The 57,671-nt window shown below is 67.7% G+C and carries 44 protein-coding genes and 3 pseudogenes (1 of these 47 running past the window's edge); 8 read left to right on the top strand and 39 right to left on the bottom strand.

Annotation, left to right across the window (positions count from 1 at the left end; all coding sequences use genetic code 11):
* The 8 genes from RZR99_RS24075 to RZR99_RS24040 all read right to left on the bottom strand — a co-directional run.
* On the bottom strand, positions 1-592 hold the beginning of the coding sequence (locus RZR99_RS24075; protein WP_323122285.1) for a cyclopropane-fatty-acyl-phospholipid synthase family protein. Its footprint begins 620 nt before the window's first position; the window shows 592 of its 1,212 coding nt (coding positions 1-592); it begins with the start codon at positions 590-592; the stop codon falls past the left edge of the window.
* Complete coding sequence (locus RZR99_RS24070; RefSeq protein WP_323122284.1) at positions 589-1,392, bottom strand: DUF1365 domain-containing protein; 804 nt, start codon at positions 1,390-1,392, stop codon at positions 589-591. The genes RZR99_RS24075 and RZR99_RS24070 overlap by 4 nt, the downstream gene beginning before the upstream one ends.
* Positions 1,389-2,684, bottom strand: coding sequence for an NAD(P)/FAD-dependent oxidoreductase (locus tag RZR99_RS24065; RefSeq protein ID WP_323122283.1), 1,296 nt, complete (start codon positions 2,682-2,684; stop codon positions 1,389-1,391). Before RZR99_RS24065 ends, RZR99_RS24070 begins: the two co-directional genes overlap by 4 nt.
* 405 nt (positions 2,685-3,089) lie before the next feature.
* Complete coding sequence (locus RZR99_RS24060) at positions 3,090-4,214, bottom strand: SAM-dependent methyltransferase (RefSeq protein ID WP_323122282.1); 1,125 nt, start codon at positions 4,212-4,214, stop codon at positions 3,090-3,092.
* Between the two features lie 34 nt (positions 4,215-4,248).
* Positions 4,249-5,034 carry a DUF1295 domain-containing protein gene (locus RZR99_RS24055; RefSeq protein ID WP_323122281.1) on the bottom strand — a complete coding sequence of 262 codons (786 nt, stop codon included), beginning with the start codon at positions 5,032-5,034 and terminating at the stop codon, positions 4,249-4,251.
* Positions 5,035-5,124: 90 nt separating this feature from the next.
* Positions 5,125-6,135 (bottom strand): tryptophan--tRNA ligase, encoded by a 1,011-nt coding sequence (gene trpS / locus RZR99_RS24050; RefSeq protein WP_323122280.1) that lies wholly within the window; start codon positions 6,133-6,135, stop codon positions 5,125-5,127.
* 221 nt (positions 6,136-6,356) lie between these two features.
* A complete protein-coding gene (locus tag RZR99_RS24045; RefSeq protein WP_323122279.1) occupies positions 6,357-7,082 on the bottom strand; it encodes an anti-sigma factor in 726 nt (241 codons plus the stop codon).
* On the bottom strand, positions 7,079-7,681 hold the full coding sequence (locus RZR99_RS24040; protein ID WP_323122278.1) for a sigma-70 family RNA polymerase sigma factor: 603 nt from the start codon (positions 7,679-7,681) through the stop codon (positions 7,079-7,081). The genes RZR99_RS24045 and RZR99_RS24040 overlap by 4 nt, the downstream gene beginning before the upstream one ends.
* A 597-nt stretch (positions 7,682-8,278) precedes the next feature.
* Between RZR99_RS24040 and RZR99_RS24035 the strand changes: the two genes are divergently transcribed.
* The 3 genes from RZR99_RS24035 (at position 8,279) to RZR99_RS24025 (ending at position 11,132) form a co-directional block, all read left to right on the top strand.
* Positions 8,279-8,695 (top strand): DUF4180 domain-containing protein, encoded by a 417-nt coding sequence (locus RZR99_RS24035; RefSeq protein WP_323122277.1) that lies wholly within the window; start codon positions 8,279-8,281, stop codon positions 8,693-8,695.
* A gap of 65 nt (positions 8,696-8,760) precedes the next feature.
* A complete protein-coding gene (locus RZR99_RS24030) occupies positions 8,761-9,624 on the top strand; it encodes an alpha/beta hydrolase (protein WP_407655494.1) in 864 nt (287 codons plus the stop codon).
* Positions 9,625-9,932: 308 nt separating this feature from the next.
* Positions 9,933-11,132 (top strand): aspartyl protease family protein, encoded by a 1,200-nt coding sequence (locus RZR99_RS24025; RefSeq protein WP_323122275.1) that lies wholly within the window; start codon positions 9,933-9,935, stop codon positions 11,130-11,132.
* 225 nt (positions 11,133-11,357) lie between these two features.
* Here RZR99_RS24025 and RZR99_RS24020 read toward each other — a convergent pair whose 3' ends face one another.
* Genes RZR99_RS24020 through benA form a run of 4 tightly spaced genes read right to left on the bottom strand, consistent with a single transcriptional unit; the run spans position 11,358 to position 15,045 of the window.
* Positions 11,358-12,152, bottom strand: coding sequence for a 1,6-dihydroxycyclohexa-2,4-diene-1-carboxylate dehydrogenase (locus RZR99_RS24020; RefSeq protein WP_323122274.1), 795 nt, complete (start codon positions 12,150-12,152; stop codon positions 11,358-11,360).
* On the bottom strand, positions 12,149-13,168 hold the full coding sequence (gene benC / locus RZR99_RS24015; RefSeq protein WP_323122273.1) for a benzoate 1,2-dioxygenase electron transfer component BenC: 1,020 nt from the start codon (positions 13,166-13,168) through the stop codon (positions 12,149-12,151). The genes RZR99_RS24020 and benC overlap by 4 nt, the downstream gene beginning before the upstream one ends.
* Positions 13,169-13,192: 24 nt before the next feature.
* Positions 13,193-13,681, bottom strand: coding sequence for a benzoate 1,2-dioxygenase small subunit (benB, locus tag RZR99_RS24010; RefSeq protein WP_323122272.1), 489 nt, complete (start codon positions 13,679-13,681; stop codon positions 13,193-13,195).
* A complete protein-coding gene (gene benA / locus RZR99_RS24005) occupies positions 13,678-15,045 on the bottom strand; it encodes a benzoate 1,2-dioxygenase large subunit (protein WP_323122271.1) in 1,368 nt (455 codons plus the stop codon). Before benA ends, benB begins: the two co-directional genes overlap by 4 nt.
* Positions 15,046-15,234: 189 nt before the next feature.
* Between benA and RZR99_RS24000 the strand changes: the two genes are divergently transcribed.
* Entirely contained in the window at positions 15,235-16,149 is a 915-nt protein-coding gene (locus RZR99_RS24000; protein ID WP_323122270.1) for a LysR family transcriptional regulator, read from the top strand.
* Between the two features lie 34 nt (positions 16,150-16,183).
* Here the strand turns inward: RZR99_RS24000 and RZR99_RS23995 are convergent, their stop codons facing one another.
* The 21 genes and pseudogenes from RZR99_RS23995 to RZR99_RS23895 all read right to left on the bottom strand — a co-directional run bounded on the left by RZR99_RS23995 (position 16,184) and on the right by RZR99_RS23895 (position 49,356).
* Positions 16,184-16,624: a GNAT family N-acetyltransferase gene (locus RZR99_RS23995; protein ID WP_323122269.1), complete on the bottom strand. Its 441-nt coding sequence runs from the start codon at positions 16,622-16,624 to the stop codon at positions 16,184-16,186.
* 246 nt (positions 16,625-16,870) lie between these two features.
* Positions 16,871-18,667, bottom strand: coding sequence for a beta-N-acetylhexosaminidase (locus RZR99_RS23990; protein ID WP_323122268.1), 1,797 nt, complete (start codon positions 18,665-18,667; stop codon positions 16,871-16,873).
* Positions 18,668-18,795: 128 nt separating this feature from the next.
* Positions 18,796-20,961, bottom strand: a complete 2,166-nt coding sequence (locus RZR99_RS23985; RefSeq protein ID WP_323122267.1) for a family 20 glycosylhydrolase — start codon at positions 20,959-20,961, stop codon at positions 18,796-18,798.
* A 57-nt stretch (positions 20,962-21,018) separates the two neighbouring features.
* A pseudogene (locus RZR99_RS23980) lies at positions 21,019-21,309 on the bottom strand (ABC transporter permease subunit); the annotation flags it as partial.
* A gap of 832 nt (positions 21,310-22,141) precedes the next feature.
* Positions 22,142-23,044, bottom strand: a complete 903-nt coding sequence (locus RZR99_RS23975) for a MurR/RpiR family transcriptional regulator (protein WP_323122266.1) — start codon at positions 23,042-23,044, stop codon at positions 22,142-22,144.
* Positions 23,045-23,294: 250 nt separating this feature from the next.
* Positions 23,295-24,239: pseudogene (gene kdgT / locus RZR99_RS23970) on the bottom strand (2-keto-3-deoxygluconate transporter); the annotation flags it as partial.
* A 190-nt stretch (positions 24,240-24,429) separates the two neighbouring features.
* Entirely contained in the window at positions 24,430-25,293 is an 864-nt protein-coding gene (locus RZR99_RS23965) for a hypothetical protein (RefSeq protein ID WP_323122265.1), read from the bottom strand.
* A gap of 28 nt (positions 25,294-25,321) precedes the next feature.
* Positions 25,322-25,786 (bottom strand): hypothetical protein, encoded by a 465-nt coding sequence (locus RZR99_RS23960; protein ID WP_323122264.1) that lies wholly within the window; start codon positions 25,784-25,786, stop codon positions 25,322-25,324.
* Between the two features lie 845 nt (positions 25,787-26,631).
* Positions 26,632-28,515, bottom strand: a complete 1,884-nt coding sequence (locus RZR99_RS23955; RefSeq protein WP_323122263.1) for an alpha-L-fucosidase — start codon at positions 28,513-28,515, stop codon at positions 26,632-26,634.
* A gap of 85 nt (positions 28,516-28,600) precedes the next feature.
* The gene (locus RZR99_RS23950; RefSeq protein ID WP_323122262.1) at positions 28,601-30,631 is read right to left on the bottom strand and encodes a family 20 glycosylhydrolase; all 2,031 of its coding nucleotides are present in this window, start codon (positions 30,629-30,631) and stop codon (positions 28,601-28,603) included.
* 133 nt (positions 30,632-30,764) lie between these two features.
* Positions 30,765-32,591 carry an RICIN domain-containing protein gene (locus tag RZR99_RS23945; protein ID WP_323122261.1) on the bottom strand — a complete coding sequence of 609 codons (1,827 nt, stop codon included), beginning with the start codon at positions 32,589-32,591 and terminating at the stop codon, positions 30,765-30,767.
* Between the two features lie 96 nt (positions 32,592-32,687).
* On the bottom strand, positions 32,688-34,685 hold the full coding sequence (locus tag RZR99_RS23940) for a beta-galactosidase (protein WP_323122260.1): 1,998 nt from the start codon (positions 34,683-34,685) through the stop codon (positions 32,688-32,690).
* Positions 34,686-35,445: 760 nt separating this feature from the next.
* Positions 35,446-37,989, bottom strand: a complete 2,544-nt coding sequence (locus RZR99_RS23935) for a PDZ domain-containing protein (RefSeq protein WP_323122259.1) — start codon at positions 37,987-37,989, stop codon at positions 35,446-35,448.
* A gap of 438 nt (positions 37,990-38,427) precedes the next feature.
* Entirely contained in the window at positions 38,428-40,992 is a 2,565-nt protein-coding gene (locus RZR99_RS23930; protein ID WP_323122258.1) for a right-handed parallel beta-helix repeat-containing protein, read from the bottom strand.
* A 146-nt stretch (positions 40,993-41,138) separates the two neighbouring features.
* Positions 41,139-42,398: an L-fucose:H+ symporter permease gene (fucP, locus tag RZR99_RS23925; protein WP_323122257.1), complete on the bottom strand. Its 1,260-nt coding sequence runs from the start codon at positions 42,396-42,398 to the stop codon at positions 41,139-41,141.
* 38 nt (positions 42,399-42,436) lie between these two features.
* Entirely contained in the window at positions 42,437-42,778 is a 342-nt protein-coding gene (locus RZR99_RS23920; RefSeq protein ID WP_059570028.1) for an L-rhamnose mutarotase, read from the bottom strand.
* A 32-nt stretch (positions 42,779-42,810) separates the two neighbouring features.
* Positions 42,811-43,587 (bottom strand): SDR family oxidoreductase, encoded by a 777-nt coding sequence (locus tag RZR99_RS23915; RefSeq protein ID WP_323122256.1) that lies wholly within the window; start codon positions 43,585-43,587, stop codon positions 42,811-42,813.
* A gap of 68 nt (positions 43,588-43,655) precedes the next feature.
* Entirely contained in the window at positions 43,656-44,960 is a 1,305-nt protein-coding gene (locus RZR99_RS23910; RefSeq protein WP_323122255.1) for an L-fuconate dehydratase, read from the bottom strand.
* Between the two features lie 25 nt (positions 44,961-44,985).
* On the bottom strand, positions 44,986-45,828 hold the full coding sequence (locus tag RZR99_RS23905; protein ID WP_323122254.1) for an ureidoglycolate lyase: 843 nt from the start codon (positions 45,826-45,828) through the stop codon (positions 44,986-44,988).
* 48 nt (positions 45,829-45,876) lie between these two features.
* Complete coding sequence (locus tag RZR99_RS23900; protein WP_323122253.1) at positions 45,877-46,638, bottom strand: SDR family oxidoreductase; 762 nt, start codon at positions 46,636-46,638, stop codon at positions 45,877-45,879.
* 174 nt (positions 46,639-46,812) lie between these two features.
* Entirely contained in the window at positions 46,813-49,356 is a 2,544-nt protein-coding gene (locus tag RZR99_RS23895) for a hypothetical protein (protein ID WP_323122252.1), read from the bottom strand.
* A 544-nt stretch (positions 49,357-49,900) separates the two neighbouring features.
* On the opposite strand from RZR99_RS23895, the gene RZR99_RS23890 reads away from it, so the two are divergent.
* A complete protein-coding gene (locus RZR99_RS23890) occupies positions 49,901-50,662 on the top strand; it encodes a FadR/GntR family transcriptional regulator (RefSeq protein WP_323122251.1) in 762 nt (253 codons plus the stop codon).
* Positions 50,663-50,753: 91 nt separating this feature from the next.
* Here the strand turns inward: RZR99_RS23890 and RZR99_RS23885 are convergent, their stop codons facing one another.
* The 3 genes from RZR99_RS23885 to RZR99_RS23875 are packed head-to-tail and all read right to left on the bottom strand — an operon-like array spanning position 50,754 to position 52,788.
* The gene (locus RZR99_RS23885; RefSeq protein WP_323122250.1) at positions 50,754-51,017 is read right to left on the bottom strand and encodes a hypothetical protein; all 264 of its coding nucleotides are present in this window, start codon (positions 51,015-51,017) and stop codon (positions 50,754-50,756) included.
* Positions 51,014-52,441 (bottom strand): MFS transporter, encoded by a 1,428-nt coding sequence (locus RZR99_RS23880; protein WP_323122249.1) that lies wholly within the window; start codon positions 52,439-52,441, stop codon positions 51,014-51,016. The genes RZR99_RS23885 and RZR99_RS23880 overlap by 4 nt, the downstream gene beginning before the upstream one ends.
* A complete protein-coding gene (locus RZR99_RS23875; RefSeq protein WP_323122248.1) occupies positions 52,438-52,788 on the bottom strand; it encodes a YybH family protein in 351 nt (116 codons plus the stop codon). Before RZR99_RS23875 ends, RZR99_RS23880 begins: the two co-directional genes overlap by 4 nt.
* 127 nt (positions 52,789-52,915) lie before the next feature.
* Here RZR99_RS23875 and RZR99_RS23870 point away from each other — a divergent pair, with 127 nt between their 5' ends.
* The gene (locus RZR99_RS23870; RefSeq protein WP_323122247.1) at positions 52,916-53,650 is read left to right on the top strand and encodes an ArsR/SmtB family transcription factor; all 735 of its coding nucleotides are present in this window, start codon (positions 52,916-52,918) and stop codon (positions 53,648-53,650) included.
* Between the two features lie 20 nt (positions 53,651-53,670).
* On the opposite strand, the gene RZR99_RS23865 is transcribed toward RZR99_RS23870, so the two are convergent.
* Positions 53,671-54,306, bottom strand: a complete 636-nt coding sequence (locus RZR99_RS23865; RefSeq protein WP_323122246.1) for a TetR/AcrR family transcriptional regulator — start codon at positions 54,304-54,306, stop codon at positions 53,671-53,673.
* Positions 54,307-54,633: 327 nt separating this feature from the next.
* Between RZR99_RS23865 and RZR99_RS23860 the strand changes: the two genes are divergently transcribed.
* Together RZR99_RS23860 and RZR99_RS23855 are read left to right on the top strand one after the other, a co-directional pair.
* Positions 54,634-55,728, top strand: a complete 1,095-nt coding sequence (locus tag RZR99_RS23860) for an esterase/lipase family protein (RefSeq protein ID WP_323122245.1) — start codon at positions 54,634-54,636, stop codon at positions 55,726-55,728.
* A gap of 4 nt (positions 55,729-55,732) precedes the next feature.
* Positions 55,733-56,827: a lipase secretion chaperone gene (locus RZR99_RS23855; protein ID WP_323122244.1), complete on the top strand. Its 1,095-nt coding sequence runs from the start codon at positions 55,733-55,735 to the stop codon at positions 56,825-56,827.
* 159 nt (positions 56,828-56,986) lie between these two features.
* Here RZR99_RS23855 and RZR99_RS23845 read toward each other — a convergent pair whose 3' ends face one another.
* Both RZR99_RS23845 and RZR99_RS23840 read right to left on the bottom strand, forming a co-directional pair.
* Positions 56,987-57,250 (bottom strand): PAAR domain-containing protein, encoded by a 264-nt coding sequence (locus RZR99_RS23845; RefSeq protein ID WP_323122243.1) that lies wholly within the window; start codon positions 57,248-57,250, stop codon positions 56,987-56,989.
* 22 nt (positions 57,251-57,272) lie between these two features.
* Positions 57,273-57,671 (bottom strand): annotated as a pseudogene (locus tag RZR99_RS23840) (T6SS immunity protein Tli4 family protein); the annotation flags it as partial.

Here is a 57,671-nt window from a genome sequence, read left to right as displayed (position 1 = left end):
AGCCGCAGCCGATCTCCAGCACGCGCATGCCGGCGCGCAAGCCGAGCACGTCGACGATGCGCTGATACTTCGCTGCCTGCGCCGCTTCGAGCGTCAAGGTGTCGGCACCGGCGAACAGCGCGCTTGAATAGGTCCATGTCGAGTCGAGCCAGAGTGCGTAGAAATCGTTGCCCAGGTCGTAATGCGCGTGGATGTTGCGGCGGCTGCCCGCGCGGGTGTTGAGCCGCAGGCGGTGGCGCAGGCCGTACCAGCGCTGCGCGATGCGATTGCCGGTCACGGTGCGCGACAGCGCCGCTTCGTTGCGGATCGCGAGCCGCAGCAGCGCGCTCGGATCGGGGGTGTCGAGCCATCGGTCGCGATACGCGTCCGCGAAGCCGATATCGCCCGCGCGCAGGATGGCGCGGCACGCGCGCCAATCGAGCAGCTGCAGCGTCGCGGAGGGGGGCTGGTGCGGATCGCCGAACACGCTGCGGCCGCCGTCGGGCGTCACGAGCACCAGGTGGCCGTGGCGGATGCGGCGCAGGAGCGCGATGAAGAGCCGGGCCGACGGCGGCATGGCGGCGTGAGCCGAGAAGGTCCGCAACAGGGTCATGATCGGGCCTCGTGATCGGAGCGCGGCGAAGGGGATGCGGCGAGCGTCGCCGACGGCGGCGTCCTGCCGTAAAACGGCACGCGCTTGAGCCAGAGGCGTAGCGCCTGCCAGTGGATCCGCGCGACCACGCCGAGCGCCATCGCCGGCTGCGCGAGCGCGATGCGTATCGCACGCCCGGCGGTGAGCGGATACGCGCGCAGGCCGATGGCCGTGCGCAGCAGGAGGCCGTCGGGGGCGCGGTAATCGATCGCGACGCGGCTCCATCCGGACGATTGCCGTACGCGGAATACGTAGTCGCCCGCGACGTCGCAGAACGGCGACACGTGGAAGGTCTTGCGGCAGCACAGCGGCGTGGCGGCGTCGATCGGCGCGTGATCGGGGGCGCTCAGCAGATAGCCGTGATGCGCGCCGAAGGTGTTGCGCACGTCGGCGTACAGCGCGCGCAGGTGTCCCGCGCGGTCGTGGCAGAACCAGAAGCTGACCGGGTTGAATGCATGGCCGAACACGCGCGGAATCGTCTGCAGCCAGATGGCGCCGTCCGCGGGAATGGCCGCATCGGCGAGCCGTTCGCGCATCCATACGTCGAGATCGCGGCCGTCGCGCGGGCCGTAGTCGGCCGTCGACATCCCGAGCGGCGCCCAGCGATCGATCCCGAACCACCACGCGTCGAGTTCGGCGAGCCGCGCGAGATCGCAGCGCACGCAGAACAGCGGATAGTCGAAGCGATGACGGACCGGGCGCACGCGTTCATGCATCACACGTCCGATCAGCAGCAGGCCGGCGGCGTCCGGAGCGTTCATCGCGCGGCCCAGCCCGGCAGCACGCCGAAGTCGGCGGCGACGTTCAGCGCCGACTTCAGTCCGTCTTCGTGAAAACCGTACCCCGCCCAAGCGCCCGCGAACCAGGTGCGTCGGCGGCCTTGCAGCGAGGGCAGGTGCTGCTGCGCGTCGATCGCGGCGAGGTCGAGCAGCGGGTGTTCGTAGACGTAGCGCCCGAGTTCGTGTCCCGGACCCGGTTCGGCGACCGGATTGAGCGTGACGACGACCGGCGAGGCGAACGGCAGCGGCTGCAGCTGGTTGATCAGGTAGCTGACGCAGACCGGCCGAGCGTGTCCGTTCGCGCGGCCGCCGAGGTAGTTCCATGCCGACCAGACGCGTCGGCGCTTGGGCAGTAGCGCGGCGTCGGTATGCAGTACCGCGATGTTGCGCTGATAGCGCACCGCGCCGAGCACGCGGCGTTCGTCGTCGTCCGCGTCGTCGAGCAGCGCGAGGCTGGTCGGCGCGTGGCTCGCGAGCACGATCGCGTCGAAGCGCTCGGGGCCGGCGTCGGTGATCACCGTTACCCCTGTCGCATCGCGCCGCACCTGCCGCACGGGCGTGCGTGCGCGGATGTCGTCGAGCGTCGCCGCGAGGCGCCGTACGTATTCGCGGCCGCCGCCCGCAACGGTTTGCCATGACGGCCGCCGGTTTACCTGCAGCAGCGCGTGATTCAGGCAGAAGCGCAGGAACGTGGCGGCCGGAAACCGCAGGATGTCCTGCGCGGCGCTCGACCAGATCGCCGCCGCCATCGGCACCAGATAGTGATGCTGGAACGGCGCGCCGTAGCTGCCTTCCGCCAGCAGTTCGCCGACCGAGCAGCGGGTGCGGGTCGCGATGTCGAGATGTCGCTGCGCCGATGCGTTGAAGCGCAGGATGTCGCGCAGCATGCCGATGAAGGTCGGCGAGAACGCATTGGCGCGCTGCGCGAACACCGTGTTCAGGCTGGAGCCGGCCCATTCCAGCCGCCCGCCGTCGAGCGATACCGAAAACGACATGTCGCTGCGATGCACGGCGACGCCCAGTTCGGCGAACAGCGCGATCAGGTTCGGATAGGTGCGTTCGTTGAATACCAGGAAGCCGGTGTCGACCGGATGCCGGATGCCGTCCAGCTCGACGTCGACGGTGTGCGTATGCCCGCCGAGATAGCCGTTCGCCTCGAACAGTGTCACGCGGTGCCGGCGCGACAGCAGATAGGCGCCGGCGAGTCCGGCGATGCCCGCGCCGACGACGGCGATCCGGCGGCCGGGCTGCAGGAACGCGTAGGGGCGAGTCATGGCGCGGTCTCCTCGGAGCGGGGGCGTGAGCGGCTTCGAGCAAACCCGGATGGGCGACGAAGCGCGCATGACGGAGATACGGGTCACAACGGAAAACGGATGCATGCGGATGGGTTGGCGGAGCGGGGGCGGGAGTCGGTCGTCGGGAATCCGTGATCGCGAATCGGGAGTCGAGAGTCGAGAGTCGAGAACCGAGAACCGAGAACCGAGAACCGAGAACCGAGAACCGAGAACCGAGAACCGAGAACCGAGAACCGGGAGTCGAGAACCGGGGGTCGAGAACCGAGAGTCGAGAACCGGGAGTCGAGAACCGGGACCAGGGCCGGCCGGCGTGCTCGCCCCCACCCGGTCTCCCCGCGGCAAGCCTTATCACTGCGCCCCCGCCCCCTCGCTTCGCCTGCCGATTCAGCGATCGGCCGCCGGATGGCCGGCGCCAAGCCGCACATGCCGCTTGTCGAACACATAATGCGCGACGCCCCATTCGCTGCCGCGCGCATAGCCGAACAGTTCGGCGACGGCCAGGTAGAACATCCGCCAGCGCTGGAACCAGATCGCGGCCGAGTCGCCGTACACGTCGGCCAGGATCGGCATGACCCGCTCGCGCGCGGCATCGAGCGATGCGAGCCACTGGTTCGCGGTGCGCGCGTAGTGGGTGCCGTTGACCCACCATTGGCGGGCGACGCGCAGATCGTCCTGGAAATTCAGCAGCAGCGCGGCGGACGGCATCGTGCCGCCGGTGAAGAAGTAGCGGGACATCCAGTCGCTGCCGTCGCGCACCGCGAAGTGGTACGCGAGCGTGCGATGCGCGAACAGGTGGACGAACAGCCGGCCGTCGTCGCGCAGCCAGCGCGAGATCTTGCGCAGCAGCAGCCCGTAGTTTTTCATGTGCTCGAACATCTCGACCGACAGCACGCGGTCGAATCCGGCCTCGGCCGCGTCGAATTCGATGTCGACGATATTGCCGGTGAGCACGCGCAGGTTCGACAGCCCGCCGCGCTGAGCGGCCGATTCGATGAAGGCGCGCTGCCCGCGCGAATTCGACAGCGCGACGATCTGCGCGCGCGGGTAGCGTTCGGCGAGCCACAGCGACAGCGAGCCCCAGCCGCAACCGAGATCGAGAATGCGCTGGCCGTCCGCGAGTTCGGCGCGCGCCGCGTACAGATCGAGCATGGCTTCTTCCGCGTCGGCGAGCGTTTCGCGTCCGGTCGGATAGTAGCCGCACGAATACTTGAGGCGCGGCCCGAGATGCGCGGCGAAGAAAGCGCCGGGCAATTCGTAATGTTGTGAATTGGCGGCCTTCGTCTCGATCGCGATCGGGCTCGCGCGCAGCTCGGCCAGCAACTGGTCGAGCGCACGGGTACGCGCCTCGCCGTCGTTGGCGTGCTCGTCGCGCAGGCGCGAGCGGATCAGCGTGCGCATGCCGGCGCGGATCAGCGGATCGGGCAGCCAGCCGTGTTCGCAGAGCCGGATCGGCCAGCCGTCGTCGAACGGAGAGGCGGCGTGGGGCGGGTGGGTCGTGGCATCGCGCATGGCGGCTCCTGGCGGGAGGGGCGGTTTCGATCGGTCAGCGGGTCGGGGCGGCCGGGCGTTTCGGCGGCCAGGGCACGAGTACGCTCGTGGTCCGCATGTAGTCCCGGTAGCCGGGGCGGGTGGCGGCGAGATGCGCTTCGAGCGGCGGAATGCCGGAGATTTTCAGCAGCAGCCACGCCATCAGCAGCGGCGGCGCGAGCGTCAGCCAACCCCACGGGCCGCCGAGCGCCAGCACGGGATAGGCGATCCAGTGCAGGCATTCGAAGAAGTAGTTCGGATGCCGCGAGTAGCGCCACGGTCCGGCGCGGCACACTTCCCCACGGTTGGCCGGGTCGGCGGCGAAGCGGCGCAGCGCGCGGTCGGAGAGCGTCTCGCCGGCGACGGCGGCGAGCCACACGGCGGCGGCTCCCGCGAGTCGGACAGCGGAGGCGGGCGCGGCTTGACCGGCCGGAACGAAGAACGCGACCGACAGCAGCATCGATATGACCGCCTGCAGCTGGAAGAAGGCGAACATCCGGCCGGCGCTCCACTGCGCCCTGAGCTGCCGGTAGCGGGCATCTTCGGGCCGGCCGCGATTGCGTTGCCAGAGGTGCGCGGCGAGGCGCAGCCCCCACGCGCCGCCCGCGATTCCGACGAAGGCGCGGTTCGCCGCCGCGCCGGGGCCGAGTGCGGCGGCGAGCAAGGCGACCACGCCGAGCATCGCGGCCCAGACCGGATCGATCATGCCGGCGTTGGCGGTTTTCAGCTGGCGGAGCCAGACCGCCGTGAAGGCGGCGACGGTTCCCGCGTAGGCCAGGGCGACAGTCGCGGCGACAGGCATGGGACGCTCCAGTGGGCGGTTCCCAGGCTGATACGGATGACGGCGCGAAGCGGATGCATGCGGCGGCGTCGCCCGGGCCGCCGCCGCGTTCTAGAAGTAGGTCAGACCCAGCGCGCCTTTCACCTCGGACAGCGTCTGTGCGGCCTGCTCCCGGGCGCGCAGCGTGCCGTGCCGCAGGATCGCCAGCACGTCGGCCCGGTCGCCTTCCAGTTCGCGGCGGCGTGTGCGGATCGGTTCGAGCAGCGCCTGCAGCCGCTCGTTCAGCACGCGCTTGACCGCGCTGTCGCCCAGTCCGCCCCGGCGATAGCGGGCCTTGAGATCGTCCACCTTCGGCACGTCCGGCTCGAATGCATCGAGGAACGCGAACACGACGTTGCCCTCGACCTGGCCGGGGTCGCTCACCTTCAGGTGGCGCGGGTCGGTATACATGTCGTTGACCGCCTTCGTGATCTCGTCCGCGCTGGCGCCCAGCGCGATGGCGTTCCCCAGCGACTTGCTCATCTTGGCCTTGCCGTCGATGCCGGGCAGGCGCGTGACCGGCGACAGCAGCGCCTCGCATTCGACCAGCACCGGCCGGTCGACGCTCGCGTTGAAGCGGCGCACCAGCTCGTTGGTCTGCTCGATCATCGGCAACTGGTCGTCGCCGACCGGCACGCGGGTTGCCTTGAAGGCGGTGATGTCGGCGGCCTGGCTGACCGGGTAGGCGAGGAAGCCGGCGGGGATGTCGCGTTCGAATCCGCGCAGGCGGATTTCTTCCTTGATGGTCGGATTGCGTTCGAGGCGCGCGACGGTGACGAGGTTCAGCAGGTACTGCGTCAGCTCGGCCAGTTCCGGCACCTGCGACTGGATGCAGAGGGTCGATTTCGCCGGATCGATGCCGACCGCGAGATAGTCGAGCGCGACTTCGACGACGTTCTCGGTGACCTTGCGGTGCCGGCCGACGTTGTCGGTCAGCGCCTGGGTGTCGGCGAGCAGCAGGAACTGCCGCGCCTCATGCTGCAGCCGGACGCGGGCGCGCAACGAGCCGAGGTAGTGGCCGAGATGAAGCGGGCCGGTGGTCCGGTCGCCGGTCAGGATGGTGGGTAGCTGGGGTTGGATCATGATCGGGTATCCGTTGGTTTGGATACCGCCAGCCCCGGGGGGGCAGAAACGAAAATGCCGCCAGGACTGGCGGCATCACGTTGTCGATGAGCGTGGAAAAACGGGCCGCCGGGTTCAGGCGGGCCACCAGCAACGCAGGATCGGCGAGGTCGGTTTCGTTTCCATCGGGCGAGTATAGCGCAGCCTCCCGCGGCGCGTTCGACCCGTTCCGCGCGTCGTTCTCAGGTACCGTGCATCGCGCCCGTGGCGAGCACCGGCCCGGTCGGCATCCCGGTCGGCGAGCCGCCCGCCGGTTCGAGCGACACCGCGAGGATCGCGCGCGGGCTCATCTGCGCGACGATCGCGGGCGCCAGCTTCAGCGCGCTCGGCGCATCCGGCGCGAATACGCCGAGCGAGATCGGCTTCGCGTTGGGCGGAATCAGCCACAGCTCCGTCGAACGATCCGCGGCCACCTTTGGACGATCGGCCGGCACGACGATCAGGCTCGCGCGCTGCAGGTCGACGGTGGCGGTCCAATGCGCGATGCCGTCGCTGCGCGCGATCCGGGCCACCATGTACGCGTTCGCGACCGCGCCCGGCTGTACCGGGCCGTGCAGCCACCCGAGGTTGAGCGCGAGCAGCGCAAGCGCCGCGACGCTCGCGCCCACCGCGAACCAGCGCCACAGCCGGAGGCTGTCCCACCATCCGGCGTGCATTCGTTCGGCGCCGGGCGCCGGCAGCAGGCCGAGGTCGCGCCGGATGCGGGTCCATACGCGAGCCGGCGGTTCGATGGGGGCGACGCCGTCCGCGAGCGGGGCAAGACGCGCCTGCCAGTCGGCGAGCATGGTCCGCAGGGCCGGGTCGTGCGGCAGCGCGTGTTCGAGCGCGCGGCGCTCGTCGCCTTCCAGCACGCCGAGCGCGTATTCGGCGCAGCGCAGTTCGTGGTCGGATCGGGCGGGTGTATTCATCGTTCGAGGCAGGCTTTCAGCTGCATCAGGCTGCGCCGGATCCAGCTTTTCATCGTGCCGAGCGGGACGCGCAGTCGCTCGGCCAGTTCGCTGTAGGTGGCGCCCGTGTAGAACGCTTCGCGTACCGCGAGGCTCTGCTGCGGATCGAGCGTGTCGAGGCAGCGTTCGAGACGGACGCGCTCCTGGTTCGATTCGGCGCGCGCGGCGGGTGTCGGGTCGTCGTCGGGAATGTCGAGCGCGGCCTGCTCGTCGAGCGGATCCTCGCGATGCTGGCGCATCCGATCGATCGTGCGGTTGCGGCCCAGCGTGACGAGCCATGTCATCGCGCTGCCGCGTGCGGGATCGAAGCTGTCGGCGCGTCGCCACGCCGTCGTATAGACCTCCTGCAGCACGTCCTCCGCCTCGCCGCGGTCGCGCAGCATCCGCACGATCACGCCGAACAGGCGGGCGGACGTCAGTCGGTAGAGTTCGGCGAACGCCGGCTGGTCGCCGCGCGCGACCCGCAGCAGGATGGCGTTCAGGTGCGCGCGCCGCTCCTGGTCAGGATCGTTCGGCGAAGCGGCGTCGAAGTGTTCGGCGTGTCCTGTGTCTTCGTTCATGCGCAGCATGAGGCAGACTTCGCCCGGGCCCGGAAGTCGGTGGCGATCAGAATATAGCATCGCGCGGCGGGGTGGGGCAGCGTATCTGAGCATCGTGCGGGCCGATTGTCCGGAGGCGGGGGCGCAGGCCGAAAGCGCTGCGGGATTGCATGTCACTACGTTGTGCGGCGGCGGGAGGATGCGTGCGGTGCGGAAAAATTTCGGAGGAGGCAACCACGCGGTAACGGTGCGCGTCGAGGTAAACAGTGGGGAGGGGATTGCAGGGAGAGGAGATTCGTTAGATCAAAGCAAATTGCAAAACCCGGACGTCGGCCGGGTCACTCGCTTCGTTGACCATAGGGCGTCCATCCATAACAAAGCAGCGACGGTTGAAAACGATCCTGTCGAACTTTTTGAAACAGAGGCTATGGAAATAGCCGAGATACTTAACCGGTTCGCGAGCCGAATTTAAATGCCGGTGAAACAAGGGCTGCGACGGCGGTCGTTACTTGCGCACACAGCCCGACATATGGCCCGGCCAATGACCCCGACGATGCGGCGCGCCACGCCCGACGCGCCACGCAACGATGAGCGGATTCAACGAAAGGAGCGACGACGATGACGTCCGATGAAGTGCTGCGGATAGGCGACGAATCGGTGCTGATATACGCGGAGCACGGCCCCGCGATCGCGGACGAACGCGACGCGGGCGACCTGATCGCAGCGGCCTGGAACTGCGGCGCGGCGTGGGTGGCGATTCCGACGGCGCGGCTGGCGCCGGAATTCTTCCGTCTGCGGACGGGCGTCGCCGGCGCGCTGCTGCAGAAGTTCGTCAATTACCGGCTGCGCGTCGTGATCGTCGGGGATCTCACGGACCGGGTTGCGGAGCGTACGGCATGGCGCGATTTTGTCCTAGAGTCTAATCAGGGCCGCACCGTCTGGTTCGTCCGCGACCGCGCCGCGCTGCTAAGCCGACTCCTCGGCGAAGCGGCGCAGGGCGCGCGCGATGCATCCGGATCGGACGGGCGTCCGTAAAAAAAGATCAGGCGGCGCGCTGGACGCGCGCCGAAGCGCCGGTCGGAGCCCGGCTTTTTCAGGTGATGGTCATGAAACTCACAGGCATGATGCTGCTCGCGTCCGTGCTGGCGCTCGGCGTTCTGGCAAGCCGCAAGCCGGCCGCGGTGCTGAACGCGGTGGCGCGGCGCTCCGGGTTCGTCGGGCGCTACGACGTGGCCTATGGCGACGGGCCGCGCCGTTCGCTGGACGTCTACGCGCCCGCGCAGCGGCCGGACGGCGCGCTCGCCCCCATCGTGGTGTTCTTCTATGGCGGCCGCTGGCAGAGCGGCAAGCGCGGCGACTACGTGTTCGTCGGCGAAGCGCTCGCGTCGCGCGGCTTCGTCGCGGTGATTCCCGATTACCGGATCTATCCGGACGCCGTGTTTCCCGATTTCGTCGAGGACGCGGCTGCCGCGGTGCGCTGGGCGCGCGAACATGCGTCGGCGTTCGGCGCCGATCCGGCCCGGCTGTTCCTGATGGGGCACTCGGCCGGCGCGCAGATCGCGACGATGCTCGCGACGGATGGGCGCTTTCTCGCCGAGCACGGCATCGGCAAGCGCGACATCGCGGGCGTGATCGGCCTGGCCGGTCCGTACGATTTCCTGCCGCTACGGGACGAAACCCTGATGCGCATCTTCCCCGAGCCCGCGCGCGCGGCGAGCCAGCCGATCAATTTCGTCGACGGATGCGAGCCGCCGATGCTGCTCGCATCCGGTGCGAACGATACGACGGTGAAGCCCGGCAACACCGACCGTTTCGCCGCCCGCCTGCAGGAAGCGGGCAGCGTCGTGCAGGTCAAGCTCTATGCCGGTGTCGGGCACGCGGTGCTGGTCGGCGCATTCGGCCTGCCGGTGCGGGCGTTCCTGCCGGTGCTCGACGACGTGGCCGCGTTCATTCGCGAATGCTAGCGCCGGCCGTTCGTGGCGCCGCGTGCGCGCGGGGCCGACGCGGCGAACCCTGAGTGAACGCCGGCGCTCGCCCCCGGTCGCGGCGCGCGAACCCGCTTTCGCCGATCCGTCGCTCGATCCGGCCACGACAGCCGTTCGCGCCGACCGGCCCCCCCTCATCCGACGGTTCGACAACACTCCGCATGCGCACCCATGGCGGCCCGATCGTATCCGCGGTAGTGTCGCGGTTGCCGGTTGCCGGTCGCGTCGCGGGGTGCCGCGCCGCCGCTCCGGCAGGCGATCGACGCTGACCAACCAGGGTGAACGACATGCGGCTCGCGCAAAGAATCCTTCCGGTTTTGTGGCTCGTGTGGAGTGCGTGCGGTGTCGCGTCGGCGGCGGTCGGCGCGCGTGCCGCGAGCTTCCCGCTGTCGATCGTCGACAACCGTCCGTTCGTCGACGTGACGGTCGATGGGCAGGGCCCGTTCGCCTTCATCCTGGATACGGGGTCGTCCAGCTCCACGCTGAGCGCCGCGCTCGCGGAAAAACTGCGGCTGCCCCGCGTGAACGCCGGGACGGGCGCCGGCGCCGGCGAGCAGGCGCTGGCGTTTCCAGTCGTCCACGTGAACGACCTGAGCATCGGGCCGTTCTCGATCGGCGCGCTGGACGCGCCGGCGATGGACGTCTCCGCGTTGAGCCAGACCATGGGCTTCCGGCATTTCGACGGCGTGCTGGGCGTCGAGATCTTCCAGGGGCGCATCCTGACGCTGGATGCGGCGCGGCGGGAGCTGATCGTCCAGGACCGGGCCGGATTCGAGCCGCCGGCGGACGCGATTCGTGTTCCGTTCGTACTGGACGAACAGCAGATGCCGGTACTGAGCGCATCGGTGGCCGGCGTGAAGGGCGCGTTCCAGGTGGATACCGGCGACCGGTTCGGCCTGACGCTGTTCGGCGGTTTCTGGCGTGCTCACCGGATGGACGCGCGACTGGGCGCGACGGTCGAGGCGATGACCGGCTACGGCGGGGGCGGTCCGATTCGCGCGCTGGTCGGGCGTCCCGCGCGCTTTTCGATCGACGGCCTCGCGGTGCCGGCGCCGGTGACGCGCCTGTCGCTGCAGCGCGCCGGGGCGTTCACCCGGACGGATCGCGCCGGGAGCATCGGCATGGCCGTACTCAAGCGGTTCCGCGTGTCGTTCGATTACGCGCGCCGCGAGATGTGGCTGTCGAAGAGCGCCGCGTTCGACGCGCCGGACCGTTATGACCGCAGCGGCATGTGGCTGGGGCTGGCCGGCGAACGCGGCGGACTGCGGGTCGTCGACGTCGTGACGGGCGGCCCGGCCGCCGCCGCCGGCATCGCGCCCGGCGACCTGGTCGAGCAAGTGGGCGGCGTGTCCGCCGATGCGTCGACCCTCGCCGATATCCGGGCGATGCTTCAGTCGCCGGACCGCTCGGCCGTGCCGGTCGTCGTCAGGCGGGCGGACACGGTGCGGGACAGGCGCGTGACGCTCAGGGATTTGATTGCGCGGTGACGGGGTGTTGGGCGGATATCGGACCCGATCTCGACGTTTGCCGAGCCGCGGCTTTGGCGTACGGCACGGCGGATCGCCGTTTCGGCATACGGGCGCATCGGATCGCAGTCTCGACGCGCGCGCGTCGGATTACGCTGTTGACGCACGATGCACGATGCACGATGCACGATGCGACTCGAAGCGTGCGGTCCGGCGCGCGAGCGCATCGCATCTCGCCTCGCCCGCTCACCCCTGATCCCCGCCGCCCACCGGCAGCACCGACCCGGTGATGTACGACGCGTCGTCCGATGCGAGAAACAGGATCGGGCCGACCTGTTCGTCGACGGTGCCGTAGCGATGCATCGAACTCGAATCGAGCGTCTGATCGACGATGGCCCGATACCAGTGCGCGTCCTGTTCGCTCGGCGGCGCGGGGTTGCGCGGCACCTTGCGCGGCGGCGCCTCGGTGCCGCCGGCGGCGATCGCGTTGACCCGGATGCCGTGTCCCGCATGCTCGAACGCGAGGCTCGCGGTCAGTGCGTTGACGCCGCCCTTGGCCGCCGCGTACGGCACGCGGTTCACGCTGCGCGTCGCGATCGACGAGACGTTGACGATCGCGCCGCGCCGCGCGTCGATCATCGCGGGCAGTACCGCGCGGCAGCACCACAGCGTCGGGAACAGCGAGCGGCGGATCTCCGCTTCGATCTGCACCGCGTCGTAATGCTCGAACGGCTTCGCCCAGATCGTGCCGCCGACGTTGTTGACCAGCACGTCGATGCGGCCGAACGCGTCGAGCGCCGCGTGCGCGAGCGCCGTCGCGCCCGCCCAGGTCTCCAGGTCGGCGACGACGGCGAGCGACCGGCCGCCGCGCGCGGCGATCGCGGCCGCGGCGTCGTGCACGATCTCCGCGCGGTCGGCGAGCACGACCGTGCCGCCTTCGCGGGCGGCGCGCGCGGCGACGCCCTCGCCGATACCCTGGCCGGCGCCGGTGACGACGACGACCTTGCCCGCGAAGCGGACCGATGCCGGGGCGGCGCTCATGCGGCACCGCTCGACGAGAATTTTTCGAAGTAGCACTGCGCGGGCGTGATGCCCGTATCGCGCAGCCACGCGCGTACCGCGTCGACCATCGGCACCGGGCCGCACAGATAGAGATCGACATCGCCGCCGTTCAGCCAGGCGGGATCGACGTGCGCGGTGACGTAGCCCTTGCGCGCGTGCGCGCTGGCCTCGTCGGCGACGCAGGTGCGATAGTCGAAGCCGCTGAAGCGGCGCCGCACGTCGTCGAGCCGGTCGAGCGCGACGAGATCGGCGTCGCGCGTCACGCCGTACACCATCCGGACCGGCTGCGTGCGTGCCTGCGCCGCGCACACGTCGAGCATCGAGAGAAACGGCGCGATGCCGGTGCCGCCCGCGAGAAACAGCGCGGGCCGGGCCGCGTCGCGCAGGTAGAAGCTGCCGTGCGGCCCGGAGAACGCGATCCGCTGTCCCGGCGCGGCCTGCCCGGTAAGGTAGCCGCTCATCCGCCCGCCCGGCACGTTGCGCACGAGGAACGACACGCGCGCGTTGCCCGGCTGCGAGCTGAACGAATACGAGCGCGCCGCGCCGTCGCCCGGAATCTCGACGTTCACGTACTGGCCCGCGAGAAAGCCGAGCCGCTCGGGCGCATCGACGTCGACCGAGAATCGGATCGTCGAATCGGACAGCGGGTCGACCGCCGCCAGCGTGCCTTCGTGGCGGGCCGCGCCCGTCTTGCACGCGGCCGCGGAAACCGGCACGCGGATCACGCAATCGGAGCGCGGCCGGGTCTGGCACGCGAGGATGTAGCGCTGCGCGGCGTCGTCGGCGGTCAGCGCATCGTCGATGTAGCTCGACGCGGGCAGGTCGTAGTCGCCCGCCTCGCAATGACAGCGACAGGTGCCGCACGCGCCGTCGCGGCAGTCGAGCGGGAGATTGATCCGCTGGCGATAGGCCGCGTCGGCCAGTGTTTCGCTGTCGCGGCAGGTGATGAAGCGCGTCACTCCATCGTCGAACTGAAGCGCGATCTGGCGTTCCATGTCTGTCTCCTCCGGCCGGTTCGGCTAGATGTGGTAGATGTCGATGAGCTGGTTGATGTAATCGTTCTTCAGGATGACGTACTTGTTCAGGATCAGCGGCTGCGCGCCGGACAGGTCGATCATGTAGCGCGACATCCCGAAGTAGCTGTACACGGTCCGGTAGCGGTAGCTCAGCGTGTGCCAGTTGAAGCGCACCGTGCAGACCTGCCCGTCGGCGGCTTCGAGCTCGAGGTTCGACAGGTTGTGGCTGGTGCGCGTGTCGGGCATCGTCGCGCTCGAGCGCTCGGTGTTGATCCGGAACACGCGATCCTCCAGGCCCTGCCGGTTCGGGTAGTAGATCAGCGAGATGTCGCGCTGCGGATCGGTGACGAGCGTGTCGGTGTCGTCCCAGGAGGGCATCCAGAACACCGCGTCCGGGTGATAGCAGGCGAGCCAGCCGACCCAGTCCTTGTCGTCGAGGAGCCGGCATTCGCGGTGGAGAAACGCCTCGATGCGGGAGAGATCGGTCGTCATCGTGCGCTCCGCGACGCGGCGAGCGCCTGTTTCATCGTTTCGATCCAGTAGCGGTGCTGGACGGTGTAGAGGCCCTCGTCCTCCGTCTTCACGCCGCTCATCACCGGGTTCAGGCCGATCTTGCGCGCGGCTTCGTCGGGGCCGTCGACCCAGTGCGCCGCGCCGCGGCACATGTCGTTCCACTCGACCGCGCGTCCCGCGTAGCCCTGCTGGCACGCGCGGAATTCCTCGAGATCGTCGGGGGTCGCCATTCCGCTGGCGTTGAAGAAATCCTCGTACTGGCGGATCCGGCGCGCGCGCGCGTCCGCCGCCTCGCCGCGCGGCGCGATGCAGTAGATCGTCACCTCGGTGCGGTTGACCGACAGCGGCCGCAGCACGCGGATCTGCGAGCCGAACTGGTCCATCAGGTACACGTTCGGGTAGAGGCAGAGATTGCGCGAGTTGCCGATCATCCAGTCGGCGATTTCGGGGCTGCAGCGCACGGCGAACTCGGCGCGCAGGCTGAAATTCGGCCGGTCCTCCGGATTCGCCCAGCGCGACCACAGCAGCATGTGGCCATGCTCGAACGCATAGAAGCCGCCGCCCTGGCGGCCCCAGCCGCCGGCGTCCATCGCGCGTATCGTGTCCTCGCGCAGGTTCTCCTCCTTGCGATGGTTGACGGTCGCCGCGTAGTTCCAATGCACGGCCGACACGTGATAGCCGTCCGCGCCGTTCTCCGCCGTGAGTTTCCAGTTGCCGTCGTAGGTATAGGTCGATGCGCCGCGCAGCACTTCGAGGCCGTCGGCGGACTGGTCGACGATCATGTCGATGATCCGCGCGGCGTCGCCGAGGTGCGTCTCGAGCGGCGCGACGTCGGGGTTCAGGCTGCCGAACAGGAAGCCGCGATAGTTCTCGAAGCGGGCCACCTTCTTCAGATCGTGCGATCCGTCCCGGTTGAAGCAGTCGGGATAGCCCGCTTCCTCCGGATCCTTCACTTTCAGCAGCTTGCCGCTGTTGTTGAAGGTCCAGCCGTGGAACGGGCAGGTGTAGGTCGCGCGGTTGCCCCGTTTGTGGCGGCACAGCACGGCGCCGCGATGCGTGCAGGTGTTCACGAACGCATTCAGCTCGCCTTGCCGGTTGCGCGCGATCACGACCGGCTGCCGGCCGATTTGGGTCGTGTAGTAGTCGTTCGGATTCGGGATCTGGCTCTCGTGCGCGAGGTAAATCCAGTTGCCTTCGAAGATGTAGGCCATCTCGAGTTCGAACAGCGCTTCGTCGGTGAATGCGCTGCGATGCAGCCGATAGTCGCCGCGCGCCTTGTCTTCGATGAGGAAGTCGTCGATGCAGCGCAGTGCCGGGGTGCGATCCGGGTGGATCGGGATCATGGGGCGTCTCCTGAAGAGTCTCTGGGGCGAGGCGCGCACAGGGCGCGTCCCGCGCAGGACCTGATTGGCGCTTCGATGCCTGACAGGTATAGTTTTCAGCGGCAACACAGGCAGAACGAGGATAGTTGCGGGTAAAACCGGGCGTCCAACACTGATTTGGTATCAGTTCGATATCTGAGAGGTATGGAAATGGAATTACGCCATCTCCGTTATTTCGTCGCGGTCGCGGAGGAGCAGAACTTCACGCGCGCCGCCGCGCGGCTGCATATCGCGCAGCCGCCGCTCAGCCGCCAGATCCAGCAGCTCGAGGAGATGCTTGGCGTGACGCTGTTCGAGCGCGATACCCGGCCGCTCCGGATGACGGAGGCGGGGCGCTTTTTCCACTCGCATGCGGTCCAGTTGCTCGCGCAGACGGCCGAACTGGAGGCGATGACGAAGCGGGTCGGCAAGATCGAGCGGAGCCTGTCGGTGGGGTTCGTCGGCTCGACGCTGTACGGGATGCTGCCGACGATCATCCGGCGCTTTCGCGACGAGCACGCCACGGTGGCGCTGAGCCTGCACGAGATGTCGACGATGGATCAGATCAAGGCGCTGAAGGAAGGGCGCATCGATGTCGGCTTCGGCCGGATTCGCCACGAGGATCCGAGCGTGCGGCGCGTGGTGCTGCGCGAGGAGCGGATGATCGTGGCGCTGCCGACCGGGCATCCCCTCGAGGCGGCGAAGCCCGTGCTGTCGCTGCACGATCTGGTCGGCGAGACGCTGATCATCTTTCCGCAGGCGCCGCGCCCGAGCTACGCGGACCAGGTGCTGGCCGTCTTCCACGATCGCGGCCTGACGCCGCGCCGGATCTACGAGACCCGCGAGCTGCAGATCGCGCTCGGCCTGGTCGCGATGGGCGAGGGCGTATCGGTGGTGCCGCGCAGCGTGTACGGACTGAAGCGCGACGACGTGAGCTACAAGGAGCTGGACGATGCGAATCTCGTGTCGCCGATCATCATGAGCATGCGGATGCTCGACGAATCGGAAGACATCGAAGCGATGCTGGCGCTGATCTACCGGATCTACGACGAGATCAAGATGGACTACCTGCCGCCGCGCGAGTGAACGGCCCGTGCGTATCGGTTCGCGGCGGCCGCGACTAGCCCGCGCGGCGGCGCACGTAGTAGATATCCCATTCGTCCTCGCCGGTTTGCGCGAATCCGTGGCGCTGGTAGAAACGATTGGAATCGCTGCCGCGCAGCGCGCCCACGTGGAGGTCGAGCGAGCGGGCGTCGGCGTCCGCCGCGATCATCCGCAGCGCCGCGGAGCCGATGCTTTTTCCCTGATGCGCCGGCGCGATGTAGAAGTGCTCCAGTGCGAGGTGTCCGTCGTTCGGCCGCACCTGCGCGAAGCCGACGCGCGTGCCGTCCGCGACGATGAAGCGGCAATGCTCGGGCGCGAACGCGGAGAGGAAGCGCGCGCGGGCACGCTCGGGATCGAAGCGGCCGATCCGCTCGAGGCTGTCGCGCATCGCGGCGATGCGAAGGGCGACGAGCGTATCGGCATCGTCGGCGGCGGTCGGGGCGAACTGGATGTTCACGAGCGGGGCCTGGGTTCGGGGCGGAGCCGGAATGGCGTGACGACCGGATGCCGGACACGGGCGGGCTTGACCGGCGAGCGGACCGGATCGCGGGGCAGGCGCCGAGCGTGCCGGCTCGAGGCCGGGATGACCGACGTCATTATCCACGGACTCCGGCAGGTTCGCGCCGCATCACGGCAAGCGGCCCGGCCTCCCGGGATGCGGTTCCGCGCCGTCTCGACGCGGAACCGGGCCGGCCGGCGCCGGTCATTGCCACGCGATCTCGGGCGATTTGTAGTATCCGACGCCGTAGGCATCCCAGCGCTGTCCCTGCGTCGCGAGACGGCCCTTGAAGCCGTTCCAGTCGTGCGTGCCGAGCGGCGACCAGCCGAGTTCGGCGATCGACGCGAGCCTCGGAAACGCCATGTAGTCCGCGTAGACGCGCGGCGCGGGCCACACGGTACTGGGCGTCGGCAGCGACGTCGAGTTCGGGTAGGCGCGATCGCTCCACAACGTGCCCTCGACGCCCGCGATCTGCTTGGCGCTCAGAAGCCGCGTCTTGCCGTCGGGAGACGACAGCTGCGTTTCCGGGTCCCAGCCGTAGGACTTCTGGATATCGACGTAGCCCTCCCAGCTCAGCCCATACGGCGTGCTGGCGTTGTACTTCATGTCGACATACGCGCGATCGGCGGGAGACAGGATGAAGCGCGCCCCCTGCTTGATGCCGGCCCGCACCTGCTGGATGTTCTTCGATTCGGACGAGGTGCCGATCGTCTTCTGGTCCGACGCGTCGCCCCAATATTGCAGCAGCGTGCCGGCGGTCAGCGTCGCCGGGCCGATCTGGTGCCAGCCGATCACGGTCTTCTTCGCCGTGGCGACTTCGCCCGCGGCCGCGCTGATGTACGCGTTGTATTGCGCGGGGGTGATGCCGGTCGGCGTTTCGTCGCCGCCGATGTGGACGTAGCCTCCCGGCGTCATCGCGGCGACGGCCGGCAGCACCGTATGCAGATAGGCCTTCACGTTCGCCAGGTGCGTCGGGTCCGTCAGGCACAGCAGACTGAGGCCCGGTCCGTCGAAGCCGGAGTACGGGGCGAGCGCCTGGTTGTTGCAGTTCAGGTTCGCGATCGACGCCTGCGCCGCGCTCACGTGGCTCGGGCCGTCCACTTCCGGCACGATCGTGATGAAGCGCGATTTGGCGTAGGACACGATGTCCGCATACTGCTGCGCGGTGTAGTACCAGTTGTTGCCCGCCTTAGACGGAAAGCCGCTTTGCGTGCTGCCTCCGATGTCGGTGAGGGCGGGCAGCGCGTCGATCGCGATGCGCCATCCCTGGTCGTCGGTCAGGTGCAGGTGCAGGGTGTTGTACTTGAGGAGCGCGATCTCGTCGATATACCGCTTGACGTCGTCGACGGGGAAGAAGCGGCGCGCGACGTCGAGCATCGCGCCGCGATAGCCGAAGCGCGGCCAGTCCGCGAGCGCGACGCCCGGCACCGACCAGACGGCCGACGCGGGCGACGGCCCGTAGACGGCCGGCGGCAGCAGCTGCAGCAGCGTCTGCACGCCGTGGAACACGCCTTGAGCCGACGCGGCGCGAATCACGATCCCTTTCGGATCGGAGACGAGCGTGTACCCCTCGTCGCCGAGCGTGGCTTTCCTGGCGGCGTCGACGTCCAGCAGGATGAACCTCGCATAGCCTTGCGCCGTGTCGGCGCCCGCCGTCGACAGCGCAAAGCCCGTCGAACGCAGGATGACGTCGTGCAGATAGCGGGCCGCGTCGGCGAGCTGGTCGTCCTTGCCCCGCGTGAGGATCGGCGTGTCGGCCGACAGCGCGAAAGCGCCCACGGCGCGCGTGCCGGCGTAGGCGGGGGCCGGCAGCAGCGAGGGCGCGCCGGCGGCCGACGCGGTGCCGGCCTGCGCTGCCTTGACGGCGGCGCTGTCGTCGAGCGCCGCCAGCGTATCGTTCAGCGTCGCCGTGCCCGCGTGCGACGGAAACGGCGCGGCGAGCGTCGCGGCCAGGACGAGCGCCATACGGACCTGCGTCAACTGCTTCAACCGGACTTGCATGTTGCCTCCATCTTGGTAGGAGTGTGATGTGAGCCGTGTTTCATGACAGCGCTTGCCGCGACGCGCATCGTCGCTGCCGGGGCTGTCGACGATGCGCTTCCGAAACCCGCCGACCCGCGCGGGGTCGGCTAGCGCGGTTGCAGGATCGGCGTGCCGAGGCCCGCGATATTGCCCATCCCGGTCGTACTGGAGAACTTGATGGCATTGGCGCCCGCCTGCAGGGTCACGAACGTTCCCATCTCCGCGACCTGATCGATGCTGCCGCCGGTTGCCGGATAGGTGATCGTGACCGGCGCCGCGCCGTTGAGGGTGAGCTGGCCGTTGAACGGGCTGCTGTTGCCGGACACATAGTAGATCGGCAGCAGATAGGTGCCCGCGGCCGCTGCCTGGACCGTGATGGTCACCGTTCCGCTGCCGTTGCTGTAGGTGCCCAGGTAGCCGACTTCTCCCGCGCCGCAACTCTTGCAGCTGTATTTCGTCGCGAGCCCGGTCAGCACGCCGGCTTGGGCGGGATAGTCGGGCGTGATGCTGTAGGCGGGCGGGTTGGCGAACGTCGGCGTCGTGCTCGACAGCGGATACTTCGTGAACATCGGCACGCCGCTCGTGCCCGGGCCGAACTGGAACAGCGCCACGCTCTTTCTCAGCGTGGCGTACGGCACCAGGTTGCCGGAGGCATCCTTTTTCTGGCCGTTCCACCAGATCTGGCCGGCGGCGGGGACGGCATCCGAGAACAGATAGTTCGACAGGTCTTCGAACGTATAGGGATTGTGGAACAGCAGGTCGTTCCAAACGGAGATCTGGCCGCCGATCGGCGCGTAGCCGTTCGATCCCTGAAGCTTCGCGACGTTGCCGAACCAGTCCCAGGTTTCGCCGCCGGGGTGGGAGATGCCCAGCGCGCTGTCGTTGGCGTAGAAGCTGTCGCCGGCGAATCCCAGCGATTCTTCATAAGGCGAGCCGTTGTTCGGATTGACGTAGAACGACCCGCTGGAATTGATCCACGCGAACTTGGGCGAGGTCCACGGCAGCGGACCCGAGGTCAGCCAGTTCTGCATCACGATGTTCGCGTTGTAGTTCGAATTGCCGCTGACCGTGTCCTGCCACATCTGGACCGTTTTGCCCTTGCCCTGGAGGTAGGTCGCGACGTTGTTCAGGAATGTCTGGATGGCGGCCGAGGAGCCGCCCTCATCGCCGCCGATGTGCACCCGGTTCGAGCGGAACCACGGCAGGAACTGATCCCACACGCTCTTCACATAAGGCAAGGTGTTCGGATTGGACAGATTGAGGCTTTCGCTCGTGCTCTTGGGATCGATGGCGCGCGCCATCGATTGGGAATGCCCCGGCACATTGATTTCCGGAACGATCGCGATACCGTTCGCGGCCGCCGCGTCCTCGAGCTCGTTCCAGTCCGTCTTCGAGTAGTACAGGCCGTCGGTCGACAACGGCGGGTTCTTGAAGCTCGAATCGAAGAGCCGGAAGTTCGCATTGGCGACCGTGTTCGGCCCCGGCGAGCGATTCAGCAGATCGCCGGTCAGCGCGAGGTGCAGGGTATTGAGCTTGTACCAGCCCATGAACTTCATGTAGGCCTTCAGCGATGCCTTGTCCACGAAACCCCGGCCGACGTCGATCATCACCGCGCGTTCTCCGTAGAGCGGCGCGTCGACGGCATAGCCCAGCGGAATCGACTTGTGCTGCCCCTTGGCCTGGCCGTCCAATTCCAGCATCTGGAGCAGCGTCCGGGTTCCATAGAAGAGGCCGTTGAACCCGTTGCCGATGCCCGGCGTCGGGTTCGCGCGCAGGATCACGCCGTTCAGGGCGGACAGCGTGTAGCCTTCGTTGCCGATCTGCTTCACGATGGCTGGGCTGCAGGGCGTGAGGCTGAGGCCGATATCGCCGGGCTGCACGTTCGAATCCGTTGCGATGGCGGCGGTGACGCCGGTGATCTCCAGCAAGTCGCTTTGCAGTTGGTTCGCGACCGGCTGCAGCACGGCCGCATGGGCTGGCTCGACGACGATCCGGCTCGTCGGGCCGATCTGGAACGTGCCGCTTCCGCCCGCCCACGACTGGAGGCCGGGCACCACCGCCGGCGCGGCGTTCCCGTTGGCGACGGCCGGCGCGGCGTCCTGGGTGCCGCATGCAAGCGGCCGGCCGCTTGCCGCGGCCCCGGCCGCGTTGCCCGATGCCGGGCCGGCGGCGGCCCGCATCGATCCCGGCGCGATTGCGCCCACGCCGTCGTCGCCGCCGCAGGCGGCCAGCGAAACGGACAACAGCAAGGCAATACTTATCCTCGTCTTCATGTGTTCTCCTGATGTATTTCGCCGTGCGGCGCCGGGATGGCGCTTCCGGAATAGCCGCTACTTCACCGCTCCCAGCGCCAGCCCTCTCACCGGATACCGTTGCCGCCACGCGAACACGATCGATACCGGCAGCGTCGCGCAGAGCGTCGCCGCCATCGCGAGCGGCCATTCGACCGCGTATTTTCCCGCCACCATGCCGGTCACCTGAACCGTCAGCGTCTTGTTCCCGGGCGATCGGATCAGCATTGACGCCACGGCGAATTCAATCCACTCATTGATGAACGCGAAGATCGCCGTCGCCACGATCGCGGGGACGGCCAGCGGCAGGAACACCTTGGATACGGCGCGTTGGGCTTCTCGAAGCCGCGCGCCATTTTTCGAAGGACGGCGCGGCGGCGTTGCTGTCGTGCGCGATCGTGCCGGCGGCGAAGCCCGCCATCGCGAGCACGGCGGGGATATTTCGGAATGCTATGAAATCAGGTGTCATCCGAGCCTCCGCTGAACAGTCGATGGGGACTTGTTTCGGGATCGTTAATGTAATCAGGCTACACGCGTTCAAAAAAAATGTCACTTTGGATTTGAGCGGAGCACCGAGATTTATTCAGAAATACCGCATGTTTTATGGGGTATACGCTACATTTCTCAACTATCGGGATGGCATGAAGGATGTTGAGAAGCATATTGTCGGCTGCTAATTTGTAATTTAATTACATATTGAGGGGGCGCTGTTTACCCCGCGTTTCCTCGTGAAGGATCGAGCCGCGACGGGTTCGACCCTCCCACCGATGCGAGGTCGGCCATGAGTGGTGTGGTGCTGGTGACGGACGCGTGCGGCGAGATTGGCGCGGCGCTGTGTCAACGCTGCGTCCGCGAGGGCGATACGGTAGTGGCGCGGGATGCCGATGCGGACGGCCTGGTCCGCCGGCGGGCGAGCTGGGATCGAGGCAGGTCGCGCCGATCCTCGCCAATCCCGAACGACCGATTCGGGCGGCGGTCGAGCCGGTGGTGAGCCAGCGCGGCCCGGTTGACGTGCTGGTTGCCGGCGAAGGGCCGGGCGCGACGCGGGCCGGCGGCGGCGCGAATCGCCGCCCCGATATCCGACCGGCGCTGATCGGCTTCCACCATGCCGTTCGACGCGCGGACGGGAACGCGTCTCGATTGAGCCGGCGCGCGCCGCCGGCTAGCGCTTCTTGCCGCTCGTCTGGTGCGGGAAGATGTCGAGGCCGTGCGGAGAGAGGACGTTCTGCAGTCGGCGCAGCTGTTCGATCCCGGAGACGCCGCGTTCGAACGCGACGCCCACGATCAGGATGTCGATGATGGCCAGGTGAGCGATGCAGGCATCGCTGCCGATATACGCGTTGACCGAGGTGGGCAGCGCGAAGGTCAGCGGGATGTTGCACGCGCCGGCGAGCGGCGTGCCGGGTTCGCAGACGCCGATCACGACGGCGCCGCGCTCCCGGGCGACGCTCACCGCTTCCAGCAGGAAGGGCATGCGCCCGAAGTGCGATACCGCGATCACCACGTCGCCGGCGTTCAGCGTGGCGGCGGAGAACATCTGCATGTTGGCGTCGGTGTAGGACTGCGCCTGGATGCCGAAGCGGAACAGCCTCGCCTGCGCGTCCGCCGCGACGAAGCCGGACGTGGTGCCGACGCCGTAGCAGTCGACGCGGTGCGCGCCGCCGATCGCGCCGATCGCGCGCTTCACCTGCTCGATGGGCAACTGGCGCTCGACGTCCAGCAGGATGTCGGCGGAGCTGCGCAGCACCTTCCCGACGATGTCGTCGATCGAATCGATCGCCGTGACGTTGCGATGCAGCGCGACGCTGCCGAGCGCCACCTGCTGGGCGACGCGCAGCTTGAAATCCCGCAGCCCCTGGAAACCCAGGGCTCTGCAGAACCGCACGACCGTGGGCTCGCTGACGCCGGCGAGCACCGCGATCTCGTCCACGTGCGCTTGCATCGCCCATTCGGGCTTGTCGAGGAACACCTGGGCGACCCGCTGTTGAGCCGCGGCCAGATCGGGCAGGCGGGCGTGAATCGTGCTGAACAGATCGGAGTCGATATCGGGACTGGGCATACCCATCACAAGTTGGATGCTCGGCGGGGCACGGCCGGACGGCCATGCGGAATCCGTGATATTTAGCACGTTTTCAGCCGGCCATGCGTATCGCCTGGTTACATCGCGCCGCCGGATAAACGCGGCCCGCGTCGCGGGTTGCTTCGGCGATCCGGATCGTCGAACGTGCGCGCGATGCGCATCGCGCCGTCGTCCCGCCGCGCGCCGCGTTCGCCCGTGCAACGCCCGGAGAGGCAGCCGGCTCCCGAGGTCAGCGTTTCGCCGCGTGCTTGACCCACGCCGCCGTCAGTATCGGCACCAGGATCGCGGTGACGAGACAGGACGTCGCGACCATGACGGTCGCGGCGGGAACGAGCGGCTTGAACTTCGGGATCATCTCGGCGATGAGCGCCGGATTGGCGACGGCGGCCCCGGCGGTCGACGAGGCGGCCAGCCCGGCCGCGCCGTTGCCGCCGCCGACGATCCGGTCCGCCAGGATGAGCGGCACGCCGGTCACGACGATCACCGTCACGCCGAGCAGCAGGCCGGGCAGTCCGCTCTTCGCGATCACGTGCAGGTCGAGGCTGTTGCCGAGCGCGAAGCCGAAGAACGGAATGAGCGGATGGACGCAGCGTCCGAAGAATTCGCGCAGGTCGGCATCGAGATTGCCCAGCGCGAAACCGATCAGGAACGGCAGCACGGCGCCGGCGAACAGGCGCGGCTCGAAGACCGCGATGCCCGTCGCGCCGAGCACCAGCATGCTGATGAGCGGCCCGGATTCGATCGACATCAGCACGAACGCGCCCGCCTCTTCCTTGTTGCCGTATTGCTGCATCAGGGCGGCGTAGAGCCCGGCGTTGGTCATGTCCATCGCGGCCGTGATCGCCAGCACCGACAGCCCCGCGAAGAGCCCGGTCTCGACGGCGCCGCCGGGGAGGACGCGGGCGGCGACCAGCGTCGCGAGCCAGGCGACGAGCGCCTTGGTGACGAGCAGCGTGCCCGACTTGCGCAGCACGATGCCGGTCGCGCGCAGATCGATCGTCGCGCCCATGCAGAAAAACCAGACCGCCAGGATCGGCACGGTGCCGGCGATCAGACCGTTGGTGAACGAGCCGAAGTATTTGCCGGCGTCCGGCGCGAAGGTGTGCACGCACGCGCCGAGCAGCATGGGGACCAGCATCAGTCCGCCGGGGATCCGCTCGATGACTTTCTTGATCTTCATGTCGCCTCCGCGGGCGGCGGATCCGGGTCGGGTTCGTGCGTGGTCCGCGCCTCGATGGCGGCAATCTATCACGGGGTGCGAGTGGGGGCCGGCGGAAAAAATCGCTGGACGGGAGCCGGCCGACAGCCGGCAGGCCGAGGTTCGGACCGGCCGGACGCGCGCCGTTCGCGCGGCGTGGCCGCCCGTCATCTCATGGCGTCCTGGATCGGGGGCAGGCGTCGTGCGCGGCCTGGAGTCCGTCCGCATAGGCCGTATCGAACGCCCTGGCCGTCATCTGCGTACCGAAGCGCGCCTGCAGACGCTCGCGGGGCCATTTGCCGTTTCCCGCCGCCGCCGCGAGCAGGTCGAAGGCGATCGCTTGCGTCGGGTCCTGCGCGTTGAACTTCCCGGTCTGGTAGTTCGTGGCGAGCAGGCCGGCCGCCAGCGGGTCGCATTTTCCGGCGGCGTCCTTCAGATGGTCCAGCGCATCGTCCTTCCAGCGCTTGACGTCCGGATCGTCGGGAGACGCTCCGGACGACGGAATGCGGCCCGTGCCGTCCGGCCCTTCGATGTAGAAGTCGATCTGCGCATCCGCGCGACCGGTTCGCGCGGCAAGCGCGAGGAATTGCAGCCGCTCCCGCACTTCGGCGGGCGTGACGCCGGCGCACAGGCGAGCCGTGTCGGCCGGCGGCGACGCGGCGCGATCCCCCGGCATCGTATGACGGAGGTTCGAATCCGCCGCGCACAGCGATTCCGCCAGATAGACCTGGTAGGCGGCGTCGGGGTCGCCCAGACGCGCCGCGCCTTCGTACCGGGCGACGTACTGCGCGACCGTCCTGCCGCCCAGATCGACGATGCGTCCGCTGCTGCCGATCAGCGCGGCGGCGGGATGCGCGGCGGCGCCGGACGGATCGGGCGACGAGAAAGCCGACGCGCCCGGCTCGGTGATCTGCGCATCCTGAGCGCGCGCACCGGCGCCCGCGACGGGGTCCGGTCCGCGCGAGACGTGATAGATGCCGGCCAGGACGCACCCCGCGACACCGGCGGCAAGCCAGTACCTGTGCTTGAGGTTCACGAGGCGGCCCGGGCGTCGATCGATCCGCTTATTGCCAGAGGTAGCAATAGGTTTCGCTGCTTTCGAGATTGTTGCCCAGCGCGGGCTGCGACAGATCCTTCACCCAGCCGTTCGGGTCCGTCGGCGTCGGCGTATCGCCGCAGTTCGTATGGACCCAGTGGATGCCGACGTCGCCGCCGGTGTAGAGCTCGCCGCACAGTTCGAGTTGATCGCCGACCTGAATCTGGTTCAGCGGACTCGGCACGCTCTTCTGGTTGCGGACGTAGTTGTTCGCGAATACGTTGTCCATCGCGACGTCGTACGTCACGCCGTCCGTGCCGAGCAGGCTCACGTGCGTGTGCGACAGATAGATGCCCTGGAGCGCCGACCCGGATTTGAACGTGGGCGGGGTCTGGACGGTGCCGGTCAGCAAGGTGCCGCCCTGGCACACATCGGCGGCGAGCACGGGCAGGGAGGCGACGGACAATGCCAGAGCAAACAGAATCTTCTTCAATTGAACCCCCTCGGAATTTAAATTGGATACGTGGAGAGGAATCGTGTCGCCGCCGTTCGGATAAAACGGCACGCAGTCGGATGGCGCTGCGTTCGGCATGATTCCAATCGTTAAGATACCGAATGGACGATGACGCGGGGATGAAATTTCCAGATCCTGATGTTGAAATATCGCTGAAAGCCGGATTGAAAAAAAGGTCGATCGGCAATGCCTCGTTGATTTTTGAAAGGCAATCCGGTTCGCCGTAAAAGCGGAATGGGAATGGCTTGTTCTGAAGGGGGCGGCCTTCGGGATTGCCCGAAAACAGGCGGGTTGACGCGGTATAAGGCCGAGCCGGATAACCGCCGGCGGTCTTGAACCGCAGGCTCGAGCTTGCCCGCGATACGGCGATGACGTTCCCGATGATTACTCGATGTCGGGAAAATGTGTGTTAATCGTAATGAATAGACGGGATGAGAAAGTAATCCCGATCAATATATGGGATTGCATTTCAAATTCCGGCGCGGTCCGATTTTCATGAAATGTCGATTCGTGACGTTAATCGAGACGAAGGCTGTTCGATTAAATACGGGAAAGCGCTAAACCGGTCAACCGTGCCGGCTCATTCGGAATGTCCGGCGAGATCGGAAATGATTGCGACGCGCGACGCGCGCGGCAGGCGCGTTCGCATGGATGCGGATGCCATTCGGCGGCATTCCTCGCCGATCGGAACGGGATGCCGGGGCGGCAGCGGTGTTGCCGCTGCCGCCCCGGGGCGCTGCTTCATCGTCCCGGCCGCCCGCGCCTGTTAGCCTGTCGCCCGGCGCTTGCCCCTGGTCGCCGCGGCAGTACCCGCCGCCGCGGCGTCATCCGTTCCACCCGGTGCTGTACAGCGCGACGTTCGAGATGGCGGGACTCGATCGCGATTGCGTGACGTTGATGCGCAGCCGGGTCGTCGACAGCGGATTCTTCAGGTACAGGATGCGCTTGTAGCCGATCGTGCCCGTGGGTTCGCCGATCGCCACCGGGTCCCAGCGCGCGGTCTTGTCGTTCCAGCTTTGAATGTCGAAACGCTCCACGCGCTGCCCGACCCGGATGTCTTCCTGCAGCACGATCAGGTTGATCTTCTTCGGGCTGCCGCCTTTCACCGTCAGCGTCAGCGAGCCCGCGTTGTTCCGGCCGTCGGGCGCGTAGCTCCAGTAGGTGTCGGCGGAATCGTCCACCGCGAGGCCGGCCGGATGGCCGGGGATCGAGCCGGCGGCCTGCGCGTCCACGGCGATGGCGTTCTGGTAGAGGCCGCGTATCTGCTGACCGAAGGTCTTCAGCAGTGCGAGCTGGTTCGGCGCCATCGTGCCGTCCGCGCGCGGGCCGATGTTGAGCAGGTAGTTGCTGTTGCGGCCGACCGACGTGAAGTATTCGCTCATCAGCGTGGCGAGCGACTTGGTGCCCGCGCCGGGATTGTAGAACCACGAACCGTCGGACGACAGCGTCGTGTCCGATTCGGCGGGCGCCCACCACAACGCGTTGATGCCGGCTCGATTCGCCTTGAACACCGCCCGGCTGCCGCGATCGTCGGCCTCCTCGTTCGTCAGGGTGCCGATGTTGGACGGATAGGTGCTGCTGTTCGCGGGCAGCACGCTCCATTGCGCCTGCGCGCGGGCCACGCCGCTTTCGTTGCCGACCCAGGTCAGCAACTGGCCGGGCGTATACGAATTGAACGTCACGACGCCGGGCTGCAGCTTGTTGACGAGGTCGACCCATTGGTCGGTGCTGTAAGGCTGCGGCCGGCTGTTGCCGTACGGGTTGAAGCCGTCGAACCACAGCTCCGACACCTTCCCGTACTGCGTCAGCAGCTCGTACAGATCGCGCATGTAAAAGCAGTTGTACTCGTCGACCGTGTAGGTGAATACCTTCGACGGATCGACGCCCGACGCATCCTTCGGAATCTGGCAGGCGATGTTCGGTTTCTTCCCGCTGCCGTAGATGAACTCGGTCTTCTCGTAACCCGGGATCTGGCTGGGAACCTGTCCTTCATGCAGGTCCGCGGGGGACAGGTAGAAGCCGACCCGGATACCCACGGTCCGGGCCGCGTCCGCGAATGCCTTCACCACGTCGCCCTTGCCGCCTTTCCAGTCGAGGCTGCTCGCGACCGAGTAACGGGTGGTCGACGCCGGCCAGATGTGGAAGCCGTTGTGATGCTTCGCGGTCAGGATGACCTCCTTGAAGCCCGCATCCTTGAACGCCTGCAGCCATACCTTCGGATCGAGGTTGACGGGGTTGAAGGCCATCGGATCCTCCGACCCGGTGCCGTTGTTCTGGTAGGCGGGATCGGTCGCCCACACGCTGGTGTTCACGGAGAAATGGACGAAGCCGGTCAGTTCCATGCGCTGCCAGTCGTATTGCGGCGCGGTGGGGGTCACCATCGCGGCCTTCCTGACCAGATCGCTGTCGGAATCCGTCGGGGCGACCGCGATCACCGGGCGGGGAGTATAGACGTAGGGCGCGGCGGCGGCCGGGGAGGACGCCCCGGCGGGCTGGGCCGCCATCGACGTGGCGGCGAGCCGTGCGGCAGCGGCCGGGGCCGAGAGGCCGCCGTCGTCGCCGCCGCAACCGGCCAGGAGCGCGAGCGCCGTGACGGCGGCGGCGCTGCCGGACCGACGGAGCGGCGCACGCGGCAGCGCGTCCGCCAGCGCGGCCGGCGTACGCCGCCCCGTGTGCGGGTTCGAGGGTTCGTGAATCGATCGGCGCATGGTCTTCTCCAGCAAGAGGGACAGGCTCATCGGGTAAGCGGACGACCGCCGCGCGACGCAGGCTCGACGGGCGCGGCGGCACGCGCTATTGCAGGGCAGGCGTTCCGATTCCGTCGAGATCGGGCGGTTTCGTGCCGGACGAATCGGGCGTGATGGCGAGGGTGTTGGCGCCGCCTTTCACGAAGCGGCCGACGACCGTCAGCGACGAGATCGTTCCCCAGCTTCCGGTCGGCGGAAAGGACACGTTGACGGGCGCGCCGCCGTCGAAACTCAGGTTGGCGGACACCTTGCCGCCCGAACCGTTGCCGAAATTCACGGCGACCTTGTAGGTACCGCTGGCCGGCACCGAGATCTTGTTGAAGGTCAGGCTGCCCATGTAGCCGACGCGGCTGCCGTCGGTGCAGTTCACGCAGTTCTGCGACACGACCTGCGCGCCGCCGGACAGCGTGTTGTTGGGGGAGTCGGCTTCGTATGCGACCGGCGCGGGAGCGGCGGGCGGGCTGGACAGCGCGCCCGGCAACTGGGTCACGCCGGGGCCGTAGCCGAGCGTCGGCAGCGCCTGCATGAGCGACGCGTACGGAACGGTCTTGCCGTCCGAGCCGCTCACGCGGCCCTTCCAGAACATCAGACCCGCGGCGGGCACCAGATCCTTGAACGCCTGATGGATGCCGTCCTGGGTCAGGCTGCTGATCACGGCGTTGTCGTTCCACTCGCAGATCTGGCCGCCGACCACCGGCGCGCCGGGATTCCAGTTGTAGAGCGTGTTCGCCTGGCCCACGCTGTTGTTGTTGTTCCCGTTCGGAACGACGTACCAGGCATCGGAGGAGTCCAGGACCTTCGACACCTTGTAGGTGTTGTAGAAGGTGCCGTCGCTGCCGTTCCAGTTCTGGATCGTGATGCTGCTGTTGAGCTTGGCGAGGTTCGACGTCGAATCGTATCCGTCGTTCCAGATCGAAACGCTCCGGGGCGCGCCGTCCGGCGTGGTGGTGGCCGTGACGTGATTGGCGAGCGCATACAGGTAGTTGCCCTCTCCCGAGACGCCCGCCTCGTCGCCGCCGATCATGATGTCCTTCGCATGGAACCACGGCAGGAATTCGTCGAAGACGCCCTGGATGTAGGGCAGCGTCTTCGGATTGGTGGGATCCAGGTTGACCTTGCTGTTCTTGATCGTGGGCGAGCTATCCCCGGCGGCCAGCGTGGGCTGGTCTCTCAGGAAGATCGCCGAGTGTCCCGGCGTGTCGAATTCCGGCTGGATTTCGACGCCGTACTGCGCGGCCACCTTCTCCATCTCGGCCCAGTCGTCCTTCGTATAGCCCTTCATCGCGGCCCCGGTCGTGCCGTTGGGATCGCCGTCCATGGGCTTCAGGTTCGGGTATTTCGGGCTGATCACGCGCAGCGCCGCCTGCGTATAGGTCGAGCCGCGCGGCGTTTCCTCGTTCAGGTGCAGATGGAGCGTGTTCAGCTTGTACCAGCTCATGAACCGGATGTAGTCCTCGAGAAACGCCTTCGTCATGAACAGGCTGCCGACGTCCAGCAGTGCGCTGCGCACCGCGTACCGTGGGTAGTCCGCCGCGTACCCGCTCGCCACCTGCTTGTGCGCTTTCGGCGCCTGTCCGTCCAGCGCGAGCATCTGCAGCAGCGTGCGGGTGGCGTAGAACACGCCGGCCGGCTTGTTCGCCCGCAGCACCGCCCCGCCCTGCACCGACAGCGTGTAGCCCTCGTTGCCGAGCTGGGTGGCGCTCGTCGTGCCGCAGGGCACGAGGCTGAGATTGACGGCGCCGGATTGCGCGGCCGATCCCGTGACGATCGGCAAGGTGATGCCCGTCGATTCCTTCAGGTCCGCCTGCAATTGCGTCGCGATCGGCTGCAGCGTCGTCGCATTGGCGCTCTCGACGACGATCTTGCTTGCCGACGTTACCTGCCACTGCCCCTTGCCGCCGGTCCACGACTGAAGCGCGGGCATCACGGCGGGAGCGGCGTTGCCGCCGGTCAGGTTGGGCGGCGTGTCCAGCGTGCCGCAGGCCATCGGCTGGCCGCTGTCCTGCGCGTGCGCGGCGCCGGCCGCGAGCAGCAGCGGCAGCAACACCGACAGGCGGGGGGAATGAGGATGCTTCATGATTGCGTGCCTCCTGGTCGTTCGGGTCTGTCATCGAAAGTCGAAACCGCGATCGGCGCGCGTCGGAAGGTCCGCCGCGCGCCGCGAAGTGCGAGATGCTGCCGACGCATGCCGGGGGCGGCCCCGGCATGCGTCACTGAAGCACGATGGCCTGGTCGGATTGCTTCCAGACCTGGATCGACGCCGGCGCGGCGGCGTCCCAGTTCCTGAGCGGCGCCGTCACCGCCGTGGAGAGATCGGTCGTCAGCGCGCTGCCGGGGAAGCTCAGCGCCAGCCCGCTGTACCGGTTGACGATCCGGAATGCCGCACCGCCCGCGCCCGCGACCTTCTGGAAATACCACTGCTGCCGAGCGGCGGACGCGGCCGGCGCGGCCTTCGACAGCACGACGGGCGCGCCCCACGCGCGCCCGGCATTGCCGTCCTTCACGCCGAGATACGTGCCGTTGATCGCGATCGTGAAGAAGCCGTCGCCGGTCGCGGCGAACTGCCATGCGCCGGCGGCGGCGCTGGGGAGATTGGTCGCCGGATTGCCGGGATGCGCGATGAAGTAGCGGCGAACGGCGGTGCCCGCGCCGATCGAATGGCCGCTCGCGTCCGAGTAGTAGACCGGGGCGGCATCGGCCGGCTGAGCGACGGCCGCCGTGACGTCGACGTATTCCGAGCCGTACTTGGAGCAGCCGAATCCGCAGTACGCGCGGAAGGTCTTGCCGAGTGCGCTGGACGACGTCTTCGTCGCGCTGTCGACGAACCATCGGTACCAGGACGCCGAGTTGTACGGCACGCTGCCCGCGTAGGTCCATTGCGGGGTGCCCAGATCGCTCGACACGTAGAACTTCAGCGTCGTGGCCGGCAGGCCGTAGTCGAAGTTCGGCGTGCCGGGATTCGACACCGTGCGGTCCTCGGCCATCGCGATGTACTTCTGCAGATAGACATTCCACGAGACGCTCATGACCCGCAACGTACCGTTGGTGTAGCCCGCGTTGTACAGGCTGCCGGCGTTCTTGCCCGGCGTGACGAAGGTTTCGCCGCCGGTGGTGTCGGCGGCGGGGCCGCCTTGCGCGCTCAGGTCGGTGGACGGGCCCTGGAGGTTCGCTTCGAGCGAGCTGGAGACCGGGGCCGCCGCGCAGGGGATCGAACCCGCCGTCGACGCGTCGCAGGTCCAGTTCGTGCCCGGCGCCTGCTGCCATTTGCCGTCGTAGAACTTCTGCCATGACGACGGCGTCATCTTCTGGCCGATCGGCGCCCTCGCCGCATGTGCCCACATGTAGTTGTCGAAGCCGGACGGGTTGCCGTTCTGGCCGAGAATCCGGCTCGTGTAGAAGACGTAGAAATATCCGGACGCGTAATCGACGAACAGCCGGGGATCGCCGTCGCCATAGTAGTAGTACGGCGTGTTCGGATCGCCCTTGCCGTACGGCGAGGTGAGGATCGGCTGCTGCAGCGTCCAGCTCGCGCCCCGGTCGGTGGACACGGCGTAGGAGATCGCGTCGACGCGCGGGTTGTTGCCGAACAGCTCGTTGTGCACGAGCCCGTACCAGTTGCCGGTATCGGGGTCGACCCACACGCCGATCATGTCGCAGTAGTCGGCCTGCGAATAGCCGGTCTGCGATTTGACGGGCTGTCCGAACAGCGCTTGCGCGACGGGGTTGCCGTCGTTGCAGAGCGTTCGCGTGTCGTATTGGGAATGAGCCGCCGACAGCGAGACGGCATCCGCGTTCGCGCCGGTATAGAAGTTCCATACGTGGTCGGCGGGCACGTCGTCGTACTGGGCGTAGGCGTTCTGCAGGAAGAAGGTGCCGTCGCGATCGATGAAGAAGGCGTTGGGGCTGTCCGAGTAGGGGCTCGCGGAGACCGGCGCCGCCGCGCTGAACGTGAATGCCTGGGCGGGCGCCGCCTGGAACAGCATGAGCAGCGCCGCGCCCAGCGCGGTGAATGAAATTCGGTTTCCTGATCGTTTCATGGCGTTTTCCTCGTTTCGGGCGATGCTTGATGTCGGGCGGTCCGCCGGCGCGGCCGCGCGGTGCGCGCAGCCGGCGCCGTATCGGGTGCGGACCGGCTAGGCCAGCGTCGCGGCGAACGCGATCGGCTTCGCCTCCAGTTGGTGGAGATCGAACACGATCACTTCGTTGGCGCCCGCCTTGAGCCAGGGCGCGGGGCAGTACAGGCGCGTCTGCGGACCGATGCTCCAGTACCGGCCCAGGTTCCGGCCGTTCACCCACACCACGCCCTTGGTCCAGCCGCTCATGTCGAGATAGGTGTCGCCGACGCGGCTCAGTTGGAAGGTCGCCTTGAAGAACAGGCCGCTCTTGCGGGCATCGGTGCACACGGGACGCAGGCCGGCGACGAACGCGTCGTCCATCGGCAGCAGGCGCACGTCCCAGCCGGTCAGCGCGCCGCCCTGGCCGCCGGGGTCCTGCAGCGCGACCGATTCGAGAATGCCCTTGCGATCCACCAGCGCGTGTCCGTAATTGACGCGGCCCATGCCTTCCACCAGGATCTCCAGCGTCGGGGTCGGCGATGTCACCGACGCCGACGTCAAGGGCAGCGGCGCCTGCTGGACGACGCCGAGGCGCTGCCTGTAGGCGGACGGCACGGCGGCGCGGGACAGGCCGCCCATGTACTGGCCGCCGACGAACACGGTCGCGTAGTCGTGGACGTCGGTGACGTTCAGTGTGCCGCCGGCGTAGCGCGCGAGCGCCTTGCGATACAGCACGAAGCCGAACGCCTGGCCGTACATTTCGAACGGCTGCGGGTTGACGGTGCGGGAAGCGGGCAATGCGGCCGGCAGGTTGTCCCAGAGCGATGCGTGGAGCGTGGGCGTCACCGCGTCCGCGCCCTGGCGCGTGAGCGTCGGGATCGGGCGGGGGACAGGCGGCAGCGGCGTCTTCAGGTAGCGCGCGATGAGCGCGCGGTAGCGTGTGTAGTGCGCGGTCGCCACCCCTTGCTCGCTGATCGGCGCGGCGTAGTCGTAGCTGGTGATGTCCGGCTGGTAGCCGCCGCCGTTGTTGTCCGCGTTCGCGCCGGCGAAGAAGCCGAAGCTCGTGCCGCCGTGGATGACGTAGATGTTGAACGACAGCTTCTGCTGCATCAGCGCGGTCAGGGTCGCGGTGATGTCGGTGGCGGTGCCTTGCAGAACCGCGTCGCCCCAGTGCGTGAGCCAGCCGGGGTAGACCTCGCCCGCCATCGCCGGCACGCTCGGGTACGCGCGGCGTGCCGCCGCGATGTCCGATGCGGTGCCGCCGCTCAGCGCGATCGCGCCGCCCGTGACGTTGGACTGATTCTGTTCGAGCTGCGACAGCCCGTCCTCGGTATAGAACGGCCCCTGGATGCCGCCCTGGACCCAGAGCTGCCGCACTTCTTCCATGTAGACGGAATCGCTGGCATACGAGCCGAACTCGTTCTCGATCTGGATCATCAGGATCGGGCCGCCGTTGGCCACGAGCAGCGGCCTGATGCGCGGAATCAGCTCGCCGATGTAGCGGCCGACCGCCGCCATGTAGTGCGGGTCGTTCGCGGAGCGGGTGCGCAGCTGGATGTCGGGGTAGCGCAGCAGATAGGACGGAATGCCGCCGAGATCCCATTCGCCGCAGACGTACGGGCCGGGGCGCAGCAGCACCCACATGCCCTCGGCCTGGCAGAGCCGGATGAAGGCTTCGATGTCGCGGTTGTCGCTCTTGAAGTCGAACTGGCCCGGCACCGTTTCGTGGTAATTCCACATGATGTACAGCGCGATGGTGTTCATGCCCATCGCTTTCGCCATCCGGATCCGGTGCTGCCAGTACTCGACCGGGATGCGCGCGGGATGCATTTCGCCGCTGCGGATCTGAAACGCTTGTCCGTCCAGCAGGAATTGGGCGCCGTCGGCGCTGAACGAGAACGTGTGACGCGCCAGTCCGCTCGGGCTCGGTTCGGCGGTCGCGGCGGCAGCCAGTGCGCTGCCGGATTCGGTCGCGGCCGCGCCGGCCGGACCGATGCCGCTGCTGTCGTCTCCTCCGCCGCACGCCGACAGGATGGGCACCAGCGCGGAGAAGGAAATGAAGCTTCTTCTGTCCATTTTTACGTTCCTTTTATCAGATCAGGATGGCCGGCGCGAATCACGCGCCAATAAGCGCGCATGTCGCTTCCACGTCTCTCAATCGTGACGAAGCGCGCGCTTTAATTCGCATAAAACGGTAAATCGGATATTGTCGTGATGCGGGACTATTATTCGATCATGGAATCGATTTTATCGATTCCATGATCGGTGCCGGGTAATTGCCTTGTCGATATTCGATTCATCCGCCGGTATCGGGAATGAATCCACGAATGTCCCGGCGAGACCTGCATGCCGGCCGAGCCGGGCGTGCGGCGGGAAGCGCGGAGAAAACCGGCGGAGACCCCGCCGGACGGGCACTGGTGCGGAGCGGGGCGATATCGCGTCGTCCGCTGGCGATGCAGGAGCGATCCGTACGATACCCAACCCGGGCGAAGCAGTTCGAGCCCGAAACATATCCATTGTTTCCCCTCCAGAACTATTTTTCGTTAAGAATCTGCTTATCACCAATCTAGAACCACTTTGATTTCAAGTATCCGGGCTGACGATGGAAAGTCGAGGTATTTTATTTGATCCCAATAATTGGAATAAGGATTGGGGTAATGAAATGCGGTGATATTAATAATTGTTTAGTTGAGCCGGGTAATGACCGGACGGTCATGGAAATGTCACCGCGCCGAAGCCCGACGTCCCGGCACTCGGCGCTCGGCGTTTCGTTGCGATGCGGTGTCCCGCTCCCCGCCGCGCGACGCGCGCGGCGGGGAGCGTCCGGCGTGACCGGTCAGCGGGTCTTGAGCACCAGCGTCTGCGGAGATTGATTGCGGTAGATCCGCAGCGTCAGGCTGGCGCCGTTCGCCTGGTTGATCGCGCCGGAGAGATCGCCGACGGTGTTGATGGCGGACACCGTCGCGCCGGACACCACGCCGACGATCGCGTCGTTGGCCTGCAGCCCCGACGCGGCGGCGGGGCTGCCCGCCTGCACCGAATCGACCTGGACGCCCGATGTGGACGGCAGGCCGAGCGCGGACTGCTGGGCCACCGTCGTGACCGATTCGACCGTCGCGCCGATCGACAGGGTGGTCTTGTCGGAGCTTTGCTGGGCCGTGCCGGAATAGTCCAGCACCGGATAGGCGGGGGTCTGCGCCCGGGCTTTCAGCGCCGCGTTCTGCACGCCGAAGCGGGTCGTGTCGAAGGGGGTGAAGCCGATCTTCGTCACGGCCGGCGAATCGGACGGCACGTTGTAGTTCCCGGCGGCCGGGTTCGAGAACAACGGATTGCCCACGGCCGAATCGATATCCCATGCGCCCGGATCGATCGCCTGCGATGCCTTGAGATCGGCGGCGGTCATGAACAGGTTCTGGTCGATCAGCTTGCCGTAGTGCGACAGGATGGCCGGATTGTGCGCGCCCATGGTGATGTTGTTGGTGAACACGTCGCCGCTGTTCGCGAACCAGACCTGCGGATAGAACGAATTGTTCAGGATGATGTTGTTCTTCCCGGTCCGCATGAAGCCTTCGCGGAATTTCAGGCCGCCCGAAAGGTCGTTCTTCGATTGCGCGGGCGTGGTCCCGATCAGCACGTTGCTCTGTACGAGATAGTTCGACGTCCCGTCGTCGAAGTCGATGTCCCAGCCGCGATCGCAGCGGAAGCGGTTGAACCGGATCACCGTCGTGTCGACCGCGTCCAGGTTCCAGATCGTCGGGTTGCCCTGCATCTCGGCGGCCATCGCGTTGTAGTCGGGGCTCCAGTAGCGGTCGCGGCCCCACGCGTTCAACGCGCCGTGATCCCCGGTTTCCAGCACGGTGTTGAACACGTCGTTGTATTGGATCACGTGGCCGCCCCACGTGCCGTCGCCGATGTTGATGCCCGCGCGCGGCGTGTTGTAGATGCTGTTGTGATCCACGGTGATCTTCGACGCCATCGAGATCTCGACCCCGGCGACCTGCTTTTCCTTGAGGCCGATGTCGTGGATCAGATTGTCGGAGACGATCGAGCCGGAAGGGTAGTTGTTGCTCTTCGGCCCGGGCGTCGTATCGAGGTTCGCGTAGTTGGCCGGCGTGTTGTAGTTGAGCGGCGGCGGGGCGCTGGAATTCTTGACCGCACGGACGGCATCGATCCGCCCGACCAGCGCGATCGCGCTCGCGCCGATGTTGTAGATCTCGTTGGTGTCGATCTTCGCGCCGCGGTTGTAGCCGCTCACGAAGATCGCGTTGCTGCCGAGATCGCGGAACACGTTGTGGGTGAGCTGGACGTCGCGGGTGCCCTCGAGAAAGACCGCGCCGTTGCGATAGATCGTCCAGTCGCTGCGCAGCAGCGGCTCGGTGGTCTTCATGAACGTGTAGTTTTCCTTCGTGAAGACCAGTCCGTCGATGCGCACGTTGCTGACCGGATTCTGTTCGGTACCCTGGAGCCTGATCAGGCTCTCGGTGGTGGTGCCCTCGAAGCGGGTCTTGGCCAGATTCATGCCGGCGGGCGGATAGAAGTACAGGACGCCCTTTCGCGTGTCCAGATACCACTCGCCCGGCGCATCCAGCTCGTCCAGCACGCCTTCGACGTATTCGGTCGACGTATTGGTGCCCTGGTCGAGCCGGTTGTTGCCGACCGGTGCGCTCAGGCTCAGCGCGCCGCCGGCATTCACGCCGTAAATGGCCTGGTGCTGATCGCTCCAGTTGCCGTTGATCATCGAATGCAGGTAGCCGTAGCCCTGCGCCGACGGCGCCCAGGTCGCTGCCCGTGCCTGGATCGCCGCCTGATTCGTCGAGCCGTTGAACACCACGCCCGGTCCGGCCGCCTGATAGTTCGGATAGCGCGCCAGCACCTGCTGCGTATCGTTCGCGAACAGCTGGTCGAAGCTTGCCCCGCTCACGCGGGTCATCACGATGTTGCCCTTGTAGGGCTGCCAGTTCAGGCCGGTCAGGATGCGCGAGCCGCTGATCACGGGTTTCGCGCCATCGTCGGCGTGGATGTACAGGCCGGACGCCGCCGAGTTGAGATAGACGGGCCGGCTCAGGTAGTAGACCCCGTCCGTCAGGATCACTTCCTTGAATTGCTTCTGGATCGCGGCGTCGATGCCGGCGCCGAGCGTCGCCTTGGGGCGGCGGCGGGTGCCGGGCGCGGCGTCCGAGCCGTCGGGCGACACGTAGATGGCCGTGGGCTTGCACGGGCGGTTCATCTTGTCGTCCGAGGCGACGGCAGCCGGGCTGCCCTGCGCGCTGGCGCTGACGGCCGCCATCGGACCGGACGACGCATCCGTGCCGTCGCCGCCGCATCCCGCGATCAATGTACTCAGTACAGCTAATGTAAATCCGGACCGTATGCTCTTCATCCTGCTCTCCTTGATTCCCATGGATCAGCGCTGCGATCCGGCTTGCCGTCGATCCGGCCGGCGTCGCGGTAGCTGACCAACCCATCCCGCTGTTTGACTACGTATCGCCGGTTCGCAGCCCCCGCATTGCGTTCCCGCGTCTTTTCCTACGAGGGCGGCGGCGTGCGTCGCCGCCCCCGGTCGTGCCTTTCGCGAAGGGCGCATCCGGCAGGCCGCCGCCGATGCGCGATCCCGCTCGCCCCATCCGTCCGGCCACGCTGGATGGGCGGGATGAGCGCGCGTAGCGCGCCTGTCAGTCGGCGGAATCGACGGGCTTCACCAGCCTGCGGCAGGTCCGGATGAAAGCGGCCGGGCGATCGGCCTGTTGCGCCTCTCTTTCCCCTCTCATCCGTGCAACGCCGTCGATTCGCGCGTGAATCAAGCCGCGGCGAGCCTCCCTCAAGGGAAGATATAGGCTCCGTTCATGGTCGCATAGGTGCCGGACAACTTGGTCACGGTGAGCGTGTGTTGCCCGCGCGCCAGCAAGGGGGACGTATACACGGCGACATTCGAGTGCCGCTTCCCGTCCGCGGGGACGGTGCTGACTATTTGCTGCGCGCCGCCGTCGACGCTGATGCCCAGATTGCCCTGGTCGGTATATTGTTCGCCGAAGATCTGGATCGCCGTTCCGTTGAACGGGAGGGTCATCGTGTCGTTGTTGCTGGTGGTGTAGTGCAGATCCTTGAGGTAGTCGTACCCCGGCCGCGAGTTGACTTGTTGCCAGGATCCCGAGTAAGCGATTTGCGACGCGTTATCGCCAAGCCGGCCGTTCGGACTGCTTTCGGAAATCGCCCCCTGGATCCCCTGCCGGCCGGCGCTGTTGAGCACGGACGACGGAATATCCGCTCTCGACGCGATCGTCACGTTCGCGCTGCTGTGGGTATCGATTGCCGATGCGCAAGCGTAGACCCCCGAAGGCGCGGAGAAGTAATTGCCGGTGATCCAGAAATGGCCGGTGGCCTGGCATCCGCCTTGGTTGTTGGCGCCGGCGTTGTAAGCGGCATTGCCTGCCCAGTTGATCCACTCGGATCCCGCGTCGTCGTAGAAGGTGAAATCCGTGCTGTTGCCGTTGTAAGCCACGTTGCCGGTCGCCTGCATGCCGTGGGCCAAGGTTGCCGCCGGATCGATCGTGGTGCCGTTGGCTTGATACTGGTATTGCGCCTGATGCCCCTCGATATAAATTGCACCGCCGTCCGCGAGCCCTGCCATGTAGTCATGCAGCAGATTGTTGCTGATGGTATTGCTGCCGTTGATGTTGACGGAATTCTGCGGATGACTGGCGTTGTCGACATGTCCCTGGATGACGCCGGCCGTGATCGCCGTGTAAGGGACGTCGTGAATCTCGTTTTGCGTCACGGTGGTTTTCTGGCCGAACAGCAGCGTGATCCCGCAGGCGGAGTGGTAGTCGGTTCCGATGTTGTGAATCAGATTGCCGACGATCCTGTTGTTGGTCATGATCTCGTTCGAGCCGATCACATCGTTCGCCACCAGTGCCGGGTTCGGGTTGCAGTTCTGCTTGATGAGCGCGGGACTGGTCGCGGCTTGGCCGTTGACGGGGATCGGCGTCGGATCGTAGGTGCAGCCCATCATGATTCCGGTCGACGCGATGGAGGCGAATTCGTTGTTCTGGATCAGGTTGTTCGAGGAGCCGTACTTGAACGCCAGCCCCGCTCCCCCCAGATTGATGAAGCGATTCCCGCTGATCGTGATGTTGTTCGCTCCGGTGAAGCTGACGTTGGCCAGCGGCTGCGTCAGCGCGGCCCACGGGCAGGAGCCGGCGGGCGAGGAGAAGCTGCACAGGCCCTGTCTGCCGTCGGCGGTCGTCATCCGCAAGTTGCTTTGCACATCGGCGAACCCGACCGATGTCGATGGGTCGTTCCAGGTCGCGTAGGAGAACTGCAGGCCGGAGAAGGTCACGTCATGCAGCGGGTTGGCGAGCGACCCCGCGCCCTGGACAAGCGCTTCCAGCTGCGGAAGCTCGACGTCCAGGTTCGCCACCTGCTGCCCCGGGATGGGCCGGTAGTAGAGGCGACGGGCGGCGGTATCCAGAAACCATTGACCCGGCTGGATCAGCGACAGCGCATTCTCGATCGACGACGGCATCGTGTTGGCCGCCAGCGGCGGCAAGCCGCCGGTGAGCTGAGGAACGAGATCCGTGGTGTACGAGCGATACGCGACATTGGTCCAGCACGGTTGCGCCATCGTGAGCGTGCCGTTCGAATAGCTGGCGACTCGGCATCGCGATTCGGTCCATGCGCCGTTGCCTTGCGCATAGGTGAACTCGACGTTGGCAACCTGGGCCGCGCTCAGCTTGGCGAACCAGGCCGTGGCGACCGTGTCGGCCTTGATGTTGTAGCCGGTCGAGGTGCTGGTCCACCCTCCGGTGAAGCCCAGCTGGTCGGGGGTTTGCTGTGCCACCAGCGCTTGCGCGCCGTCGATGTACAGCTGCCGGGAATTGCTGCCGGCGGGCACCGAGGCGGACCAGGTTCCGCTCGTCCCGGATGACGACCATCCCGTGACCTGGGTGGCGCCGGAGATCACCGGATGCGCGCCGGTCATGGCCGTCCATACGACCGGGTGGCCCGCCGCTCCCGAATCGGCCGCGCCGAATGTCCACGTGCCCGGCAGCCGGTAGGTCCCGTCGGCGAGCTGGACCTGTACATCGGCGGTGCCGGCCGCCCGCAACTGCCTGACTTTCTGCTGCGCGCCGTTCAGATCGCAGGGCGCGCCAGACGAACAGTCCGAACCGGACCCGGACGGGCCCGCATACAGCACGCTCGCGCCGGCGACCGGCGCGGCCGCGTTGATCGAACTGAAGGCGACGGCTGGATTGCCGTCGCCCCCTTCGCCGCCGCAACCCGACAGCACGACGCTGACGCATACGATGATCCCGCCAAGCGACCTGGCAATCGCGGTCGACGACGATGGCGAGTGACGATCCCTGCAACCGGCAAATGCATTCATGACGTGCCCCCTATAGGCAATCGGTTTTCCGTTTATCCGTCTTCGTTGAACTCAGGTAGTCCGGTACTGCTCCGTACTGCATTCCACCTCGATCGAGGGTGTCGATCGAGGTCAGGGCGACTCGAGACGATTCGCCCGGTTATCCGCTATTTGCCGCCGGCCGTGGCCTCCGGTTCGCCGACCCGCGATCCCTTCCAGCCGTACCACGCCACGACCGCGAAACACGCTGCCGGCAGCAGGTACGACGCCGCCGTGCCGTTCGCATCCGCCACGCGGCCCATCGCGTAAGGCATCAGCGCGCCGCCGACGATCGCCATCACCTGGAACGACGCGCCGCGCTTGGTGTGAGCGCCGAGATCCTTCACGCCGAGGGCGAAGATCGTCGGGAACATGATCGACATGAAGAAGAACATCGCGATCAGCGCGACGACCGAGAGAACGGGCACGGCCGCGACGACGACCAGCGCCAGCGCGATGTTGGCGAGCGCGTAGATCGTCAGCATCCTGCTCGGCGCGATGCGGCCCATCAGCGCGGTGCTGGCGAAACGCCCCAGCATGAAGCACAGCATCCCGATCGACAGCAGGAACGACGCGCGCTGCGACGTGACGCCCGGCCAGTGATCGACCGCGTAGTTGATGAAGAACGCGCCCACGCCCACCTGTGCGGCGACGTAGAAGAACTGCGTGGCGACGCCGTAGAGGAAGTGACGCTGCCGCAGCAGCGGCCGGGCGGCGGCGCTCGCGGCCGCGGGCGCGGCTTCGCGGATCTCCGGCATCGGCGTGCGGGCGAATAGCGCCATGATCAGCAGCACCACGCCCGCGATGATCACGTAGATCATCTTCACCGAGCCCAGCTCGTCGCTGTCGGATACACCGGAGGAAAAGAAGAACATCCCGCCGATGATCGGCCCCAGAAAGCTGCCGAGCCCGTTGAACGACTGGGACAGATTGAGGCGCCGTTCGGCGCTCTCGGGTTTGCCCAGCAACGTGACGTAGGGATTGGCGGCGGTTTCGAGGCAGCCGAGGCCGCTTGCGATCACGAACAGCGCGAACAGGAAGAACGGGAAGCTCGCCGCGCCCGATGCGGGGATGAACAGCAGCGCGCCGATCGCGTACAGCGCGAGCCCGAACAGGATGCCCTTCTTGTAGCCGAAGCGCTCCATCAGCAGCGCGGCCGGCATCGCCATCAGGAAGTACGCGCCGAAGTAGGCGGCCTGCAGCAGCCCCGACTGCGCCTTGCTCACGTGCAGCGTTTCCTGGAAATGCTTGTTCAGCACGTCGAGCAGCCCATAGGACAGCCCCCACATGAAGAACAGGGTGGTGACGAGGATCAGCGCGGTACGCAGGTTGGCGCTGCGCTGCGTGGCGCCGAGCGGCGCCGGGGGGGTGTCGGAATACGGCTGCATGGTGCGGCTTCCTTCGGGTGGGGAATCGGGCGGCGCCGTCACGGCTGCCGCGCGAGATCGAAAATTCTGTGCATCGGCGTCCACTTCTCGCCGGCGGGCGTCCAGGGCGTGGGCGTCTGGAATGTGTCCATCAGCGCTTCCCATTCGCGCACCGCCGGGGTGTCGCGCGTCGCGGCGGCGAAGCGGTCCGCGTCGAACGACGCGTCGTCGGTTTCCATCCACATCGCGAGGCGCGTCCCGAGCCGGTAGATCTCCATGACGCGCACGCCGTGAACGCGCAGGTGCGCGGCGATCTCCGGCCAGATGCGGACGTGGTGGGCTTCGTAGCGGGCGATCGACTCGGGATCGTCCTTCAGGTCCAGCGCGAGGCAATGCCGCATGGTGTGCTTCCTCGTGACGCGTGGGGGATCGCTCAGGTCAGCGCGCGATCGAGATGAGTGTAGCCGCCGTCCACGAATAGCCACTGGCCGGTGGTGTGCGACGCCTGGTCGGACAGCAGGAACACGGCGGTGGCGGCGATCTCGTCGGCCGTCGTCATGCGCTTGCCGAGCGGAATCTTGCGCGTGATCGCCGCGAGCTTCGCCTGCGGATCGTCGAAGCTCTCGATCCAGTGCGCGTAGAGCGGCGTCATCACCTCGGCGGGGATCACGGCGTTGACGCGCACGCCGTCGTCCGCGAACGAGGCCGCCCATTCGCGCGTGAGCGACAGCTGCGCGCCCTTGGACGCGCAATAGCCGCTCGTGCCGCCTTGGCCCGTGATCGCGGTCTTCGACGAGATGTTGACGATCGCGCCCCGGCTCGCCTTGAGGTGCGGCGCGCAGTAATGCGCCATCACGTAATAGTGGATCAGGTTCTGTTCGAGCGACTGGACGAACGCCGATCGTCCCGCGTCGAGGCCGACGCTGTCGTTGATGCCGGCGTTGTTGACGAGGCCGTCGAGCCGGCCGAACGCGTCGACCGTCTGTGCGACCGCGTCCCGGCATCGCGCGTCGTCGGCCAGGTTCAGCTGGATGAAGCGCGCGCGCGGCTGCAGCTCGCGCAGTTGCGATGCGAACGCGTCGTGCAGCGGGCTCTTGCCGAGCACGACCGGGATCGCGCCTTCCCGGGCGAGCCGCAGCGTAATCGCGCCGCCGATGCCGGCGCCGCCGCCCGTGACGAGCACGACCTTGTCCTTCAGATTCAGATCCACGTTGTCTTCTCCATTCGCCTGCGGGGGCCGCGCTCGTCGGCGCGGTCGGTTTGTCGTGTCGGCGGCGCTCAGGCGAGCGCGGCCTCGGTCGCCTGGGCGCCGCGGAACAGGTAGCGCTGCAGCGAATCGGCCTTCATCGTGATCGAGAAGCCCGGCGCGGTCGGCGGCATGTAGGCGGCGCCGCGGATCACGCACGGATCGACGAAATGCTCGTGCAGATGATCGACGTACTCGATCACGCGCCCTTCGCGCGTGCCCGAGATGCAGACGTAGTCGATCATCGACAGGTGCTGCACGTATTCGCACAGGCCGACGCCGCCCGCGTGCGGGCACACCGGCAGCCCGTACTTGGCCGCCATCAGCAGCACCGCGAGGATTTCGTTGACGCCGCCGATCCGGCACGCGTCGATCTGCACCACGTCGATCGCGCCGCGCATGATGAATTGCTTGAACAGCACGCGGTTCTGGCACATCTCGCCCGTCGCGACCTGCACGGGCGCCACGGCCGCGCGGATCTTGCGGTGCCCCTCGACGTCGTCGGGGCTGGTCGGTTCCTCGATGAACCACGGCCGGGCGAACGACAGCTCGCGCACCCAGTCGATCGCCTCGTCGATCTCCCAGACCTGATTGGCGTCGATCATCAGCTTGCGATGCGGGCCGATCACCTCGCGGGCGATCTTCACGCGGCGGATGTCGTCCTCCAGGTTGGCGCCGACTTTCAGCTTGATGTGCTCGAAGCCCGCGTCCACGGCTTCGCGGCAGAGCCGGCGCAGCTTGTCGTCGCTGTAGCCGAGCCAGCCGGCCGAGGTCGTGTAGCAGGGGTAGCCTTCGCGCGTCAGCGCGGTGATCCGTTCGGCCTTGCCCGGCGCCTGGCGTCGCAGCAGTTCGAGCGCTTCCCGCTCGGTGAGGCAGTCGCTCAGGTAATGGAAGTCGATCGCGCGCACCAGATCCTCCGGGCTCATGTCGGCCACGAAGCGCCACAGCGGCTTGCCCGCTTCCTTCGCGAGCAGATCCCACACCGCGTTCACCACCGCGCCGGTCGCGAGATGGATCGCGCCCTTGTCCGGGCCGATCCAGCGCAACTGGCTGTCCGACGTGACGTGCCGCCAGAAGCTACCGAGGTCCTGGCGGATCGTATCGAGATCGAGGCCCACCACCAGATGCCGCATCGCCTCGATCGCCGCGCAGCAGATCTCGTTGCCGCGGCCGATCGTGAAGGTCAGCCCGTGGCCTTCCAGGCCGGGCCGGTCGGTGTCCAGGATCACGTAGGCGGCCGAGTAGTCCGGATCGGGATTCATCGCATCGGAGCCGTCCAGCTGCCGGGAGGTCGGGAAGCGGATGTCCAGTACCCGCATCGAACGAATCAGAGTCATGGTCGTTACCAGGAAAAGAGGGGATTCATGCCGCGACGGTACGCTGGCGCTGCTCGCCGAGCCCGTCGATGCCGAGCGCGATCGTCTGCCCGGCCGCGAGATAGACGGGCGGCTTCTGGCCCAGCCCGACCCCCGGCGGCGTGCCGGTCGAAATCACGTCGCCGGGCTGCAGGCTCATGAAGCGGCTCAGGTAGCTGATCAGGAACGGCACGCGGAAGATCATCGTCGCTGTGGAGCCGTTCTGATAGCGGCGGCCGTCGACGTCGAGCCACATCGCGAGCCGGTGCGGATCGGGCACCTCGTCGGCGGTCACGAGCCACGGACCGATCGGGCCGAAGGTGTCGCAGCCCTTGCCCTTGTCCCAGGTGCCCGCGCGCTCGAGCTGGTATTCGCGCTCGGAGAGGTCGTTCACCACGCAGTAGCCGGCGACGTGCGACAGCGCGTCCGCTTCGTCGATGTAGCGGCCGCCCCGGCCGATCACGACGCCCAGCTCGACTTCCCAGTCGGTCTTCGACGACCCGCGCGGAATCTCGACGTCGTCGTCGGGACCGCCGATCGAGCTGGTCCATTTGCCGAACACCACGGGCTCCGGCGGGATGTCCATGCCGGACTCGGCGGCGTGGTCCGAGTAGTTGAGCCCGATGCAGATGAATTTGCCGACCTGTCCGACGCAGGCGCCGATGCGGGGCTGCCCGTCGACCAGCGGCAGGCCGGTGGGGTCGAGTTCGCGCAGGCGCGCGAGCGAAGCGGGTTCCAGCGCGGCGCCCGCGAGGTCGTCGATGTATCCCGACAGGTCGCGGATGCGCCCCTGCGCGTCGAGCAGGCCGGGTTTTTCTTGATGCTTCGCGCCGTATCTAAGCAGTTTCATGGAGTCGTGCGGTAAGGGAAGGAATGCGCATGGGCCGCGGCGCGGGCGTCAGTTCGACCATCCGCCGTCGATCACGTGGATCGCGCCGGTGGTGAACGCCGCTTCGTCGGATGCCAGATAGACCGCCAGCGCGGCGATCTCGTCGGGCGTGCCGACGCGGCCCATCGGCTGGCGCGCGACGAAGGCCGCCCGCACGGCGTCGACCGTGGTGTGCTGGTCGTGCGCCTGCCCGGCGATGCGCGCTTCGAGCGACGGCGATTCGACGGTGCCGGGACAGATCGCGTTGCAGCGGATGCGCTGGCCGACGAAATCCGCCGCGACCGCCTTGGTCAGGCCGATCACGGCGGCCTTGGTGGTGCCGTAGACGAAGCGGTTCGGCACGCCCTTGACGCTCGATGCCGCCGACGACATGTTGATGATCGAGCCGCCGCCCGCCGCGCTCATCGCCGGCAGCAGCGCGCGGATCAACCGGTACATCGACGTGACGTTCAGCTCCCACGAAAACGCCCACGCGCGCTCGTCGCAGTCGAGCAGCGAGCCGTGGTGCACGAAGCCCGCGCAGTTGAACAGCACGTCGAAACCGGCTTCTTCGCGCGCAAGCGCGGCGATCGCGTCGGCGTCGGTGACATCGAGTCGGCGCACCCGGAGGCGGCCCGATCCGCCGGCGTCGGCCGCGAGTGCGGCGAGTGCGTCGGGGTTGACGTCGGTGGCCAGCACCTCGGCGCCTTCGCGCGCGAAGGCGAGCGCGGTGGCGCGGCCGATGCCCTGGCCGGCCGCGGTGATCAGCGCACGTTTGCCCTGCAATCTCATCAAACACTCTCCGAGGAGGGAAATGGGGAGGGACGGGGATGCCGTCTAATTGGACTATATGTCCAATGGTCCAACCAATTGTAGAGGATTTTCCGGCGCACCGCGACGGCTATCGAAAAGGGGATTTCCCTGATCGAACCGGGCGCGCCGGTGCGTCGCGCCCGGTTCGATCCGTCAGAGGCCGATCTGGGCCGTTGTCGTGCCGAGATGCCGGGCCGCGGTGGCGGGCTTGCCGCTGACGGACGCGGCCGGCAAACCCGCCGCGCCGACGCTTTGCAGCAGGATCGGACTGCCGCCGACCGGCTTCAGGGTCAGCGTGGTCCCGCTCAGCGTCAGCGGCGCCGCGAACCCCGCCGACGATGCGATCACCTTGGCGCCGGGCCAGGGGTTGCGCACCGTCAGATCGGCGTTCGAACCCGGCTCGATCACCACCGTCGCGGGCACGCCGCCCCGGACCTGCACGTCGACCCTCGTATTCCCCCGCACGTACACGGTGCCGTCGTAGTCCCAGCCGGCGGGTATCGCGGGGGCGATCCGGATCAATCCGTCGTAGTCCTGAACCAGCGATTCGGCGAGCGTCGTGGCGACCACGCCGATCTGCTCGACATAGGGTTCGCTGCCGACGAAGTTCGCGAAGCCGCTGGGGAATTTCTGGTAGTTGCCGGTCAGCGTCACCAGCGTGCTCTTCACCTCGGCCGGCAGGCCGAGGCGTGCCGCGTGGATCGGATCGAAGCTCCAGTCGTTCTGCGTCTTGTTGGGGCGGTTGGCGTAGGTGCGCTTCGCCAGCGCGTAAAGCGGCGAGGCGTCGCCGATCTGATCGTATGGCCAGACCGGCTCGAGGCCGATGTTCTCGGAGTTGTGCGACGCGGCCGCCGGCTGATAGGACATCGCGATCACGTCGGCGCCGGCCGCATCCGCCGCGGCCGTCAACAGCGTCAGCGATCCCGACGGTTGGGTGCGCGGATAGTCCGGGGTGTGCGGCAGCGCCGCGCTCATCTTCGCGGCGAGCGCCGCATCGACGCTCTGGCCGGGAACCTTGGCCAGCACCTTCCCCGCGCCGAGCGTGTCGGCATAGAGCGCGCGGATGGCGGCGAGATCGGTGGTCGAGTCCTTCACGTCCCATTGCGTTTCGTGCGCGTTGGTCGGCGAGGTGTGGAGCAGCTTGTCGGTGCCGGCGCTCTGGTAGGCGAGCATGAAGCGGGCGGCCGCCTCCATCACCGGATAGTTCTGCGCCAGGAACGCGAGGTCGCCGGTGGCGAGATATTGCGTCCAGATCGCGTGCGACACCTCGGCGCCCGTCGACAGCGTGCGGGCGTTGTAGTACGGGCCGGAGCTTGCGCTGCAGTTGTAGCCCAGCGTCGACAGCCACGTCTCGTTCTCGATGCCCGCGCCGTTGAAGCGCATCGTTTCGGGCACGCACGCGCCGTCTCGTCCCGCCATGTTGGCGGTCGTCCATTGCCCGATGGCGGCGAGATTGCTCTGGTAGAGATTGAAGTAGGGCGCGTTGAGCTCGGGCAGGCCCGCGGACAGGTTCGCCGCCACCTGCATCCGCAGGTTCCAGTGCCAGTACGCGGAGGCGTCCCATTGATGAGTGTCCTGGACCGACGAGAAGAGGTCGGCCACGCCCGCCTGCGAGCCCGGGTAGACATCCTTGTTTTCGGCGGCGGACGAGTACAGGTAGATGTTCCGCAGATTCTCCATGTACTCTCCGCTGCCGTCCGACGAGGTCAGCTTGATCAGGCCGGCGCGCGACCAGAAGGTGTGCCAGGCGGTAGCGTGCGCGCTCGGCGAGGTGTCCGCGACGCTGGCGGCCGCGAGCGCCGGCACCGGCTGGCTGCCGTCGTAGCGAGGCGCGCCCGCGACGATGCGGAAGGTGCCGTCGGCGTTCGGCGTGAAGGTCACGGTGACGGTCAGCGGGTCCGTGACCGATGCCGATACGTTGCGGGCCTGCGCGGTGATCGCCGAGAGCGCGCCGAAGGCGCGCCCCGAACTGCCGTTGGCGTCGCCCTTGACGCCGTCGGTCCACGATTGCGACAGCACGCCGATGGCGGTGCCGCCGAGCGTCGCGGACGGCGTGCGCGGCGACCACAGTTTCAGCATCGCGGTTTGCCGCCGGGCGGGATCGGCGCCCGTGACGTCGACGATCAGCGCATCGGTGTCGGGCTGCACGTAGGCGGTCGCCGTCATGCCGCCGCCGCTTTCGCGAAACTCGCCGTTGTAGAGGTCGAGGCGGCCCGCGTAGTCGGTGGCGCTGGTCAGCGCGGCCAAGCCCGGAATGACGACCTGTCCCGGCGAGTAGCGCTTCGGCAGGGTGTCGGCGCGATTGAGCTGGGCCGTCAGGCCGTTCGCCGACCATACGGCGACGCCGAGGCGTCCGTTGCCGAGCGGCATCGCCTGGCTGGCCGCGAGGTTCGGTTGGCCCAGCACGATGTTCGAGCGTGCGACGACATTGGGCCGGTCGACCTGGAAGGTCTTGCCGTCCCATGCGCCGGCGCCGGCCGGCGTGGACGCACCGGCCGGCGCGGCCGCCGCGCCGTCGGCCGCGCGGCTCGCGAGCATGCCGGCGGCACCCGGCCCGGCGGCATCGGTGCCGTCGCCGTTGCAGCCGCCCGCGAGCAGCGCGGCCGGCAGCATGGACAGCGCGGCCAGCAGACGCCACGGAAGACGCCGCTGCCGTGCCGGCCGGTTCGTTCGTTCCGTTCGTTCCGTTCGTTTCATTACCCCTCCTTGCCGGCACGACCCGAAGCGCGCTCGCGGTCTGGCCGGTGGTTGACATGTCACGCCCGTTGCGCCGTTTCGATGCGCATGGGGTGGTTCTGTATTTCGCATGACTGAACAATGAGCGACGGCCGCCGGATCGTTCACGACCCGCATGCGGGCGATTCGCGTGTGGAGCGTTCGGCCGGATTGCGCATCGGGGAGGATGAATCGGCATGCCGTGCAGGTATTCCTGCTCCGACGGATATGAAACTTTCGAATCTTACTGGTCTAATGGTCCATCCATTGAGCGTTGATTCTTGGCATGGTTCGCGCAAAGCGCACTGGGTGTTTTCCCGTAGCCGGCGGGCCGGTTTCTTCGGCACGCGAGGGCCGCGAATTCGCCGCCGGGGCGCGGCAAACCGCCGTGGGCCGGCTGTCCGACTTGTGTCGTCGGGCTTGTCCTACTTGGTATACTCGGGCGCCTGCACTCGAATCAGCGGGCGTCTTCCGGTCCCTGCCGCAGACCAACCATTGACCGGCCGCTTACGCGCCCCACGACCGCATGCCGATTCAGCCCATCCAGAACCGCCGCCTGTACCAGCAAATCGCCGACCAGCTTCGCACGATGATCGAGGGCGGCAGCTTTCCGCCGGGAAGCTATCTGCCGCCCGAGCGCGAACTGGCGGTTCAGTTCGGCGTGTCGCGCACGTCGGTGCGCGAGGCGCTGATCGCGCTGGAAGTCGTGGGACTGGTCAGCGTGCGGGTGGGCGACGGCGTGACGGTGCGCGCGCGGGACGGCGCGCCGGCCGCCGGCAAGGCGTCGGACCGGGCGTACCCGGCGGGGCCGGGCGCGTCGGAGTTCGATCCGGAGCTGGGCATCGAGCTCGATCCGGATCCGGAGATCCCGCCGTTCGCGCTGCTGCAGGCTCGCCGGTTGATCGAGCCGGAAGCCGCCGCGCTCGCGGCGGTGCATGCGTCCGATGCGCAACGGTCCGGCATTCGCGAAGCGTTCCTGCGCAATCGGGAAGACAACCTGAGCGGCTCGACCACCCATCCCGGCGACCGCCTGTTCCATATCCGCATCGCCGAAGCCAGCGACAATCCGGCGTACGCGCTGATGATCCACCGGCTCCTCGCGCACAAGTACAGCGCGATGTTCCAGCGGCTGCAGTCGCTCTACACGCCGCGCGACATGCCGCGCCGCTCGGAGATCGAGCACCGCGCGATCCTCGATGCGCTGGATGCGCGCGACGCCAAGGCGGCGCGGCGCGCGATGCTCACGCACCTGAATTCGGTGATCCGGATTTTTTCACGATCCCTGTAGGCCGGCCCCGGGCCGACGAGCGAGTCGGGCGGCGGGGTTGCACGTCGTCGGCGAGCATGGCCGGCATCCTTGCCGTACCGGAGCGGGCCGCTTACTCCGCCGCCGCGTCGAGTACCGCGCGGATCGCCGCCAGCAACGTCCGTTGCTCGTCGGCCAGATTGACCCTGAACCGTTCGAAGTCGTCGTGACGGCGCAGATCGGCGTAGAGATCGGCCGCTTCCTCGTGGAAATGCAGGAACGGCCGGGAACGCCGGTAGAACACGCCGCGCGAGCGTTCGCGCAGGCCGGGCAGCGCCCGGACATCGGCGAGCCATGTCTCCAGCCGGTCGAGCGCGGCGGCGCCTGCGTGTTTCATGAAGGCTCCCGACAGGAACATGAGTGGGGCGGCTGTTCGTGCGCGGCGGCGCCTGTGCGTCGAGCGCTGTCAATGCCGCCGCGCTCGCGCAGTGCGCAACCCCACGCCAACGCCGCGAGCACGGCGACCGCGGCGGCCGCTTCCAGCACGGTCCGCATGCCGGCGGCACCGTCGGGTGCGGCGGCGAGCAGTGCGCCGAACACCGCGACGCCCAGCGCCGCGCCGGCCTGGCGCGCGGCATTCAGCACGGCCGCGGCGATGCCCGCGCGCTGCGGGTCCACGGTCTCCATCGCGGGCGCGGTGGCCGCGGGCGACACGAAGCCCGATGCGCCGCCGATCGCCAGCATCGGGGCGATCGCGTACCAGGCGGGCGAACCCGGCCCGCACCACAGCAGCCCGAGCGCGCCCCCCGCATAGGCGCCGAACGCCGCGCACATCGACGCCCGCGCGCCGAACCGGGCCGCGAGCCGTCCGGACGCGAGACTGCCTGCCGCGACCATCGCGGTCATCGGCAGCAGCGCGAGCCCGGTCGCGAGCGCCGACGCGCCGCGCGCGTGCTGCCAGTCGACGCTGATCGCGAACAGCAGCCCGTAGAACACGAACGCCGAGGCCATCGATACGCCGGTCGATCCGGCGAAGACGCGGTTGCCGAAGAACGACAGCGGCAGCATCGGCTGCGCGCTGCCCTGCTCGATGGCGAGGAAGGCCGTCCAGGCCGCCGCGGTCGCCGCGATGCCGGCGAGCAGCGGCGGCGAACGCCAGCCGAGCGCATGTCCTTCGATCAGCACGCCGATCAGCGAGCCCAGCGCGACGATCGCCGCGATCTGTCCGGGCAGGTCGAGGCGGCGGTTCGCCGGCCGCCCGCGATCGGGGGCGATGCGCGCGGCGAGCCAGAGGCCCGCCAGCCCGACCGGCACGTTGACGAAGAAAATCGCGCGCCAGTCGAACTGGCGGATCAGCAGGCCGCCGATAAGCGGCCCGGCGGCCATCGCCACGCCGCCGCAGCCGATCCACAGCCCGATCGCGCGGGCGCGTCCGCGCGGATCGGGGAAGCCCCGGTTGATCAGCTTGAGCGCGCACGGCACCAGCAGCGCCGCGCCCACGCCCTGCAACGCGCGGGCGCCGGCCAGCGCGGGCAGCGACGTTGCGACGCCGCACAGCGCCGACGCCAGCGTGAACACGATCAGGCCGGCCAGATAGAGGCGCCGCGCGCCCCACCGGTCGCCGAGCGTGCCGCCCGTCAGCAGCAGGCTCGCGAAGGCGAGCGTGTACGCGTTCATGATCCACTGGATGCCGGCGATCCCGACGTCGAGCGAAGCGCCGATGCGATCGAGCGCGACGTTGACGATCGACGTGTCGAGCAGGACGACGACGTAGCTGATGCAAGTCGCGGCCAGCACGTGCCGCGCGGCCGCACGCGTCATGATGCGCGGCGCTCCGCCAGCGCGGCGGCCAGCCCCCGGAATCCCACCCAGCCCCAATAGACGCGGTGATGGGCGATCCGGCCGTGCGCGAGATCCATCACTTCGACGAGATCGGTCTGGTCGCCGTCCGGCGTGTCGCGCAGGCCCGCTGAAAAGAACGCGCGCAGCGCGTCCTTGCCGCGCAGCACGCCGCTGCGTAGCTCGGGCTGCACGACGAGGATCAGCGGGGTTTCGAGGATCGCGTCGTCGGCGTATAGCGCGAGCAGCGCGTCGAGGTCGCGCGCGACGACGGCGGCATGCCAGGCGTCGTAAACGTGGCGGATTTCGGCGGCGGTGGGGTCGGTCATGGTCGGCTCGGATCGGGTGTCGATGTCACGCAGGTTAGTCGCGCGGCCGGACCGGATGCTTCGATGCGTATCGAAGCGTCGCCGGGGCGATGGTGCTATCGTCGTCGCATCTCCGAGGAGCCCGCCCATGAGCGCTCAAGCGAATATCGTTTCATCCGCGTTCCTGATCGCCGATCCCGCGCGCCTTGCGATGCTGGTGAGCCTGCTGGACGGGCGCGCCCGTCCGGCCGGAGAACTGGCGCGCGCCGCCGGCGTGACCGCGCAGACCGCCAGTTCGCACCTGGGCAAGCTGCTCGACGGAGGGCTGCTCGCGGTGGAGACCGAAGGGCGGCATCGCTACTACCGGCTGTCGGGCAGACACGTCGCGCTCGCGCTGGAGAACCTCGCGGCGATCGGGCCGCACGATCCCGCGCCCGCGCGCTCGACCGCGCCGAACGCGCGGGCGCTGCGCTTCGCGCGCTGCTGCTACGACCATCTGGCGGGGCAGATGGGCGTCGCCGTCACGCAGCGCCTGCAGGCGCGCGGCCTGCTGGTGGCCGAGGCCGACAAGCAGTTCTCGATCACGCCCGACGGGCATGCCTGGTTCGCCGGCATCGGGCTCGATATGGATGCGCTGAAGCCGGGCCGGCGCGGCGTCGCGCGCCAGTGTCTCGATTCGACCGAACGGCGGCATCATCTGGCCGGACCGCTGGGCACGGGCTTGATGACGTGTCTGTGCGAAAAGGGCTGGCTGAGGCGCACGGCGGCGTCGCGCGCGGTGCAGGTGACGCCGGACGGATGGGCGGGATTGAAAGCGCAGCTGGGGATCGATGCGGCCGCGCTGGACGACCCGCTGCGCGCGGGTGCCGCGGTGCCGGCATGAGCGGCCGGCCGCCGGCGACGTTATGCCGGGCGGCCGCGCAGCAACGGCGCCATGCCGTCGAGCGCGAAGGCCGTCAGATGCGCCGCGACCTGCTCGACGCCGACCTGCGGATTGCGGCGCCACCATTTCGCGATCTGTTCGCCCGCGCCGGAGACGGCATGCGCATAGATGTCGACCGTGAGCGGATCGACATGCGGCACGCTTTCGGCAATGACGCCGGCGATCTGCCGGACCGTCACGAGACGCAGATCCAGTGCCCGCTCCGCCGCGCCGCCGGCGATCGCGGTGCCGCCGCCGAACAGCAGATCCCACGACGCGCTGTTCGAATGCACGAACTCGAAGTACGCGCGCGCGCCGCGCCGCAGCCGCTCGACAGGGTCGCGCGTGCTTTGCATCGCTTCCATCATCTGTCGGTCGAGCCGGTTGCGGGCCCGCTGCAGACAGGTCAGGTACAGGCCGTCCTTCGAGCCGAAATGACCGTAGACGATCGGCCGGGACACGCCGGCCGCGCTTGCGATGTCCTCCATCGACGTGCCCTGGTAGCCGTTGCGGATGAATTCCCGCTCGGCGATGTCGAGCAACTGCTGTTCCCGCGCTTCGCGCGACAGGCGGCTGCGCGGCGGATCGCCCGCCGCAGTCTGCTTCGATCGAGTCATGTCGTATCACACGCGTCCACGGCGCGCGGGTTCGGCGGCGGCCGTGGACAAGTTGCGAGGCAATCAAGGTGCAGCAGTTAACCACGCCCGGCCCCGACGGGCAACCGCCGGCGAGCGCGCCCGGGCCGCGCCGGCGGCGCGTCGCCGGCCTTTAGAGCCGCGCCCCTAAAAGCGCTGCTTGAAAGTTACATGTGTGTAACTTAATCTGCCTTACGTCGGACGGCGGAAGGGTCGACTCGGGCAGGGGGGCCGCCCGGTCGAATGCGCACGCCGTGCCGACGGTCGTATTCACTTCGCATAACGAAATAGTCAACAATGGAGATAGCGATGACACGGAATCGGCAGCGGGGCGGGTGGACGATGGCGGTGCTGGCCGCCTTCAGTATCGGCACGGCGCAGGCGAACGTGCCCGGCAATTCGGCGGCCGCGTTGCTGCCCGGTGTCGGCGCGGCCCAGGCCGCGTCCGATCCGGCGACGTCGGCGGCAACCCGGTATCCGGTGATCCTCGTGAACGGCCTGTTCGGCACGAACGATTATCTCGGCGTGTATCCGTACTGGTTCGGCATCAAGGAGGATCTGGAGCGGCACGGCGCGACCGTCTACGTCGCGTCGGTACGCACGATCGGCAGCGAAGCCGAGCGCGGCCAGGATCTGCTCGATTTCATCAACAAGGTCGCGCCGGGGCAGAAGGTCAATCTGATCGGGCACAGCCAGGGCGGCTTCACGGTGCGTTATGTCGCGCAGATCGCGCCGGACCGCGTGGCGTCGGTGACGACCATCGGCACGCCGCACTGGGGCGCGCCGCTGGCCGACGTCATCGACGGCGTGCTCAACGTGAGCGACACGATCGGCGTCGGCGGCCTGACCTTCGGCGCGGTGATTCGCGCGGTGCTGCAGCCGGTTGCCGCGATACTCGGCATCGTGATCCAGGGCAATCCGAACCAGAATCCGGAGGGCGCGCTCGACACGCTCGACAGCGTCGGCGCGGCTCGCTTCAACAAGGTCTATTCGTCCGCCGGCCTCGGCGACCCGGCTGCCTGCACGAGCGGCGCGGCGAGCCAGACGATCGAGGGCAATGCGCAGCGGCTCTACTCGTGGAGCGGCAGCGCGTTCCGCAAGAACGCGCTCGGCCTGCCGTACGACAGCAGCCTGAGCGGCCCGCTGGATCCGGCGCTGCTGCTCGATCCGACCACCGCCGGACTGGCCACGGCCGGCTTGCCGACCGTCGCGTTCGGCTTCGGCGATAACGACGGAATCGTGCCGGTTTGCCGCAGCAAGTTCGGCCAGGTCATCGGGACCGCGTTCAAGTGGAATCACCTGGACGAGGTGAACCAGATCCTGGGCGTGATGGGCGGCAACGCGGAGGATCCGGTCGCGGTGATCCGGACTCACGTCGAACGCCTGAAGAACGCGCAGCTGTAACGCCATGTCCGCGAAATCCGTGATGACGACGCGCCCGGTCCGGCCCGCGAGGCGTGCCGGCCGGCGCGCGGTGATGTGGGCGGGTGCCTCGCTGGCCGCGGCCGTCTTGATCGGCTTCGCGATGCGTCCGCGCGCGGCGGCGGATGCGCCGATCGCGCCGGCCGCCTCCGCCGCGTCGCCGGGCGATGCCGCCAGTGCGTTCGGCGCATCCGCTTCAGCTTCCGGCCCGGCCGCCGCATGGCCCGCCGCGTTGCAGGGGACGTCGGCGCCGCGGTTGCCGGTCGATGCGCGTGGGGGCTTGCTGCACGTTCGCGACGTGCGCGATTTCTTCGACTATTTTTTGACGGCGCGCGGCCAGTTGACTCCCGCGCAACTCGATGCGCTGGTGCGGCAGCAGATCGCCGCGCAGCTGGGCGGCAAGCCGGCGGCGGCCGAAGGCGTCGCGCTCTGGCAGCGCTACCAGGGTTATCTCGCGGCGTTGACGCAACTGGCCTCGGCCGCGCCCGCCGCTGCCGCGACGGCGAATCCGGGTGCGGCGATCGCGCCGGCGGATGTACAGCAGGCGAGGACATTCATCGCGCAGCGCGCCGTGTTGCGCCGCCAGCAGCTCGCCGACTGGAGCACGCCGTTTTTCGGCGACGAGGATCAGGCGCTGGAAGTCTATCTAGGGCGCATGGCCATCGCGCAGGACAAGACCCTGAGCGATGCGGAAAGGACGCGCCGCCTCGCGGAGCTTGATCGCGCGATGCCACCTGCGCAGCGCGCCGCGGAACAGGCGCAGAAACAGCAGGCGCAATGGCTGGCCGAGTCCGATCGGCTGGAGAAGCAGGATCTTTCTCCGGCGGCGCTGCGGGACGAGGTCGCGCGTCTCAAGGGGCCGGAGTTCGCCGAGCGCTTCGTTGCGCAGCGGCAGGCGGATCAGGCTTGGCAGTCGACCTACGATCAATATGCGGCGCAGCGCGGCCAGATCGAGGCGCAGCATCTGGCGTCGCAGGATCAGCAGGCGCAGATCGATCAGCTGCGCGCGAGGTTCTTCCCGAAGCAGAGCGATGCGCTGCGCGCGGCGGGGCTCGACGGTATCGCGCGGGGTGGCCGTTAGAGCAGCATTCACATGTTGATCGATGGCCCAAGGGCACGGGTCGGTGCGGCGGCGGCGAGATAGTCGTGGCCCGCGAGCCTGTCGTATCGAGTGGAGGCGCGACGAAAATGTCGGGTGCGATTGAAGAAACGTTCGACGACGCTTCCCGTTAATGGCCTGTCAGGTTGCGTCGAAACTCTTGACCGTCGATTGAAGCGTCGCGCCGCAACTCGTATGGTGCCCATCGAAAGCGACGGCCCGATCTCCGACTATAAAATTCGGATCGCCCTCGACGATGACGCAGGCTTGATGCCCCGCGATCGGGCAAATGCATGTATCGCCAACGCGAGCCACGGCTTTCCCGTCGACCATGAAGGTCGAATCGCCTGTTTCGACGACGCCGCCGTGGCTTGTCGGGTCGCCAACGCGAATGACGTTCTTCATAGGCACCTCCTCCGATTAGCGCTCATGCCGGTTCAGAGCCGGATTGGCCGGTGGAATCCGGTTCGTTCGTTGTGTCGAAGCCCACCAGTGTCCACGTTGTGCTGATGCTAAGTGTCTGCTTTTTGCCGAGCAACTGGTCCAACATGCCGCCACGCCCCACCACCTGAGCGGCGGGCATCACGGTTCCCGCCGCGAAGCGTTGCCGTGCGCCGCCGACGATCTCCTGACCGTTGGCTTCGGGACACGTCCACCAGCCTGTCTGAGGGCACATCGCACCGGTTTGCACAAGCGTGCCCAGCGGCAGTGTCGGCGATGGTTCAATGTTCGATACCTTCGCGCCATGGGTCGGGCGTAGCCGGATCGAGTTGACTACCGCATCGAATACGGCAATCGCCTGCTCATCGGTAAGAGTCGGCCGCTG

Source organism: Burkholderia alba, assembly GCF_034721475.1.
GTDB lineage: Bacteria > Pseudomonadota > Gammaproteobacteria > Burkholderiales > Burkholderiaceae > Burkholderia > Burkholderia alba.
Note: the sequence above shows the minus strand (reverse complement) of the source record. Positions and strands in the feature narration are given on the sequence as shown.

Bases quoted from the DNA above. Each gene is read 5' to 3' on its own strand.
- RZR99_RS23990 (WP_323122268.1), bottom strand. From the start codon at position 18,667: ATGCAAGTCCGGTTGAAGCAGTTGACGCAGGTCCGTATGGCGCTCGTC.
- benB (WP_323122272.1), bottom strand. From the start codon at position 13,681: ATGACGACCGATCTCTCCCGCATCGAGGCGTTTCTCCACCGCGAATGC.
- RZR99_RS24060 (WP_323122282.1), bottom strand. From the start codon at position 4,214: ATGCGCGATGCCACGACCCACCCGCCCCACGCCGCCTCTCCGTTCGAC.
- RZR99_RS23890 (WP_323122251.1), top strand. From the start codon at position 49,901: ATGCCGATTCAGCCCATCCAGAACCGCCGCCTGTACCAGCAAATCGCC.
- RZR99_RS23985 (WP_323122267.1), bottom strand. From the start codon at position 20,961: ATGAAGACGAGGATAAGTATTGCCTTGCTGTTGTCCGTTTCGCTGGCC.
- RZR99_RS23910 (WP_323122255.1), bottom strand. From the start codon at position 44,960: ATGACTCTGATTCGTTCGATGCGGGTACTGGACATCCGCTTCCCGACC.
- RZR99_RS24030 (WP_407655494.1), top strand. From the start codon at position 8,761: ATGGTCATGAAACTCACAGGCATGATGCTGCTCGCGTCCGTGCTGGCG.
- RZR99_RS23875 (WP_323122248.1), bottom strand. From the start codon at position 52,788: ATGACCGACCCCACCGCCGCCGAAATCCGCCACGTTTACGACGCCTGG.
- RZR99_RS23920 (WP_059570028.1), bottom strand. From the start codon at position 42,778: ATGCGGCATTGCCTCGCGCTGGACCTGAAGGACGATCCCGAGTCGATC.
- RZR99_RS24035 (WP_323122277.1), top strand. From the start codon at position 8,279: ATGACGTCCGATGAAGTGCTGCGGATAGGCGACGAATCGGTGCTGATA.
- RZR99_RS23975 (WP_323122266.1), bottom strand. From the start codon at position 23,044: ATGGGTATGCCCAGTCCCGATATCGACTCCGATCTGTTCAGCACGATT.
- RZR99_RS23870 (WP_323122247.1), top strand. From the start codon at position 52,916: ATGAGCGCTCAAGCGAATATCGTTTCATCCGCGTTCCTGATCGCCGAT.
- RZR99_RS23955 (WP_323122263.1), bottom strand. From the start codon at position 28,515: ATGCGCCGATCGATTCACGAACCCTCGAACCCGCACACGGGGCGGCGT.
- RZR99_RS24070 (WP_323122284.1), bottom strand. From the start codon at position 1,392: ATGAACGCTCCGGACGCCGCCGGCCTGCTGCTGATCGGACGTGTGATG.
- RZR99_RS23945 (WP_323122261.1), bottom strand. From the start codon at position 32,591: ATGAAACGATCAGGAAACCGAATTTCATTCACCGCGCTGGGCGCGGCG.
- RZR99_RS23860 (WP_323122245.1), top strand. From the start codon at position 54,634: ATGACACGGAATCGGCAGCGGGGCGGGTGGACGATGGCGGTGCTGGCC.
- RZR99_RS23880 (WP_323122249.1), bottom strand. From the start codon at position 52,441: ATGACGCGTGCGGCCGCGCGGCACGTGCTGGCCGCGACTTGCATCAGC.
- RZR99_RS23855 (WP_323122244.1), top strand. From the start codon at position 55,733: ATGTCCGCGAAATCCGTGATGACGACGCGCCCGGTCCGGCCCGCGAGG.
- RZR99_RS24055 (WP_323122281.1), bottom strand. From the start codon at position 5,034: ATGCCTGTCGCCGCGACTGTCGCCCTGGCCTACGCGGGAACCGTCGCC.
- RZR99_RS24025 (WP_323122275.1), top strand. From the start codon at position 9,933: ATGCGGCTCGCGCAAAGAATCCTTCCGGTTTTGTGGCTCGTGTGGAGT.
- RZR99_RS23900 (WP_323122253.1), bottom strand. From the start codon at position 46,638: ATGAGATTGCAGGGCAAACGTGCGCTGATCACCGCGGCCGGCCAGGGC.
- RZR99_RS24040 (WP_323122278.1), bottom strand. From the start codon at position 7,681: ATGAACGAAGACACAGGACACGCCGAACACTTCGACGCCGCTTCGCCG.
- RZR99_RS24045 (WP_323122279.1), bottom strand. From the start codon at position 7,082: ATGAATACACCCGCCCGATCCGACCACGAACTGCGCTGCGCCGAATAC.
- fucP (WP_323122257.1), bottom strand. From the start codon at position 42,398: ATGCAGCCGTATTCCGACACCCCCCCGGCGCCGCTCGGCGCCACGCAG.
- RZR99_RS23895 (WP_323122252.1), bottom strand. From the start codon at position 49,356: ATGAAACGAACGGAACGAACGGAACGAACGAACCGGCCGGCACGGCAG.
- RZR99_RS24065 (WP_323122283.1), bottom strand. From the start codon at position 2,684: ATGACTCGCCCCTACGCGTTCCTGCAGCCCGGCCGCCGGATCGCCGTC.
- RZR99_RS23905 (WP_323122254.1), bottom strand. From the start codon at position 45,828: ATGAAACTGCTTAGATACGGCGCGAAGCATCAAGAAAAACCCGGCCTG.
- trpS (WP_323122280.1), bottom strand. From the start codon at position 6,135: ATGATCCAACCCCAGCTACCCACCATCCTGACCGGCGACCGGACCACC.
- benA (WP_323122271.1), bottom strand. From the start codon at position 15,045: ATGATCCCGATCCACCCGGATCGCACCCCGGCACTGCGCTGCATCGAC.
- RZR99_RS24000 (WP_323122270.1), top strand. From the start codon at position 15,235: ATGGAATTACGCCATCTCCGTTATTTCGTCGCGGTCGCGGAGGAGCAG.
- RZR99_RS23865 (WP_323122246.1), bottom strand. From the start codon at position 54,306: ATGACTCGATCGAAGCAGACTGCGGCGGGCGATCCGCCGCGCAGCCGC.
- RZR99_RS23885 (WP_323122250.1), bottom strand. From the start codon at position 51,017: ATGAAACACGCAGGCGCCGCCGCGCTCGACCGGCTGGAGACATGGCTC.
- RZR99_RS23935 (WP_323122259.1), bottom strand. From the start codon at position 37,989: ATGAAGAGCATACGGTCCGGATTTACATTAGCTGTACTGAGTACATTG.
- RZR99_RS23950 (WP_323122262.1), bottom strand. From the start codon at position 30,631: ATGAAGCATCCTCATTCCCCCCGCCTGTCGGTGTTGCTGCCGCTGCTG.
- RZR99_RS23930 (WP_323122258.1), bottom strand. From the start codon at position 40,992: ATGAATGCATTTGCCGGTTGCAGGGATCGTCACTCGCCATCGTCGTCG.
- RZR99_RS23940 (WP_323122260.1), bottom strand. From the start codon at position 34,685: ATGGACAGAAGAAGCTTCATTTCCTTCTCCGCGCTGGTGCCCATCCTG.
- RZR99_RS24020 (WP_323122274.1), bottom strand. From the start codon at position 12,152: ATGAGCGCCGCCCCGGCATCGGTCCGCTTCGCGGGCAAGGTCGTCGTC.
- RZR99_RS23845 (WP_323122243.1), bottom strand. From the start codon at position 57,250: ATGAAGAACGTCATTCGCGTTGGCGACCCGACAAGCCACGGCGGCGTC.
- benC (WP_323122273.1), bottom strand. From the start codon at position 13,168: ATGGAACGCCAGATCGCGCTTCAGTTCGACGATGGAGTGACGCGCTTC.